This is a genomic window from Candidatus Dactylopiibacterium carminicum (genome assembly GCF_014736495.1).
In the GTDB taxonomy this organism is placed as follows: domain Bacteria; phylum Pseudomonadota; class Gammaproteobacteria; order Burkholderiales; family Rhodocyclaceae; genus Uliginosibacterium; species Uliginosibacterium carminicum.
The window spans coordinates 1-54,252 of sequence record NZ_MDUX01000011.1 but is presented as its reverse complement, the minus strand read 5'-3'; the positions used below and the strand labels follow the sequence as shown (position 1 = coordinate 54,252).

The following is a 54,252-nucleotide window of genomic DNA, read 5'->3' as shown; positions in this document are numbered from 1 at the left end:
GGGTGGCGATGATGTTGGGAATGTCCACCACCTGATAACCCAGACCCAGGGCATGGGCCTTGTTCTCCGGCGCGATCCAGGTCACTGGCATGCCATAGGCCGGCTCCACGCCGGGGATACCATCCAGATCGCCGAACACCTGGGGTGAGGGAATGGTCATCAGGTGGTCGGCATAGACCTCGCCTTGCGCGATGCTGCTCCCCGAGAGCTTGATGGCGTACTGAGCAGGCTTCAGCCCCAGATCGTCGCGCACGCCGATGGGGGGCAGCAGCAGACCCATGTTTTCGCTGACGCTCTGGCGGATGCCCTTGATGCGTTGCACGAGTGGCGCGCCATGTTCATGGTCGATCAGCCGCACGAGCTTGTAACCCACGGTGACGCTCATGACTTCAACGAAGGGCAGGCTGCGCCAGTCGAATTCCGGCAGCGGCTCGGTCAGCAACGCTTTCTGGATGGCACCGGTATCCGCTTCTTCCGGCCGGGCGGGGTGCCGGCCGATACGCCAGGCCACGAAGGCCAACACCCCGGCGAAGCCGAGGAACACCATCCAGGGCATGCCGGGAATGGCGCCGAGGATCAGCATCAGCCCGGCGGCCCCATAGAGCACGCTGGGCGAGGCCAGCAGCTGGGCGCCGACCTGCTGCTCGAAATCCTTCGATTCGCTGCCCACGCGGGTGACGATGATGGCAGCGGCAGCCGACAGCAGTAGCGCGGGGATCTGCGCGACCAGCCCGTCGCCGATGGTCAGCAGCGCATAGAGGCGAAAGGCTTCACCCAGCGTGAGGTCGTGCATCAGTGCGCCGATGGCCACGCCGCCGATCATGTTGATGAGCAGGATCAGGATGCCGGCGATGGCATCGCCCCGCACGAACTTCGAGGCGCCGTCCATGGCGCCATAGAAATCCGCTTCGGCGGCGACTTCGCGGCGGCGCAGCTGGGTCTTTTCCTGGTTGATCAGGCCGGCATTGAGATCGGCATCGATGGCCATCTGCTTGCCGGGCAAGGCATCCAGCGTGAAACGCGCGGACACCTCCGAGATGCGTTCCGCGCCCTTGGTGACCACGATGAAGTTGATGATCATCAGGATCACGAACACCACCAGGCCGACCACGAAATTGCCGCCGATCACCACGTGGCCGAAAGCCTCGATGACCTGGCCGGCGGAAGCCGTGCCCTCGTGGCCGTGCAGCAGCACCACGCGTGTGGAAGCCACGTTCAGCGTCAGGCGCATCAGCGTGGTGGCGAGGATGACGGTGGGGAAGACCGAGAAATCCAGCGGCCGCTTCGCATTCACGCTGACCAGGATGACGAACAGCGGGGCGGCTACGCGATGGCGGGCCAGATCGGTGATCAGTCGGCGCAGTGCATTCATGGGTTCGACCGGGTTTCGCTCAGGAATAGGCGTTGAGGAATTGGGCGGAGATCGGCAAGGACTCCGGCAACTGGGGTTCGGCGCGGCGCTGGCCGCTGCGGAAGGCTTTGAGCTGCAGCACATAGCTGAGCACCACGGCCACCGCCTTGTAGAGCGGCGCGGGAATCTTCTGGTTGACCTGGCTGGTGTTGTAGATCGCCCGCGCCAGCGGCGGCAGCGGCACCACTTCCACTTCGTGTTCGCGCGCGATCCGGCCGATGTACAGCGCCATCTCGTCCACGCCCTTGGCGATCACGAAAGGCGCGTCGGCACGGGTTTCGTCGTACTTGAGCGCCACCGCGTAGTGCTCGGGGTTCACGATCACCACGTTGGCGTCGGGCACCAGTTTGCGCACGCTGCGGCGGGCCATCTGCTGCTGCAACTGGCGGATGCGCTGGCGCACCTCGGGCCGGCCCTCGCTGGTCTTGTGCTCTTCCTTCAGCTCGCGTTTGCTCATGCGCTGCTCGCGCATGAAGATCATGTGCTGCACCGGCAGATCGATCAGCGCGAAGATCACGAATACCGCGCACAGCGCAAGAATGCCGTCCAGCATCAGCCCGGCACCGGTCAGCAGAGCCTGGTCCAGCGACAGCGCTTGCAGGTTCACATAGGCTCACATAGGCGCGCAGCGTGCTGCGTGAGACATGCCAGAGTGCACAGCACGAAGGTCTTGGCCATCGCGGTGAGCACGTCGGTGACGTGCTTGGGCTTCATCAGTCGTTGTGCGTAGGAAAGCGGGTTGAGCCGGTCGAGTTTGGGCTGCAGGTTGGTGAGGACCAGGATCCAGCCACCGGGATACAGCGAGGCCAGCGAGACGCAGAGCGGAATCACGAACAGTGGCAGCACCATCTTCACCAGCAGCAGCATGGTGTCGGCGAAAGCGGCGGACCACAGGTTGTCCGGCGTGCCATCGCCTTCCAGCGTGGCGAAGCCGATGACGAAGATGCGGCGGAATTCCTCCAGGTAATGCGGCATCAGCAGCATCAGCAGCTTGATGCAGACGAGCAGGCCGACCGCGGTCGCCCAGTCGCGCGAGCGTGCGATTTGGCCCTGTTCGCGCGATTTGCGCAGTTTCTGTGCCGAAGCCTTCTCGCTTTTGTCCTCGTCCGAATGATCGGCCATGTCAGCTCCCCATGGCCTGGCGCAGCATCTGCAGCACCTTGTGGGTCAGCCGGATATAGTGATCCGGCACCAGGCGCACGATCTGCGCGAGCATCAGCAGGCCGAACAGTGTGACCAGCGAGAAGCCCAGCGAAAACAGGTTGAACGAGGGCGCCACACGGTTGAGGAAGCCGAAGCCCATCTGCACTACCAGCGCCGAAAACACCACCGGCAGCGCCAGCAACACGGCGGCGGAAAGCACCCAGGCGACGTTCAGTGCCACCAGGTTCAGTGCCAGCAGCTGGATGCCGCTGCCCACGGGCCAGGCACGGAAGCTTTCGCCAAGCACGCCGGCCAGTACCAGATGGCCGTCGATGGCGAAGAACACCAGGATGCACAGCATGTAGAGCAGACCGGAGACGACGTCGGATGATGCGCCGCTCATGGGGTCGTTGAGCATCGCCATCATCAGGCCCATCTGCGAGGAGATCAGGTGGCCGAGTACCGTCACCACCGACATCGCGAGATGGAAGGCCAGGCCGATGGCGAAGCCGATCAGCACCTGTTCCAGCGTGGCCACCACGCCGTGCAGCGAGAGCGGATCGATCAGCGCGCCGCCCTGGGTGATCGGCAGCATGACGAAGGCCAGCACGGCGGAGAGCAGCACACGTATCGTCACCGGCACCATGTTGTCGCCCAGTATCGGCGCCATGGAGAACATTGCCAGCGTGCGGCAGAAGGGCCACCAGAGGGCGATCAGGGTGGTCAGCAGCTGGTCGAACAGCGCATTCATCCTGTCTGCCTTCAGCCGACCAGGGTGGCCGCGCGTTCGAACACGGAAATGCAGAAGTCCATGACGTAGCTGCTGATCCAGTGGCCGAGCAGGGTGATCGCCGCCAGCGTGGCGAGCAGGCGCGGCAGGAAGCTCAGGGTCTGCTCGTTGATCTGAGTGGCGGCCTGGAACAGGCTGACGATCAAGCCGACGATCAGGCCCGGGGCGATCAGCACCGCGACCAGCACGGTGACGATGCGCAAGGCTTCGCCGACGAGATCGGCGGCGATGTCCGGCGTCAGCATGGCGGGCTCCGGCGGCGCATCAGAATGCCCTCACGCTGGTGACCAGGGTATTCACGGTCAGTGTCCAGCCATCCACCAGCACGAAGAGCAGCAACTTCAGCGGCAGCGAGATCACCAGTGGCGAAAGCATCATCATCCCCATCGCCATCAGCACCGAGGAAACCACCAGGTCGATGACCAGAAAGGGGATGAAGAGCATGCAGCCGATCTGGAAAGCGGTCTTCAGCTCGCTGAGCACGAAGGCCGCAAGCTTCACGGTGAAGGGGTAATCCTGCGGCTGTGCCACTTCGCCCGCGCCGGCCAGTCGCGCCATCTGGGCCAGCGCGCTCTTGCTCGTCTGCGCCAGCATGAAACGCGAGATTGCCTGCTCGGAGATCTTCAGTGCATCCTGCAGGCCGATCTGCTCCTGATCGTAGGGGCAGAGGTGCTCACCCACCGGGCGCATCACCAGCAACGTCAGGATCAGGGCTACTCCGGTGACGATGCGGTTGGGCAGGCCCTGCTGCAGGCCCAGCGCCTGGCGCAGCAGTGAAAGCACGATCACGAAGCGCGTGAAGCTGGTCATCATCAACACCATCGCGGGCAGCAGCCCGAGCAGCGTCATGATGATGAGCACCTGCGTCTTCACGGTCAGTTCCGTGGTATTGCCCTGCGTGGTGCTGCTGAGCAGGCTCAGCGCCTGTGCCAGGGCCTCGCCCGGCAACAGCGCGAGCGACAGCAGGAGTGCCCTGCAGGGCAAGGCTGCGCGCAGTTTCATGCGGACAGGCTGCCCAGATCCATGTCGCTGAGTTCGACGACCTTCAGCCCGTAGTTCTCGCCGGAGACCACCACTTCGGCGCGGCCGATGGTGGTGCCGTTCACCTTGATCACCAGCGGCTCGCCGGCCAGGGTGTCCAGCTCAACCACGCTGTCCTCACGGATCGCCATCAGTTCCTGCAGCGAGACGCGCGCGGCGCCCACCTCCAGGGTCAGCGTTACCGGGATCTTGCGCATCAGCTGCGTGAGCGCGCGTTGCGGCGCGGCAGGCGGCGTGTCTTCAGGGGTGATGTCCTGCACACCATCATCGAGTTCGGACAGCAGACTGTCCAGCTTGTCGTTATCGAGCGAATCCATAGTTACTCCACGTCTTCAAAGGCAGTCAGGCAGAGTTTTCCCTTGTGCTCGGCGACCCGCGCGGTGAACAGCCGCGAGTCATCGATCAGCACATCGGTCGTCCCCATGCTCACCGGAATCACATCGCCTACCCGAGTGTCGAGCAGGCGGCCGAGCGGCAGCTCCGTTTCCAGCAGGCGCGCAACGAGGGTCAGTTGCAGGCGTGTCGGAAAAGGTTTGCCGTTGTCCGTTCGTGGGCGGGTTGCGTCACGCACCGGCGCCAGCCGGGAGAGCAGACGCTGTATCCACGCGTCATCGAGCGAAAACCACAACGCACCCTCCACGCCGCGCGTGGGCTCGCGGATCTCTGCGCGGATCATCCAGGCGCCGGGGCGGGGTGTCTGTCCGGGCGCTTCCGAAAACTGGGGTGGGATCTCCGGCGCGGCACCATGCTCCGGCAGCCATTCGATGCGCTCGGCCAGTGCCGACACGAACTGGCGGCCCAGCATGGCCGCCAGACGTTCTTCCGTGGAGGTTTCGCGTGGCGCCGCGCGACTGGCTTCCCCTTCCTGTTTCGTCTCGTGCGGGCCGTAGCGATAGTCGAGCACGCACAACAGCACCTGGCGTTCGAGCGCCACGCCGATGCGCCCGATCTCGTTTGTATAGGCAAACCAGCGGCAGCGCCCCGGTAGCGAGTCGGACTGGCGGATGCTCACCTCGCCGAGCTGGAAGGACGCCCGGTAACGGCGGTTCAGGCTGCCCCGGAAGACTTCGGCCAGATCCTCGCGGAACAGGGCGGCGAAACTCTTCAGCAGATGCACGGGGCGGCCGAGCGTACGCGGATCGAGAATTTCCACTTGCGCGCGTGGCGCGGATCGTTCTGTCATCCTGGGGGTTTCCTGCGGAAAACATAGGAATGGCGGCGCAATCAAATCGTGCTGGACAAAAGATTCACGCCGGCTTTCGCGCCTTATCGTCACGCGATTACATATCTTTAAATTATGTGTGTTCCTTTTTGGAGTCCACTTTATTTCAACTCCGGCATGTTTCGAGTGAAAAACATGCGTTCAATGCCGGGGTATTGGCGTCGCTGTCATGAGCGTGAAATGAATTCAGGGGATTGTTGCGATGCACATGCAGTTGTAAAAAATGCCAAAAACGCAGAAAACACTTGCAAAGCTTTTTTACATTGCTTTAGACTGAATTCACATACCGGCACACCCGCACGAAAGGCGGGGTCGCAAAGCCTCCGGTCTACCGCCTGAAAAGGCCACGATAGCGGGGTTGCCAGACTGAATCACTGTAACGATCCGGCCGTACGGCCCTGCCTGCTTGATATGCAGGAAGATGCCGGGCGGTTTCGTCTAGCCGTCAGTTCTGACGGCTGCAGCCCCGTGTGTGCGTGTGTCTGTCACACTTTTGTTGCGTTGCACAGGGGCTGCTCCTCATGAATCCTGAAATTCTTGTCCGCTGAAACTCGCCGGTAATCCGCAGGCCAGGCATTTGAATTCCTGCCGTCTGCGCGTCCGTGGCATTTCATTTTTGGCAGTTTAATTTACCGCTGGATTTTCATGCGGTGGGGAGGGCTTGTCTTTTACTTTTGATAATTGATTGTTCGTGACCCGGAATTGATCTGACAGGCGCGTGTCATTCAACGGAATATTTGGCTTCCGTCGATTGTGTACACCTCCCTCGTTCTTCGCCATACGGATTCATTTACATGTCTGTGTAAATCCATCCGCAGGGATTCCTTTGTCCTGAATAAATCGAAAGTAATAGCATGTGGTTGCTGTTGAATGACGGATGTGAGGTAAGACATGGCAATCGAAAATACGGGATCGTCGATGGCGACGCAGATCCAGGCCGATCTGGCACAGATCCAGAATCAGGCACGGCTGCATGACGCGCTGGCCGGGGGAAATGAAACCGAGGCACTGAGTTTCCCGGACGCATTCCGGCAGGCTGTGCAGTCGGTGAACGAACAGGATCGACTGGCAGGGGAACGCATGGCTGCGGTGGATAGTGGCGAGAGCGACGATCTGGTCGGCGCGATGCTGTCCAGCCAGGAGGCTGGCCTGTCCTTCTCCATGCTCATGCAGGTGCGCAACAAGGTCGTGGGCGCCGTGGATGAGCTGCTGAAGCTGCAGCTTTGAGGCCAGCGGAGACCCCAACGTGATCAGCTCACTCAAACCCGCGCTTGGCTGGCTGCGCCCCGAAGGCGGCCTGCCCCGTCCGAAGCCCGAGTTCTGGCGCAACCTGTTGCCGCTGGTGCTCCTGGCCATCGGCATCACCGCTCTGGTATCCCTCTTCCTCTGGCGCGACCAAGCCAGTTACAAGCCGGTGTTCGGCAGCCGCGAGAATGTCGCCGTGGCGGACATGGTCAGCGTGCTCGATGCTGCCGGTATTGCCTACCGCGTTCATCCGGACAGCGGCCAGCTGCTGGTGCCGGAAGGCAAGCTGGGGCAGGTGCGCATGCTGCTGGCTTCCAAGGGCGTGGTGGCGAAGCTGCCCGAGGGGCTCGAGCTGATGGATCGCAACGATCCGCTCGGCGTCAGCCAGTTCGTGCAGGACGTACGCTTCCGCCGCGGCCTCGAAGGCGAGCTGCGCCAGAGCATCATGAGTCTGGATGCCGTGGCTGCCGCGCGCGTGCATCTGTCCATCGCGCGCTCCAGTTCCTTCGTGCTGGCCGAGGGCGACAAGAGCTCCGCCTCCGTGATGCTCACGCTGAAGGCCGGGCGCACTCTGAATCCGGAACAGATCGCGGCAATCATCAATCTGGTCGCCAACAGCGTGGCCAATCTGGATCCGCGCAAAGTCTCGGTGGTCGATCAGGCCGGCAACTATCTTTCTGCACGCGTCGATCCGGTCGAAGGTTTCGAAGGCGGCGTGGTCAGCGATGCCGCCAAGCATTATCAGGACGAGACGCGGCGCAATGTGGATGCCCTGCTGGCGCCGGTGCTGGGTAACGGCAACTACCGCGCCAGCGTCACCGCCGAGGTCGACAACGACAAGGTGCAGGAAACCGTGGAGCGCTACGGTGAGGCACCGCGCCTCACCAATGAGGCCGTGCGTACCGAGGCCGGGCGCAATCCGCTGGCGCTGGGCGTACCCGGTTCGCTGAGCAATCGCCCGGTGGCGGTGAACACGCCGGAAGGCGAGGAGCCCGAGGGCAACACCTCGCAGCGCAATGCGCACACGCGCCAATATGCCTACGACCGCAGCGTCACCCAGACGCAGCGCGCGCGAGGCCGTCTCAACAAGCTCTCCGTGGCCGTGGTGCTCAACAGCGCGGCGGCGCCCGGTGGCAAGGCGTGGGAGCCTGCTGCCATCGCCAATGTGGAGAAGCTGCTGCGCAGCGGTCTGGGCATCGATGCCACGCGGGGTGACCGGCTGACCGTGTCCGCCCTGCCCTTCCCCGCGCCGGTGGCTGCCGTTCCGTGGTGGCAGGAACGCGAAAACGTCGTCGAGATGGGTTCTTGGGCCGCGTATGCACTGGCCGCCCTGCTGGCTTTCCTGTTCATCGTGCGGCCGGTACTCAGGCTGGCCCGTCAGGCCATCGCGCCGGACGCACCGCGTGAAGTGGTGGATCTGCAGGAAGTGCCCAGGCCGATTCCACCGGGGCCACCCACCGACATCCATGCGCCCGCGCTGGGCGCGCCCGAGGCCACGGCCACGCCGGAAGGCGGCAATGCCGTGACCTCGTTGCTCGAAGACTATGACCTGCCCCCTGCCGGTTCGCCGGTGGACGTGATGGTCGATCACCTCAGGGTTCTGGCTTCCAAGGAGCCGGAGCGTGTCGCCGAAGTCGTGAAGCAATGGGTGAACCGCCATGGCCGACCTGAATAATGCCGACCCGATCATCCCGGGGCCGACGCTGAACCTGATCGAGCAGGCGGCCATCGTGCTGCTGTCGATGGGCGAGGAGCCTGCCGCTGCGGTACTGCGCTGTCTGTCGCGCGAAGAGCTGCTGGAAGTCACGCAGGTCATGTTGCGCATCAGCGGCATCAAGGTCGAAGCCGTGCGCAATTCACTGCAGCATTTCTTCGACGACTATCGCGAGCAGAGCGGCGTGCATGGCGCCTCGCGCTCCTATCTCAAGCGCTCGCTGGATCTGGCGCTGGGGGCCGATATCGCCAACAGCGTGCTCAACAACATCTACGGCGATGCGATCCGGCCGAAGATGGCGCGGCTGCAATGGGCCTCGTCGAAATGGCTGGCGGACCGCATCGCGCACGAACACGTGCGCATGCAGGCGGTATTCCTCGCCTTCCTGCCGCCGGCGCTGGCCGGCGAGGTGCTGGATGCGTTGCCGCAAGAGAACCGAGATCTGGTACTGATCAACGTCGCGCGCCTGAAGGAGGTCGACCGTGACTTGCTGATCGAACTCGACGAAGTGGTCAGCCGTTGCCTGGAAAGCCTGGGGCTGCAGAGCACCAGCGTCGAGGGGGTGCGTCAGGCTGCCGAGATCATCAATCGTCTGCCTGGCAATCGCCAGCAGATGGTGGAGCTGCTGCGCGCGCACGATCCGGCCGTGGTGTCCGAGATCGAAGTCAGCATGTACGACTTCTTCATCCTCTCGCGGCAGAACGATGCCGTCATCACCTGGCTCATCGACGAAGTGCCGCTGGAGCAGTGGGCCATCGCACTCAAGGGCGCCGAGCCCACCGTACGCGACACCATCCTGCAAGCCATGCCGCGACGCCAGGCACAGAGCTTCGAAGAGCTCATGCGCGGCAGCGGCCCGGTGCCGCGCAGCCGCGTGGAGCAGGCGCGCGAAGAGATCATGGCGCAGGTCAAGGATCTGGCCGATGCCGGCGAAATCGAGATCCTGCTGTTCGCCGAGGCCACGGTCGAATGAAGAACATGCGCCCCCACCGCTTCCCGCCCTTGTCCCAGCTGGCCGTCGGCCTGCCGGCAGCCGGTATGGCACAGATCCAGTACTCCCACGCGGAGGCCTTCAAGGAGGGCATGGATCGCGGCTATCGCGAGGGGCATGACAGCGGCTTCGAGCAGGGGCGCCAGGACGGGCTCGCATTGGGGCGTAGCGAGGGCGCGCGCGAAGGGCGCGAGATGGCCCGGCGCGAGGTGCAGGCACGCTTCGAGTCCCTGGCGCAGCCGCTGGACGCGATGCTGGAAGCCTTGCAGCAATTGCAGGCCGACTATCAGGGCGCACTGCGCAAGGAAGTGGTGGAGCTGGTGGCCAAGGTGGCCCGCCAGGTCATCCGCAGCGAACTCGCCCTGCAGCCGGTGCAACTGCTGACGCTGGTCGACGAGACCCTGGCGACCATGCCGCCAGCGCGCGAAGGTGTCGAGGTCTACCTGAATCCCGAAGAGCTGGAGCGCATCCGCGAACTGGCGCCGGAGCGTGCCGCACGCTGGACACTGATTCCCGATGCGCGCCTGGAGCCCGGCGAATGCCGCGTCAGCGCCGATGGACACGAAGCCGACGCGGGCTGTCGCCAGCGTCTTGCCGCCTGTATCGAGCAGGTCAGCACGCAACTGCTGCCGACGGCAGAAGAAGGGCAGGCGTCATGATCGCTGCCGCGCTGCGCAAGCTCGAACTCGGTGAAGTGCCGGTCGCCACGCATACCGGGCGACTGGTCGGAGCCACCGGGCTGCTGCTCGAATGCACCGGCTGTCTGTTGCAGACCGGGCAGCGCTGCCGCATCGAGACGGCTTCGGGCGAATGGATCGCGGCGCAGGTGGTGGGCTTCCGCAACGAAGTCTCGTATCTGATGCCCTTCAAGCATGCCGAAGGGCTTGCCACCGGCGCGCGCGTGCTGCCTGCGCCGGACGCACAGGGCTTGATGATCGGTCCCTCCTGGCTGGGGCGCATCGTCAATGGCCTGGGCGAGCCGCTGGACGGACTCGGCCCTGGGGGGCGAGCAGCCGCTGGACCCGACGCCGCCGCGCGTGAATCCGCTGCGCAAGCAGCCGGTACGCGAAATCCTGGACGTGGGTGTGCGCGCCATCAACGGCCTGCTCACGCTGGGGCGTGGCCAGCGCGTCGGCCTGATGGCCGGCAGCGGCGTGGGCAAGAGCGTGTTGCTCGGCCTGATCACGCGCCAGACCGTGGCCGACGTGGTGGTGGTCGGCCTGATCGGCGAGCGCGGCCGCGAAGTGCGTGAATTCATCGACATGTCGCTGGGTGCCGAAGGGCTGGCGCGTGCCGTGGTGGTCACCGCGCCGGCCGACGAGTCGCCGCTGATGCGCATCCGCGCTACCGAGCTGTGCCATGCCATCGCCGCGCATTTCCGCGATCAGGGCCAGCATGTGCTGCTGCTCGTCGACTCGCTCACGCGCTACGCCATGGCGCGCCGCGAAGTGGCACTGGCACTGGGATCGAATCCTTCCTCTGCCAGGGCACGCACGAAGCCGCGCCGCTGGCCGACACGCTGGCCCGCCTCGAGGAGCTGACGCAATGAACAAGGTAGCGGAACGCAAGCTGCGCGGCCTGAGCATGGCCACCGAACTGCGCGAGCGGGAAAAGGATGAGCGTCAGGCCGAACTGGCCGTTAAGCAGGCGACGGAAGCGCGCTATCGCGCCAATCTGGAGCGGCTGGAGGCGCTGAGCGAGAGCGCCGGTGCGAGTGCCCGCCAGGGCGTGGGGCAGCTTTCCGTGCTGTCGCAGAACCGGGGTGACTACAAGCAGGCGGTGCTGCAGATGGCAGCCGAACACCGCCTCGAGCTGCAGCTGCATCAGGCGGACATGCGTCTGGCGCAGACCGCGCTGATGCAGGCGATGCACAGGCACGAAGCGCTGGAGCAGACGCTGGAGCGCCGCCGTGCGGGCCTGCAGCGCGAGGAAAACGTGCGCGAACAGAAGCAGCAGGACGAACTGGCCACGCAAGCCTGGCTGAGGGGGGTGCGATGAAGCAGGGCAGGCGGGCCATCCAGATGCCATTTCAGTGTGCGGCCGATCGGGTCGCCCTTTCAAAGGGCAGGTTCCATTCCCCCTTTGCAGGAGCACCTCATGGCGACTGATATCGACCCCACCTCAATGGCCTATTCGCTGGCCACCCTGTACGTACAGAACGCACAGGACCAGCTGGATACGGAAAGCACGCGCGCCACGGCAACCGCCAGCGCGCTGACCAAGCTGCAATCCGCCCTGGCCACGCTGTCCGGCCAGAAAGGGATGGTTGCGAACACCGCGACGGTGAGCGACTCTTCCGCGCTCACGGCAAGCGCCAGCAGCAGCGCGGCCAGCGGCACCTATTCCCTGTACGTCGAGCAGATCGCCACGACCCACCAGATCGCATTCCAGGATCTGCCGGCGGAGCTGGACGTCTATGCAGACAGCCCCCTGGTGATCACCCTGGGCGACGGCTCCAGCATCAGCCTGGATCTGCAGACCGCGGATGCCGACGGTGACGGCAAACTCACCCCGGCAGAGATCGCGCGTGCGATCAACCAGGCCGACAATAACAACGGCAAGGTCGTCGCTTCGGTGGTGACCGTGGGGAACAAGAGCCAGCTCATCCTCAGTGCCGGTGAAAGCGGCACGGCCGGCGCGATCAGCGTCGATGTCAGCGGCCTGCCGGACGGTGATCTGAAGACCGCCTTGTCCTCCAGCAAGGAGCTGGTGGCCGCACAGGACGCCATCGTCTGGCTGGGCGACAAGGATACCGGTATCAAACTGGAGCAATCCAGCAACACCTTCACGGCGATCAGCGGCGTCACGCTGACGCTCACCAAGGCCAGCACCTCCGCCATCACCCTGTCGGTCGACAGCGACCTCAGCGGTACCACGGCCAATCTGCAGTCCTTCGTGGATGCGTACAACGCACTGGAAAAGATCCTCGACACGCTGACCGCCAACGGCAGCTCCACCACGGATTCCGCCGCCTTCGCCTCGGATTCCGGCATCCGCGCCCTGCGTTCGCGCTTGTCGAGCATCCTGCGGGAATCCGTCGATGGCGTCAGCCTGATGACCTACGGCATCACCACCAGCAAGGACGGCAGCATCTCTCTGGACAGCGACAAGCTGGAAGCTGCGCTGGCCAAGAATCCCGATGGTCTGGATTCCCTCTTCGGCAGTACCACCAAGGGCAGCCGCAGCGGCGTGCTCGGGGATTTCACCACCTATCTGGAGCTCTGGACCAACAGCACCAACGGGCTGATCAAATCTCGCAAGGACTCCGTGGAGCGCACTCAGAGCCGCTTGGACACGCGCCAGACCCGCATCGACGAAAACTACGAGCGCGCCTACAACCGCTACCTCGTCCAATACACCGCGCTGCAGACCCTGCAAACCCAGATGGAATACACCTCCAGCATCTTCGACGCCTACTTCGGCACCAGCAGCAGTAGCAGCAGCAGTTGATGCCTTCACAGGGACGGACATGACCACACTCGCTTACGACGCTTACCAGAGCTATCAGACAGTCAATGTCGATGCGCAGACAGCCCAGGCATCTCCCGTGCAACTGGTGTTGTTGCTGATGGATGGCCTGCTCGACGAGCTGGCGCGTGCACGGGCCCATATCGAGGCCCGCCGCTTCGAGCTCAAGGCCCGCAGCCTGGAGCGCGCCATCGGCATGCTCAACGGGTTGTCCAGCGCCCTCGACATGGATGCCGGCGGCGAGGTCGTGGCCAATCTTGAACGGCTCTACGCATTCTGCGCGGAGCATCTCCATCAGGCCGGCGTGGCACTGGACCCCGGCAAGATCGACGAGGTCGTCGCGATCCTGCAGACCTTGCGTGAAGGCTGGCAGAGCGTCCAGGCAAAAAATGGCTGAAGCACAGGCGCTGCGCGAACTGGCACAACGCCTCGGCCAGGCCACGGTCCGCGAGGACTGGGAGACCGTTGCGCGACTGGATGCCGAAGTGGCCGTCGCACTGCGCCGCCTGCCGCCTGCCGCCCCGCCTTCCGCGGGCGAGCAGCAGGCACTCGGGTACCTGCGCCGCGTGCATGCGGAAGCCCTGTCGCGCTGCCGTCGGGAAACCGTACGGCTCGACGCCCGCCTGGCCGACATGCGTGACCGGCGTGAAGCGTGGACGGCCTATGCAGTGAATGACGAAGGGGATCAATTCCTATGACGACAATATCCACGGGGCAGCCCTCCACGCCCGCCAGCACCGTGCAGATCCTGCTGCAGATCGGCCAGCCGGAGGCGGAAGGCACATCGCTCGCCGGCATGGATTTCGGTGCGGCGCTGGATGCCGCGCTGATCGGCTATGGCGAGGCTGATACCGGGGATGCGGAGCGCCTGCTACAGCCGGCGCAGGTGCCGGGCGTACCCCATGCAGGATCCGATGAAGACGCCCCGCAGACGGATGGCAGCACTCCGCAGGTGCTTGCCCCGGTGCAAGGGCTGTTGCCCGAAGCGGTGATGCTCACGGTGAATCTCGTGATGCGCCAGCTGGATGCCGTGGCGCAGGGCGGTGACGGGGAAAGCGCCCCGGCTGGCGCCTTGCCCGCCACGGGCGAAGTGGAGGGCGGCGTTTCCCAGGCGGCGGCCATGCCGCAGGTGACGCCACGACCAGCACAGAACCTCGCCACCGAAGATGCCGGCACGGAGTTCCTTGCCGCGTCCACGGGCGCCGCCGTGCCTGATGAGGCTGAAAGCGAAGCCTTGCGTCAGGTGAAGGCCATCGAATTGCCAGGTGTCGCCACCAAGGCTGCCGCATCACCGGCAGCGGCCGCCGGAAGCGTGGCGGCGCTGAAAACCGGGGGTGCCGAAGCCGCTGCACAGGTCGACGCCGACCTTGCACCTGTCATGCAGGGGAATGCGACAGGAACGTCCACGGTGACACAGAGCGGCGTCGCCGTGCTCAAGCTGGCCGGCACCGAGAGTTCGCAGTGGCGCGAGCCCTTGATGCAGGCACTGGGCGAACGCCTGCAACTGCAATCCACACACACCCTGGATCAGGCCACGATCCGCCTCGATCCGCCCAGCCTGGGGCGCATCGAAATCGGTATCCGCCACGAGAACGGCGCGCTGACGGTACAGCTCTCCGCCACGCACCAAGAGGTGCTGCGCCAGTTGCAGGGCATCGGCGAACAACTGCGCCAGGACCTCTCGGTCCGCCATCAGGGCGAAGTCTCCGTGCAGGTTGAGGAATCCTCGGCCTCGCGCAGCCTGTTCGGTGAAGCCTCGGCCGACGGACGTCAGCGCCAGCAGCAAGGAGCGCAGCGGGAAGCGCCGGGCCAAGCCCTGGCGGAAGCCGACGACCGCGATGAGTCGGCCCGTAACGGTTCCGGCGAGCAGGAGCAGGCGGCATGAACAAACTGAAGCTGATCCTGCTGTTTCTGATCGCCGGCGTGCTGCTGGCCGGCGCTGGCGCCGGCGGCGCCTGGTGGCTGCTGCGCGCCCGCGCGCCCGCAGTGGCGGGCGAGACCCCGGCTCCCGCCGTGGAAAAGGACAAGCGCAACTACAAGTACGTGAGCCTGGACAAGGTGATCGTCATGTTGCGCAGCGATTCCGGCGCACCGATGTCGCACTACCTGGCGATGGATCTGGTGTTCAAGGCCGAGGAAAAGGCCGAGAAGCACACCAAGGAACACCTGCCGCTGCTGCGCAGCATCGCGGTGAAGGCGCTGTCCGCCTACACCCTGGAGGAAGCGCTGAACAAGTCGATCGACGATCTGACGGTCGACGTCAACCGGGCCTTCACCGAAGGCTACGCCCGCGACAATGCCGAGCAGCCCTTCGTCGAAGCGCTGATCAGCAAGCTGATCATCGAGTAGGCGGCATGGATATGAACATGGGCTACGCACAGACTTGTGAAGCGGCGGTGGAACAGCAGCATCTGCTGGCCTACCTGCCGCTGGTCAAGCGCGTGGTCCGCCAGCTCGCCTCGCAGACCGGCGGCGCCATCGACCGTCAGGACATGGAGCAGATCGGGTTGCTCGGGCTGCTGGATTGCCTGCGCCGCTATGGCACGCCGGACGAGAAGTTCGGCGCCTACGCCCAGCTGCGCGTACGCGGCGCGATCCTCGACGAGCTGCGCCGCCAGGATTGGCGGCCACGTTCGGTGCGCCAGGAAAGCCACCGCCTGCGCGACGCGATCCGCGATCTGGCACGGCGCCTGGGGCACGAGCCGGGTGAGGCCGAGGTCCAGCAGCATCTCGGGCTCTCCGCCGAGGCCTACCAGGCCTACCTGATGGCGGAGAACGCCGAGGCGCTGGCGAGTTTCGACGAAATGATCCAGATCCTCGGCGAGCAGGCGTCCGAGCAGCCGACGCCGGAAACCCAGCTGATGCGCCGCCGCAGCATCGAGCAGGCACTGCGCCGGCTGGACGAGCGCGAGCAGCGCGTGATCCAGCTGTATTACGAATTCGACCTGAGCCTCAAGGAGATCGCCGCCGTACTCGAACTCACCGAGGCCCGTGTCTGCCAGATCAACAAGGGAGCACTGCGCAAGATGCGCGAGTGCCTGCAGTCGCACTGAGTGCCAGGAAGGAACGCCAGACCATGCAACAGATCCTCGGAATCGTCATCGTCCTGCTCACCGTGTTCGGTGGATTCATGCTTGGCGGCGGCATCCTGCGCGTCATCTGGGAGCCCGTCGAGCTGATCATCATCTGCGGTGCGGCGGTCGGCGCCCTGGTGCTGGGAAATCCGCGTCACGTACTGGCCGAGATGTGGCTGCAGCTCAAGCAGATCATCACCATGCGCAAGAACGGCGCGGAGTACCAGCGCCAGCTGCTGTTGCTGATGTATGAACTGCTGCAGACCGCCGCCGGCGGCCTCAAGGCGCTGGATGCGCACGTCGAGGAGCCGCACAAAAGCCCCCTGTTCCAGCGTTATCCGCTGATCCTCAAGGATCCGAAGCTACTGCACTTCATCGTCGACAACTTCCGCCTGATGGCCATGGGCAAGATCAACGCGCATGAGCTCGAAGGCGTGCTCGATCAGGAGCTGGAAGCCATCCACGAGGAACTGGCCCAGCCCGCCAAATCCCTGCAGAAGATCGCTGAAGCCATGCCTGGCTTCGGCATCCTCGCCGCCGTGCTGGGCATCGTGATGGCCATGAATACCGTGGGCGAGGGGGCGAATTCAGCCGAGATCGCCGAGCGCGTGGCTGCGGCCATGGTGGGGACTTTCATCGGCATCTTCTTCTGCTATGGCGTGCTCGATCCGATTTCCAACGTCATGAACCAGGTGGTGACGGAGGAAATCTCGGCGCTGGAATGCGTGAAGGTAGTGCTGGTCACCCACGTGGCCGGCAAGCCTGCGCTGCTGGCGATCGACGCCGGGCGCCGCCTGGTGCAGCTGAACATCAAGCCCAGCTTCGCGGAGCTGGAAGGCTGGATCAATGCCATGAACGACGAGCCGATCCCGGCGCGGGGAGGGCAGCGTGGCTAAGGCCAGCGACAACAAGCACGAAGAGACCATCGTCAAGAAGGTCGCACGCAAGCATGGCCATGAAGGCCATGGCAGCGCCTGGAAAGTCGCGTTCGCCGACTTCTGCCTGGCGTTGATGTGCCTGTTCCTCGTGCTCTGGGTCATGGCCGCGCGCAGCGCCGAGCAGATGGAGGAAGTCTCGCGCATGGCGCAGGGCCAGACCATCAACGAAGGTGCCGAGCGCCGCGTCGAGACCATCGGCGGCCCGCGCGGCAGCCTCATCGACCGTCATCCCGTGCCGGCCCAGGGCGACACGCTGTCGCCACGCCGCCGTTTCACCAATGGCGACGACGATGCGGAGCTGCTGCTCGGCAAGCGCCGCCTGGAGTCGCCGGAAGACATGCAGGCCTTGGCGCGCGTGCTGCAACGCCTGACGGACCGCGCCGGCCTGGGCAATAACCTGCGTACCGAAGTGACGCTGCAGGGTTTGCGCGTGATGCTGCATGACACCGACAAGCAGGGCATGTTCGCGCGCGGCTCGGCGATGCCTAGCGAGCAGTTCCGTGCATTGCTGCAGAAGATGGGGCCGCTGTTCAGCCAGATCGAGAATCAGATGCTGATCCTCGGCCATACCGATGCCCTGCCCTATCGCGAGCGTGGCCCCTCGGCCTATTCCAACTGGACGCTTTCCAACGAGCGCGCCATGGCCGCGCGGCTGAACATGCTGGCCGGCGGCATGCCGCAAGGCAGCGTGCTGCAGGTCATCGGCATGGCCGACCGCGCGCCGCTGGACCGCGACGATCCACGGGCCGCGGTCAACCGGCGCATCGAACTGATGATTCTGAGCACGCGCCAGGCGGAGAACCTGGCGGCCATGTTCGGCATGCCGGGCGAGGTGGCGACGCTGATCGACGGCGTGACCACCACGTCCGAAGGCAATACCCCGTTCAATCTTCTGCAACCCGGCCGTCGGCCGGAGGACGCGCGCGCGGTGCGCGCGCCACGTAGCGAGTAGCCATTCATGAAAGTGCGAGGTCAACGGATGAAGATCACAGGAGCCATGACGCCCGCCGCACCGGCCGTCGCCCAGCGCACCGAGACGGAGGCCGCAGCGCCGGCCGCCACGGCAGCCGCGGGTGCGGCCACGTCGGCACAGTCGGCCGGTCTGCAGCAGGCACAGGCCAGTCTGGCCGGTCTGCCGGAAGTCGATCAGGCCAAGGTGGCGGCCCTGCGCGATGCGCTCGCCAGGGGCGAACTGCCTTTCGATCCGGCCAAGCTCGCCGCACTGATCGATCGCTATCACGGAGGCAAGCCATGAAGAACATCGATCTGCTCAAGCGCATCGTGTTCGGCATCCAGTCGGACCTGGTGGATTACCGCTCGCTGCGCGAGCTGCAGGAAAAGCAGTTCGAGGCCGCCCTGCGGCACGACACCGCCGCACTGGTGGATGTCGCCAGCGACATGGGCATGCTCTGCGCCGAGCTGGAGCGCCGCCGCCGGCACCGTGTCGCCCTGCTCGAGCAGGAGCCGGAGCTGGCCCGGCTGCCGTGCGAGCAGCAGGTGCCGAGCCTGCTGGAACAACTGCCCTCCGCGCCACGCACGCTGGCCATGGCGGCCTGGCAGGATCTGGGCGGCCTGATCCGTGAATGCAAGGCGCTCAACACGCGCAATTGCCAGCTGATCGTGGATCAGTACGAAATCATGCAGCGGGTGCTTGGCCAGGAAGAGGCAACCTATGCTCCGCGCTGATTTCTTCGACGCGCCGGGTCTGCTGCCCGCAGCCGGATCGGCTCCGGTGGCTGGCAACTCGACTGGCGGAGGCGCGCAACAGACGGGCTTCTCCGGGCTGATGCGCGAACTCAACGCGGACATCCAGCGCTATATCGAGCGTGGCGATGGAAGTTCGCCGGCGGCTTCCTCGCTGAATGCCGAGGCCCGCGCATGGCTTGCCCGCGTGCAGGGCGGAACGGAGGCTTCCGCGCTGGGCGAGGAGGGCGAGCTGTCAGCCACGCAGCGCAGTTTCGTCGACAGCATCGCGCCGCTGGCGCGCGATGCCGCGCAGCGTCTGGGGGTGGCGCCGGAGATCGTCGTCGCGCAGGCCGCGCTCGAAACCGGCTGGGGCACGCGGCCGATCCGTCGCGCCGATGGCAGCGACAGCAACAACCTTTTCTCGATCAAGGCCGGGTCCAGCTGGCGTGGCGACAGCACCGAGATCATGACCACGGAATTCGATGGCACGGGCATGGTGTCCCAGCGCGACAGTTTCCGCGCCTACACCGATCCGGCCGCCGCATTCGAGGATTTCACGCGCCTGATCAGCAGCAGCCCGCGTTATCGCGAAGCGCTGAATGCCGGCGGTGACGTGCGGGCGTATGCCCAGGCCCTGCAGCGCGGCGGCTATGCCACCGACCCGGACTACGTCGGCAAGCTCGCGCGCATCACCGCGCAGATTCAGGGGGATTGAGGCATGGCGTCCGCAGGCTCCACCTCGTCGATGCCGACCACCCGCGCGCGGATCAGCTTGCCGCTGGTGAGGTTGCGCACGCTGATGGTTTCGCCCTGGTGGCCATTGTCGACCGCCTGTCCGGCTGCGGCGACGGCGATGTTGCCGTTGCGCGCCATGATGCGCACGTTCGCACCGCGCCGGACCAGCAACGCCGGTGCCAGGGTCCGCCGGTTGATCACCTGGCCGGGTTGCAGCGCGCGCCGGCTGGCCTGGCCGGCCAGTTCCTCGACATCGGCGACGGTTTCCGCCGGGTTGGGCAGATCGCGCCGCTCCAGTTTGACGTCGTCTTCGGTGAGCGGGCGCCTGGCTTCGATGCGCGTGGCCGCGACCAGCACCCGTGCGCTGAGCGCACCGCGCACCAGGTATTCCTCGCGCCAGTTGCCGCTGGTGCAGGCCAGCGCGAAGCGCATGCGCGAGATCTGGCGCGTGTCCAGCGCCGAGATTTCCGGTGGCGTGGCACAGGTTTTCGGCGTCCGTCCGGTCGGCGGCACCACGCGTAGCGTGAGCAGCGGTTCCTGCAAGGCATGGCGCTGCGCCAGTTCTTCCAGCCAGCGGCGTGCGGCGTTTTCCACCAGCTCCGTGCCGCTCGGAGCAGCGACCGAAACCCCCGTCACCATGGCCGGGAGCATGGCCAGGCAGCACATCTTCATGAAAGGCAAGCGCATGAGCATCGATTTCAGCAAGGCGATAGGACTGCACGGCGAGGCGCTGAGCCTGCGCGCCGAGCGCACGAAGATTCTCGCATCAAATCTGGCCAACGAAAGCACGCCTGGCTACCAGGCGCGCGATATCGATTTCGCCGCCAGCCTGAAACGGGCGATGGCGGGTGACGGACTGGACACGCTCAGCGCCGGAACGCCGGAATTGCTCTACCGCGTGCCCTTCCATCCCAGCGCGGATGGCAACACCGTGGAGCTGGGCGCCGAGCAGGCCGCATTTTCGCAGAACGCTTCTGACTTCCAGACCAGCCTCACCTTCCTCAATCTGAAACTCAAGGGCCTTGCCCGCGCCATCGAGGGTCAATGACATGTCATTCCGTGAGATATCGCAGATCGCCGGCTCGGCCATGACGGCCCAGAGCCTGCGCCTGAACACCGTGGCGAGCAACCTCGCCAACGCGCAGACGGCGGCCGGCGCCGAGGACCAGACCTATCACGCCCGCAAACCGGTGTTCGCCACCGTGTATCGCGGCGGCTACGACGAGCAGCTCGCCGGCGCCAGCGTGCAGGTGCTCGATGTGGTGGAGAGCACCGAGCCGTTGCGCCAGGTCTACGAGCCGGAAAACCCGCAGGCGAATGAAGACGGCATGGTCTTCTACCCGAACGTGAATCCCGTGGCGGAGATGACCGACATGCTGGAGGCCTCGCGTGCCTTCGAGACCAACGTCGAGGTGATGAGCCGCGTCAAGAACATGCAGCAATCGCTGCTGCGACTGGGAGAAAGCTGAAATGGAAATCTATACCTCGACGTCGTCGACGTCCTCATCCACGAGCAGCAGCACGGTTTCATCCAGTACGTCGGGCTCCGTGTCCTATATGTTCATCACCCTGCTGGTGGCGCAGATCCAGAATCAGGATCCGCTCGATCCGGTCGATGCCAGCGAATTCGTGAATCAGCTGACCCAGCTGTCGCAGATGGAGGCCCTGCAGACCCTGGCCAGCCAGAGCGAGTCAACCAACTCCGCGCTGGAAAGCCTGCAGGTGATGGCCATGGCCTCCCAGCTGGGATCCGACGTGAGCGTGCGGACCACCTCGCTAGAGGTTGGCGAGGACGCCGTGCAGGGCAGCTTCACCCTGTCGAGTTCGAGCAGTGCCACCAGCGTGGTGCTGACCAACAGCGCCGGCAAGACATACAGCCTGGATCTGGGCACCCAGTCGCCCGGCACGGTGAGCTTCACGCTGGATCCGGACGAACTCGGCATTCCGGCCGGCAGCTACAGCATCAGCGTCAAGACATCGAACGATTCCTCTCCCGGTGTCGACATCATCGGCCAGTTGCAGGGCGTCAAGATCAGCGACAGCGGCGTGATCCTGTCCGTCTCCGGCATCGGCGATGTGTCTTCTTCCGTGGTCACCGGCTTCTTCGCCCACGCTTCCTGATTTCTCCCGTATTGCCCGGATACCCTTGAAAGGAAACCATCATGAGCTTCTCGATTGCACTGTCTGGCATCAACTCCGTCAATTCCCAGCTGGATGTCATCTCCAACAACATCGCCAACTCGGGGTCCTATGGCTTCAAGACTTCGCGTGCGAACTTCTCCGCGACCTACGCGGGCTCCCAGGCAAGCGGCACCCAGGTTTCGTCGATGACCCAGTCGATGGAAACGGATGGCGGCATCCTGACCACCGGACGCAGCCTGGATGTTTCCATCAGCGGTACCGGCTTCTTCGTCACGAAGGATGCCAGCGGCACCGAGCTCTACACGCGGGTGGGCATCTTCTCGCTGGATACCGACGGCTATCTGGTGGACAGCTTCGGCAACAAGGTCCAGGGCTATCAACAGGCGCTGGATGCCAATGGCAACCCCGTCACCGGCGCCGCACTGGGCGCGATAGGCAACCTGCAAGTCTCCAACGGCCAGATCCCGGCCAAGGCGAGCACCTCGCTGGATTACGCAGGCAACCTCTCCGCCGACTGGGAAACCAAGACTGCGGCCTTCGACAAGGACGACGCCTCGACCTACAACAGCTCCGTCGTCTCGGTGGTCTATGACTCCCTGGGGGCTCAGCACACGGTCAGCCAGTATTTCGTCAAGACGGATACCAACGAAGTCACCGTGTATTACTCATTCGACGGCGATCAGCTGGGCACGACGGCAACCATGTCGTTTGACGAGAACGGTCAGCTGACCTCGGCCGACAGTGTTACCGTGGCGCTGGGCACGCCCACCGGTGCGGCCGCGATGAGCATCGCGATCGACTATTCCGGCATCACCCAGTACGCGGGTTCGGCCACCACCACGACCAACAGCGCGGATGGCTACGCCTCGGGCGCCTATACCCGCGTGGCGGTCAACGAGGATGGCGGCATCTACGCCCAGTACAGCAACGGCGAGACCCAGAAGGTGGGCACCATCGCGCTGGCCACCTTCGTCAATCAGGGGGGCCTGGTGCAGGTCAGCGATACCGCCTGGACCGCCTCCAACGCTTCGGGCACGCCGCTGTACGCAACACCCGGCACCAGCATGGCCGGCACGCTCGTTTCGGGATCGCTGGAGGAATCCAACGTCAACATGACCGAGCAACTGGTCGACCTCATGTCCGCACAGCGCAACTACCAGGCCAACACCAAGGTGATTTCGGCCGAAAGCGAAATGATGCAGACGCTGATGCAGGCCATCTGACCGGTGCGGGGTGAGCAGCCATGGATGCACTGATCTACACCATCATGAGCGGCGCCGAACGGGCCTTGAAGGCCCAGCAGGTGCACGCCAACAACCTGGCCAACCTGGAAACTGCGGGTTTCCGTGCCGATCTGGAACTGGCCACCAGCAGCCAGGTGCAGGGCTACGGCTACGATGCCCGTCACATGAGCCAGTTGCAGGCGGACACGCTCACGCTGCGCGAAGGCGTGGTGCGTGAAACCGGGCGCGAGCTGGACGTGGCCATCGGCGGCAAGGGCCTGCTGGCGGTGCAATACGGCGAAGGCGAAGCCTATACGCGTGCCGGCGGTCTCGATATCGATGCCGAGGGCGCGCTGTCGGTGAATGGCCGGCCGGTCATGGGTGACGGCGGCCCCATCGTGCTGCCGGAATACACCCGGCTTTCCATCGCGCAGGACGGTACGGTCTCGGTGCTCACGCCTGGGCAGACGGAGATGCAGGTGATCGACCGCCTCAAGCTCGTCTCTGCCGAGGCTGGTGGGCTCACCAAGAACGTCGCCGGCCTGCTGGTGCCGCGTAACGGTGGCGAGTTGCCTGCGGACGAGACCGTGCGCGTGCGTGGCGGCTATCTGGAAGGCAGCAACGTCTCGGCAGTGGAAGAGATGGTGGCCACCATGAGCCTCAACCGTGATTTTGAAATCCAGATGCGTCTGTACAAATCGGCCGATTCCATGGCCGAGACAGGCAATCGTCTCGTGCGCGAATGAGCGCACGCCTAGTTTGAGGAGCAGAACATGAATCCGGCAATGTGGATCAGCAAGACGGGCGTGCAGGCCCAGGACGCCAAGCTGCAGGCGATCGCCAACAACCTGGCGAACGTCAATACGGTTGGCTTCAAGCGCGACCGCGTGATGTACGAAGACCTCTTCTACCAGGTCGAGCGCCAGCCCGGCGCACAGCGCGACGACGCCACCAACTCGCCCACCGGCGTGATGCTCGGCAACGGCACGCGCGTGGCCGGCACCCAGAAAGTCTTCACCACGGGCAGTCTGCAGACCACCAGCCAGGCGCTGGACGTGGCCATCGTCGGCAACGGCTTCCTGCAGGTGCAGATGGCCAATGCCACGGACATCACCATCGCCGAGAACGGCATCGTCAGCGTGACGGTTTCCGGCAGCACCACGTCGACCCAGCTGGGGCAGCTGACGCTGGCCGGCTTCATCAATCCGGCCGGCCTGCTGGCCCTGGGCGACAACCTCTATCAGGAAACCGAAGCCAGCGGCGCCCCTACCGAAGGCGTGCCCGGGGAGGATGCGCTCGGCAAGATCAAGCAGGGCGCGCTGGAAGGCTCCAACGTGCAGGTGGTGGAAGAGATGGTCGACATGATCGCGGCGCAGCGTACCTACGAGATGAACACCAAGGTGCTCTCGGCGGCGGACAACATGCTGCAGGCCCTCGCCCAGGCGGTGCGCTGAGATGTGGCGCGCTGCCGTCCTCGTGCCGATGCTGCTGGCGGGTGGCTGCTCCGTGCTGCCCGAGGTGCCGCCGCCCGCCGACGACGGGGCGCGCCTCAACCTGCCGCCGCCCGTGGTGCGCAAGGGCAGCGCGGGCGGTACCTTCACGCCCGACACGCCCTGGCTGCTGACTTCGGACAGCCGTGCCTTCCGCCCCGGCGATCTGCTCACCGTGATCCTTTCGGAAACCACCCAGGCCAGCAAGACTGCCGATACCAAGTTCGGCAAGAGCGGCAGCGTGGGCATCTCGCCCTCGGTGATCTTCGGCACTAACGTCGCCAAGACCGAGGTCGGCATCGATGCCTCGCGCGACTTTGCCGGCAGTTCCTCCAGCACGCAGCAGAACACCTTGCAGGGCGCCATCACCGTGGTGGTGCACGAGGTGTTGCCCAACGGCCTGCTGCGCGTGAGCGGCGAGAAGAGCCTGTACCTGAACCAGGGTGAGGAATTCGTGCGCCTTTCCGGTTACGTGCGTGCCGGCGACATCGACAACGGCAACCGCGTGTCATCGCAGCGCGTGGCCAATGCGCGCATCACCTATTCCGGCCGTGGCGCCGGCCACGACGCCAACAGCGCCGGCTGGCTGACGCGTTTCTTCACCAGTCCGTGGATGCCGTTCTGAGGGAGCAGACCATGAAACATCGTCTATCCGTATCGTGCTGGGCGCTCGTGCTCCTGCTGCTCGCCCTGCCTGCCGGTGCCGCGCAGACCCTGCGCCAGCTGGCGAGCGTCGAAGGCGTGCGGGACAACCAGCTGCTGGGTTATGGCCTGGTGGTCGGCCTGCAGGGCAGCGGCGACAGTACCCAGGTGAAGTTTTCCGGCCAGTCGGTAACCAACCTGCTCAAGCAGTTCGGCGTGCAGGTGTCGGAGAGCGCCAACCCGAAGCTCAAGAACGTGGCCACGGTGATGGTCAGCGCGGTATTCCCGCCGGGATACCGCAAGGGGCAGAGCATCGATGTCACGGTCTCCTCGCTGGGTGACGCAAAGAGCCTGCGCGGCGGCATGCTGCTGCTCACACCGTTGCGCGCAGCGGATGGCGAAGTCTATGCGCTGGCCCAGGGGCAGCTGGTGGTGGGCGGCGTGGCCGCCCAGGGTGCCAGCGGTTCCAGCGTGACCATCAATTCCCCCACGTCCGGCCGCATCCCCAACGGTGCCACGGTGGAGCGCGAGATCGAGACCGATTTCGACGCCACGCCCAGTGTGCGCCTGAGCCTGCGCCATCCGAACTTCCAGACTGCCACCAACATCGTGCAGGCGATCAATGCCCGCTACGGCGAGATTGCTTCGGCACGCGACGCCACCGGTGTCGAGGTGCTGGCTCCCGCTGATCCGACGCAGCGCGTCGCCTTCGTCGCCGACCTCGAAGGCCTGTCGGTGGAAGCCGGCGCCGCACGGCCGAAGATCATCTTCAATTCGCGCACCGGTACCGTGGTGATCACCGAAGGCGTGCGCGTACGTGCTGCCGCCGTGTCCCATGGCGCGCTGAAGGTGGTGATTTCGGAAAACCCGCAGGTGAGCCAGCCGGCGCCGTTCGCCCGTACCGGGCAGACCGTGGTCACGCCGCAATCGCAGATCAGCGTCGAGCAAGGCGGCGGGCGCATGTTCGCCTGGCCCCCCGGCGCGCAGCTGCAGACCATCATCGATACCGTCAACAGCACCGGCGCCAGCCCGGACGACATCATGGCGATCCTGCAGGCGCTGGATCAGGCGGGTGCCATCGATGGCGAGCTGATCGTCATCTGAGTGAATGAGGAAGATGCCATGAAGAACATTTCCGCGCTGTCAGCCGAGGTCGCTCAATCGGGCGCGTCTGCGGAGGAGCAGGTGACCGCCAGCCCGCTGGACGACCCGGCCTATCGCGCCCGGGCCGAAGCCGCCGCCGAGAAGTTCGAATCCTTCTTCATCGCCAGCATGCTCAAGCAGATGCGCGAAACCACGGAAGCGATGGCGGATGAGGACAGCATTTTCCGCAACCGCGTCAGCCGCGAGATGCTGGCCCTGGCGGACGGACAGTTTGCCGACGTGATGGCCGGGCAGCGCGCTTTCGGCATCGCCGACGTCATCCTGCGCCAGTTGCTGCCGAGTGACGCCAGCGCAGTTAAGGGATAGGCCGCAGCGGTCGCCCTTCCCCTATCAGAAGCGCCTGTGACGGCGCACACCCTGAAGAAAGCCACCCATCATGAGCATCATCAACAACGCACTGAGCGGTGCCCTGGCGGCCCAGGCCGGCCTCTACACCACCAGCCAGAACGTGGCCAACGTCATGACCGATGGTTACACGCGACAAGGGGTGCTCCTCAGTTCGGTACAGAGCACGCGTACCGGCGCCTCTGCGGCGGGCAACGGCGTCACGGTCTCTTCGCTGCTGAGATTTTCGGATGGCTACAAGAACATGCAGTTGTGGAGTGCTGCATCCGAGCTGGGGCGCTATGACGTTGCGCAGACCTATCTGACCCAGCTCGAGCAGGTGATGGGAGATGATTCTTCCAGCATCAACGATGCACTCGACGCACTCTTCGCCGCGCTCAATGCCGCCAGTGTGGAGCCGACCTCCAGCCCTCTGCGCCAACAGGTGATCACGGCCGCCGATGCATTGGCCCAGGGCTTCAACAGTCTCAACCAGGTGCTCTCCAATCAGCGCGCGGCGGTTCAGCAGCAGCGCAGCACGGTGGTGGCACAGATCAACACGCTGACGGCCGACATCGCCACCCTGAACAAGCAGATTGCCGCGGCCCAGGCCAGTGGCGCCAACGTTTCCGGCCTGCTGGACGCGCGTGACAGCAAGATCGACTCGCTCTCCGGCATGGTCGGTGTGCAGGTGGTCGAGCAGGCTGACGGCACCACCAGCGTGTCGCTCAAGCTCGATTTCGCCAAGGAAAGCTTCACGATTGCCTCGACCGGTAACCTCGGCGGGCAGCTGGGGGGGCTGGATGACGTCGAGCAGAATGTGCTGCTGCCAATGATGACGGCCATCACCGACATGGCCTGCGAATTCTCCGCGGCGGTGAACCAGCAGCTGTCGAACGGTTACGGCCTCGATGGTACGCAGCAGAGCGTGGACCTGTTCACCTTCAACCAGAGCAGCGTCACCAGCATGCTCAGCATCAACTCCGGGCTGACAGCCTCGATGCTGGGCTTCTCGGCGAGTGCGGACGAAGCCGGCAACAGCGAGAACCTGCTGGCGGTCATCGCCATCCAGTCGTCTCCGATCGACGTGGATTCGCTGGGCTCCGTGACTGTCAGCGATGCCTTCACCCAGCTGGTCGGCAAGCTGGGGATGCAGAGCCAGCAGAATCAGGCCTCCCTGAGCACGGCCCAGACGGTGCGGGACCAGGCCGAGGAAAGCTGGAACTCCACCAGCGGGGTCAATAGCGATGAGGAAGCGGTCAACCTGATCCAGTATCAGCAGATGTACCAGTCGAACCTCAAGGTCATGGCCGTGGCCACGGAGTTGTTCGAGGCAACGCTGGATCTGATCGGCTGACGCCATGGCCCTGCGTAGCGCCGCAGCCGTGGGACGGGCGGTAGAGCCGATTCCTGCCGACATGGATGTCTCTCCGTTCACGGTGCTGGACGTGCTGCAGATCACACAGGATCTGCAGCGCCTGGCCGAGTCGGGGGCTGCGATCACGCTGTATCCGCCCGGGCAGGTGTCTTATGTACTGGGGCGCCTGGGCGAGGTGGACGGCGCGGCGGGAAAGATCGTCTTCGACCCCGTGGGCGAGCCCATCGTGCCGACGGGAGAGCAGCTTTTCGTCGCCCTTCAGGGCGGCACCAAGTATCAGTTCGTCACGGCCTGGCAACCCGAGGCACCAGGCATGAGCGCACGCCGCATGGCGATGCCCCTGCCGCAGCGTCTCGTGAAGCTGCAGCGGCGTCGCCACATGCGCCAGAACGCGCCGATCGGGCTGCCATTCCAGGCGGATTTCGGCTTTGCCGGGCGGGCGTATTCATTGAGCGTGGTCGATTTGTCGCCGGGCGGCGTGGGGCTGCGAGCCTCGCCGAAAGAGGCCGGGCGGCTGGTGATCGGCAGGCGCCTGCCGCAGGTCAGGCTATGGTTGGGCGACGGGATCGCCATCGAGGTCGATCTCGAAATCCGCTCCCGTTTTTTGTGGCGGACTTATCTGCTGGGTGAGCAATACCTGATCGGGTGCTCCTTTCCGGCGTTGGGCGCGGATGACGAAGCCGTGCTGCAGGCAGCCCTGGCCCGCCTGAACCGATCAATGGGGGCTGCGGCGGAATGACCTGTCCGTTCCGTGAGCCGGGGTTGAACGCACAATTGCGGAGATTGTTATGAGAATTGCCAGCACGCAGTACCACAGCACCATGAATACCGCCCTGCAATCCGCCTCCGCGCGTCTGGAGAGCATCATCGCCAAGATGGCGAGCGGGCAGAAGCTGTCGGTGCCTTCGGATGATCCGGTAACCCATGTGCGTCTCTCGCGCCTGAATCGAGAAGAAGCCGCGCTCGCCCAGTATCGCGACAACATCGGCGCCTTGCAGGTACGCCTGACGCAGAATGAAACGACGCTGGACAGCATGAGCTCGGACCTGCAGGACGCGCGTGACCTGATGGTCTGGGCGCTGGACGGCAGCAATTCCGCCGAGGATCTGAGCGCCATGTCCTCATCGCTCGAAGCGCTGCTCAGCAGTCTTTACTACAGCGCCAACAGCAAGGATCAGGAAGGGCGTTACCTCTTTTCGGGAACGCTGACCGACACCGCCAGCGTGAGCTATGACGAAAGCGCGCCTCTGGGATCCCGCTACAGTTTTGACGGCAACACCACCAAACAGGATGTCGTGGTCGGCAATGGCGTGACCCAGGCCGCCAACGTGACGGTGGAAGAACTGCCGGCGGTGCTGAACCTGCTGGAGAACACGATTTCGCTGCTCCAGACCGATGACGTGAACGTCAATGACACCGCCGTGCGCGACCAGCTGACCAGCATGCTCAACGGCATCGATGCCGCGATGGATTCGCTGAGCGGCAAGATCGCCAGCCTTGGCGGCATCCAGAACGTCCTGGAGACCATGGACAACAATCACGCCAACGTCAGCGTGGCCAACTAGCAGGCCCTGATCGATCTCGGCCAGCTCGACTACTCCGATGCCGCCGTCAAGCTGAATGGCTATTCCACCGCGCTGCAGGCCACGCAGAAGGCGTATGCGCAGATCAGCAAGCTTTCCCTGTTTGATATTCTCTGAGCGATGCAGATCGATCTCGTCCGTAACCCCGCACTTTCCGCCCCCCAGCAGATCACGGCCAGCACCGGCAAGGTGCAGGCCGGCACGGCTGTCGCAGCCGTGGCGGAGCAGAGTCGTGTGGACGGGATCGGGCAGGCTTCGTCATTGCGTGCCAGCCTGATCGGTGGTGATGATTCGCGCAATCGTGATGCCACCGTCGCCCAGCAGACCCTGGCGTTCATCGACTAGGTCAGGCCTCGTCTGGATGCGCTCAAGCAGTCGGCCAGTGCGGCCTTGTCCGGCAGCCAGATCGAGCAGGGCCGTCTCCAGGCGAAGCTGAACGATTTTTCGACTGCCTGGCAGCAGCGCCTGCAGGCCACCGGTGGCGGGCTGGACGCAACAGCGCGCTATGCCGAGGGCGGAAGTGCCCAGCAGCGCTTTTCCCTGCGTGGCATCGATGCCGCGAGCGTGCAGCTCGCACGCAGCGAAACCGTACAGTTTTCCCTGGGCACGCGTACTTCGGCGCCGGTGGTGCTGGAAGCGGGGCAGTCGGAGCAATCCACGGTGCGTACTCTGGATCAGGCACTGGCGCCGTTGGGTATCCGCGCGACCCGGAGCGATCGTGGCGAACTGGGCTTCCAGACGGCAGAGAGCAACTGGAATGCGGTGAAGAGCGGCATCCAGGTGCGTGGTGAAGGCCGGCTTTTCCCGACCGGGCGTTTCAGTGCGCTGCGCGCGGAGGCATCCGCCACCACGGTCCAGCCGGAGCGCTGGAGCGTGGCGGATGCCGAGGGCGTCCAGCAAACACTGACCCAGGCCGTTCGCCTGGGAGACAGCCTGACGCGCGCGCGCCGGGCTGCGGAGGCGAACCTGGATCAGCTTGCCGCCACGGATGAAACCGTGATCGGCATCGACCAGGCACAGATCCTGACCGATGATTTCACCTAGTTGGCGGAGGGGGCGACCTATACCGCCGTCCGCGAACTGGCGCCTGCCGTCACGGGGCTGACGCGCGAACGCGTGAATACCCTGCTGCGCGGAGTCTGAGCCGGAGAGGCTTCCGCAGGCCTTACCCGGTATCGGTGTGGGCCAGTTCCCAGATGAAGGCTGGCGGCAGATTGGCCAGCACGATGCCGCTGCATTGCCAGCGCAAGCCGGTGTTGCCGGGCACGAACGGGACGGCCGGGAAGTAGGAATACTGGATCAGCGTGTTGTTGCGGTTGGCGGCCAACAGGCGCTCGATGTAAGCGGCGACTTCGCGCCGGTCGTCTTCCGGCAGCGAACGGAAGGGGATCGAGGAAATGACGGTGCAATTGCGCCCGACATAGGATTCCGACACCGGCTCGGGCACCGCCAGCGCATGTACACGCAGCTCGGGATGGCGTGTCTGCAGGATGCCGGCAAGCTTCTCGTTACATTCGAAGGCCACGTAGTCGCGAAACAGTCCATGGTCGATCCGGCGTGTGATGCTGCCGGTGCCTGCTCCCAGCTCGATCAGCGTGTCGGCCACCTGCCGCCGCCCGTGTGCACGCCGTGCGATGGCGTCGGCAAGCGCGCCGGAAGACGGCAGCAGCGCGCCCACGGTCGAAGGGGATCGTACGAAACAGCCGGTGAAATGCAGCATGTCGAGCATGGTTTCGCCTTTCGGAGAAGCTGCCTGCGGTTTTGCATTCAAGCGTAGGACAAGGCGGGGCGCTGCAGACAGTGCTGTCGCACGGCAAAGCGACCCTACGCAGTCATGCGTTTGCAGGTGAAACCGCATCAGCGGGCAATGCGCATGTCCATGACCTTCACCTTGCTGATGCCGAAGGTCTTGTGCACATATTTGCCATAGACCTCGACCTTCGTATTTTGATTCACAGGGGTTTCGAACGGCCAGCGCCCAGGCCGGTGTATTGCGCTGCGGCCGGCAGGGCCGAGAGGGTGAGGATTGCGGCGCAGAGAGTGATCAGGCGTTTCATTTCAGCTCCTTGGCAGAAGGCCGGATCAAAACCGCCCCGGCATGACAAGGATTCTGGCGGGCCATGCCTGAATGGAGGCTGAATGGCGCCACAGCTGGGGAGTCAGGTCTGGAAGCGTCTGAACTTGCCGGTCACCACACCCCAGATCACCAACTCGCTGCCATCCTCGGGCACCAGTTCGGCATCCTCCGGATTGTCGGTCTGCAGCGCAGTCTTGCGGCCACGATGGTGCAGGCGGCGTACCAGGCGCTCGCCATTCACGTAGGCCAGCACGAGATGGCCGTGTTGCGGCTGCAGCCCCTTGTCTACCACCAGGATGTCGCCATCGAAGATCTCCGCCGCCGCCATGGCATCGCCCCGGACCTGGAAGAAGAAGGTGGCTGCGTCGTTGCGTACGAGATAGTCGTGTACGTCCAGGCGTCGTGCTTCGTCATCCGGGCCCGCCTGCGGCGGCGTTTCCTGGCCGGAGCTGGCCAGTGGCGGCGGTAGCGCCTGCCGCGTCGCACGCCGGGGGCGCTTCACCTCGGCACAGGCTTCAGGGGGTGTCAGCGGCGAGGCGCCGACGAGGCTGACGAAGGGGAGTGCTAGCTGGACATCCATGGCAACGGCTCGGATGCTGTAAATGAATACAGTATCCGAGCCGCTACTGACGCTGTCAAGCACGGCGCCGATGCCGACGGGGATTCCGGCTTTCCGCGCCTACAGCCAGCGTTCGGCGTTGTCCAGACGTAGTTTGCGCTGCGGGCCGCCGAGCAGGGCGCGGTCGATGCGGACCGGCAGGAAGGCGCGGCGCCAGGGCGGATGGCGATCGGCATTCGCGATGTTGAATTCGACGGGATCGCCCTGCTTGTCATCGACCACCAGATTCATGCTGTCCAGATGCGCGGTGCGGTGCTCCAGGCTGATGTAGTTCATCGGCTCGGCGAGCACCTGGGCCAGATAGTCGAGCTGGCGATCCAGCGCTTCGGCGGAGTTGCCCATCGCGGCCAGGCGTGTTTCGTTTTCTTCCAGCTGGCGCAGCAGGCGGCTGGATTCCTCCTCGTCGCCCTCGCCCACCCCCGCGTCGCCGAGAAAGGATTCCATGCCCATGCCGCGCTGACGCAGCGTGGTCAGGCGGGCACTCAGCAACTGTCGGTTGTTCTCCAGCTCGCGCCGCGTTTCCTGCTCGGACTGCATGGTGCCCAGCGCGATCAGCGCGAGCTCGTCGAGCAGGCGGCGGGCGATGGCGCGGCGCAGGGTGTCTTCGTCGGGGGCGAACAGACGCAGCCGGTGCTTGTTGAATGAAAACGCGGTACGCGGGATCTCGCGTACCATCATGCTGCCCTGCATGGCGGTACCGAAGCGGCGTTGTTCGTTGAAGTCCATTGCCAGGATGGCGTAGATATCCTCGTCCACGGCAGCGCGCGCGGCGTGCGCGCGCAGGTCCTTGCAGCTGGCAAAGGTTTCGAGCATGTCCTTGGAGCGCGCGAAGAAAGCGCGGATCGACGGGTCCAGCGACCAGGACAGAGGGCCGACCTCATGCGCGGCCGGCACCAGATCGCGCAGCTCGTTGATATAACCCAGCGTGCGTGTCACCGGGCCGCTCAGCCGCTCGCGGTAGTGATGCACCAGGGGCAGGCGGGCATCGGTCACCTTGACGACATAATCGATGGTTTCATCCACCAGCGCGGAGGAAACCCGTGTCTGGTCGAGCTTTGGCGTGCTCTGACGGAACCAGTCCAGCAATCCCATTCTGTAAATCCAATCTTTTCGAGAGGGTGCAAGGGTACGCCTTGCGGGTACGCTGTGCTATGTTCCAGCGCATGATCCAGACCGACCAGCTTTCCGCGCCACGCATCGTTTCGGCGGCCTCCTCGAACCCGCAGGAAGACGCCATCGAGCGTGCCCTGCGGCCCAAGCGGCTGGCCGAATATGTCGGCCAGAAGAAGATCCGGGAACAGCTGGAGATCTTCATCCATGCTGCCAGGAAGCGTAGCGAGGCACTGGACCACGTGCTGCTGTTCGGCCCGCCCGGCCTGGGCAAGACCACGCTGGCGCACATCATCGCCGCGGAGATGGGCGTGAACCTGCGCCAGACATCCGGCCCGGTGCTGGAGCGCGCCGGCGATCTCGCCGCCCTGCTGACCAACCTCGAACCGCATGACGTGCTGTTCATCGACGAGATCCACCGCCTCTCGCCGGTGGTCGAGGAAATCCTCTACCCCGCGCTGGAGGACTACCAGATCGACATCATGATCGGCGAAGGCCCAGCCGCACGCTCGGTGAAGCTGGATCTGCCGCCCTTCACGCTGGTCGGCGCCACCACGCGCGCCGGCATGCTCACCAATCCGCTGCGTGACCGCTTCGGCATCAATGCGCGGCTGGAGTTCTATACGCCGGAAGAATTGGGTTACATCGTCAGCCGCTCGGCCGGTCTGCTCGGTGTGCAGATCGAGGATGAAGGCGCGCTGGAGATCGCCCGCCGTTCGCGCGGCACGCCGCGTATCGCCAACCGTCTGCTGCGCCGTTGCCGTGATTATGCCGAAGTGAAGGCCGATGGCTGCATCAGCAAGGCCGTGGCGGATGCAGCGCTGTCGATGCTCGATGTCGACCGCCTGGGGCTGGACCTCATGGACCGCAAGATGCTGGGTGCGATGCTGGAGAAATTCGGTGGCGGTCCGGTCGGCCTGGACAACCTGGCTGCAGCCATCGGCGAGGCGCCGGATACCATCGAGGATGTGCTCGAGCCCTACCTGATCCAGCAGGGCTATCTGCAACGCACGCCGCGCGGCCGTGTCGCCACGCCGGCGATCTGGCGCCATTTCGGCCTGGCACAGCCGGGGAATGGCGCGTCCGACCTGTTCGAGAATCCATCGTGAAACCCTTGCCGCGCATCCTTGCCGCGCCTCTCAAGACCTTCCTCGCCGGCCTGCTGGCCTCGTTGCCGCTGATCCTCACCTTCCTGCTGCTGGGCTGGGTGGCCGGCCTGCTCAAGCAGTTCCTCGGCCCCGAGAGCCTGCCGGGGCGCATGCTCGCCGCCATCGGCCTGCACATGGTGGCGGATGAATGGACGGCCTATCTGCTCGGCGCGTTGGTGCTGGCCGGCATGATCTTTCTGCTCGGATTGGTGGTGCAGACCAGCCTGCGCGTCCATGTGGAAGCGCTGATCGACCGTTCGGTGCGCCGCCTGCCCGTGATCGGCCCACTCTACGAAGTTACCGACCGCTTCGTCGGCATGTTCGACCGCAAGCAGCAGGCCGACCTTTCCGCGATGAGCCCGGTGTGGTGCTTCTTCGGTGGCGAGAGGGGCACCGGCGTGCTGGCGCTGATGCCCAATCCGCAGCCCATCCTGTTCGGCGACAAGGCCTACCACGCGGTGCTGGTGCCCACGGCGCCGATCCCCGTCGGCGGCGGCCTGCTCTATGTGCCGGCCGAATGGGTCAAGCCCGCCGAGATCGGCGTGGAGCAGCTCACCAGCATCTACCTGTCGATGGGGCTGCATCAACCGCCTTCGCGCCCGGCGTCGCCAGCAGCCTGAGCCGCACGCATCGATGACGCCCGCAGCGGGATTTTTCCCGCCACGATGAGCGACGATATCGGCGACAATACTCACATTACCCAATCCGTGCGCATCATGAATCCTGAACTCCAGATCCCGCTCACCGACGCCGACTTCGCCGAACTCGACCGCCTGCTCGACAACTATCCCGGTTCCTGCTCGCTGGAGGAACTCGACGGCCTGTTCTGTGCGCTGATCGTCGGCCCGGAAGTGATCATGCCCAGCGAATGGCTGCCGGTGGTGCTGGGCGAGGAAGAAGCCTACGAGATCAGCGAGGAAGACACCCGCCGTGTCTTCGAACTGCTGCTGCGCCACTGGAATACCGTGGTCAGCGGCTTCCGCGAGGATTGGTCCGGCCTTTCCGCCGAGGAAGGTGCCGAGCAGATGTATTTTCCTTTCCTCGACGATCCCGCCGACAGTGGCTTCCCGCTCGCCGAAGGCTGGGCGCGCGGTTTCCGCGACGGTCTCGACTGGCTTGAGGAGCAGTACTGGGACGCGCTGGAGCAGGACGAGGAATGCGTCGCCGTGCTCAACCTCATCGCCGCCTTCGATACCGGCGAGAAATCGCCTGGCCAGCTGCTCACCGAGGACGAGCGTGACGAGGTGATCAGCCTGCTGGTGGCCGGCCTGCAATACATCTATGTGTTCTGGCGGCGCTACCTCAAGGTGGTCAATGCGCCGCGCGAGCCGGTGCTCGCCGAAGACGCTCCCGGGCGCAATGAAGAATGCCCCTGCGGCAGCGGCAAGAAGTACAAGAAGTGCTGCGGTTCGCCGGAAAAGCTCCACTGATCCGGCACTGACGCTTCGTGGCCCGCAGCATCCCGATCCTGCCCGCCGCCAGCGCGCGCACCACGCATGCTCCACGCCTCGCGGCCCCGCCGCCGCTGGCGCTGTACATCCATTTCCCTTGGTGCGTGCGCAAGTGCCCCTACTGCGATTTCAACTCGCATGCGGTCAAGGACGAAGGCATCCCCGAGACGGCCTATGTCGATGCCTTGCTGCGCGATCTCGAACTGGCGCTGCCGGGCGTGTGGGGGCGGCGTGTGCATACCGTTTTCATCGGTGGCGGCACGCCCAGCCTGATCTCGCCGCAGTCGCTGGAGCGTCTGCTGGCCGGTGTGCGCAACCTCGTGCCCCTGACGCCCGGCGCCGAGATCACGCTGGAAGCCAATCCCGGCACCGTGGAAACCGGCCATCTGCGTGATTTCCATGCCGCTGGTGTGACTCGTGTCTCGCTCGGCATCCAGAGCCTGAATCCGCGGCACCTGCAGGCGCTGGGGCGCATCCATGATCGGGACGAAGCCTTGCGCGCCATGGAAGCTGCCGCGCGCTGGTTCGTGACCTGGAACGTCGACCTGATGTACGCCCTGCCCGGGCAGAGCCTCGCCGAGGCACGGGAGGATCTGGAGGGCGTGCTGACCTTCGCGCCACCGCATCTCTCCTGCTATCACCTCACGCTGGAACCGAACACCCTGTTCCACCGCAATCCGCCTGCTCTGCCTGACGATGATCTCTCGGCGGATATGCAGGAAATGCTGGAAGCACGCCTGGCCGAAGCCGGCTATGCGCACTACGAGACCTCCGCTTTCGCCCGCCAGGGGCATCGCTGCCGCCACAACCTCAACTACTGGCAGTTCGGCGACTACCTGGGCATCGGTGCCGGTGCGCACGCCAAGCTTTCCGACCATCTCGGCATCCACCGCGAGGTTCGCCACAAGCATCCGGCCACCTATCTCGAAGGCGCCTCCCGTGATGATTTCATCCAGGCCAGGCATACAGTAGATGCCCACGATCTGCCCTTCGAGTTCATGATGAACGCATTTCGACTCACCGAGGGCGTGCCGCGTCATCTGTTCGAGGCGCATACCGGGTTAGCGCTGGACGTGGTGGCTGAGGAACTGATCGCTGCACGTCAGCGTGGGCTGCTGGAGATCGGCGACGGCCTGATCCGCCCTACCGAGCGTGGCCGGCGCTTCCTCAACGATCTGCTGGAAGTCTTCCTCGCGCACTGAGCGCCTGTACGTGGTCCGCGAAACCCGGGTTCAGCGCTTCACCGAAAGCGTGACCAGGAAGGGGAAATCCCGATCGGCGGACCGGGTGATGCGGCTGCCAGGGCCGAGTGCCTGGGTCAGCCGGGCTTTCAGGGCATCCAGGTCCACGGCCTCGCAGCGCAGATCCGCGGTGATCTGCCCCTGGTCTTCATACACGGGGAAATCCGAACAGCCCACGGGTTTGAGCGGCTGGTCGTAGACGCGGCAGCCGCCACCAGCCTGGTCGTAGGCCGGGCAGGGTCGGCTGTGGGCGTAATAGAGCCCGTTCGCCGGGCGGATCTCGATAGGCCCCCGGCCTGAGGCCAGGCGCTTGTCGAAGGCATTGCGCGATTCGGCGAGCAGCCAGAGGCCTTTGACCTGCGGCCACTCCAGTTCCAGCACGAGTGTGTCCAGTTTGCAGCAGGGCTTGCTGCAAACCCGGCAATGCGGGATGACGGCGGTGGTCTGGTAATCGGCGGCGGCCGTGGCGAGCGTCTTGGCCAGACGAGGGGGGCGGGTGTTCATCGAATGTGGGTCGGTGGTGTCGGATGGGGTGTGTTTTTCATCGCCGGGTCGTCCGGATCATCACGGGGCAATGGACCGAGGGGGGAGTTTTCAGACCCAGTCACGGGGGGGCAAAAAATCCGTGAACAACTTCGCTTCGGCACTGCCAGGCTCGGGTTGCCAGTCGTAGCGCCATTTCACTTCGGGCGGCAGCGACATCAGGATGGACTCCGTACGTCCCCCCGATTGCAGGCCGAACAGCGTACCGCGATCCCACACCAGGTTGAATTCCACGTAACGGCCGCGCCGCCAGCACTGAAAGTCGCGTTCGCGTTCGCCCCAGGGCTGCTCGCGGCGGCGGGTGATGAGCGGCAGATAGGCGGGCAGAAAGGCATCGCCCACGCTGCGTGTGAGTGCGAAGCTTTGCTCGAAGCCCAGCTCGTTGAAGTCGTCGAAGAACAGCCCGCCGACACCGCGCGGCTCGTTGCGATGCTTGAGGAAGAAATAGCGGTCGCACCAGGCCTTGAAACGCGGGTGCAGCGCCGCGCCGAAAGGCGTCACGGCATCGCGGCAGGTGGCATGGAAATGGCGCACGTCTTCCTCGAACGGGTAATAGGGCGTGAGATCCATGCCGCCGCCGAACCAGAAGACCGGCGTGCTGCTAGCCTGATCCTTCGGCCGGGCGATGAAGCAGCGCACATTCATGTGCACCGTGGGGCAATACGGGTTGCGCGGGTGCAGCACCAGCGACACGCCCATGGCCTCGAAGCCGCTGCCGGCCAGTTCGGGGCGGCTGGCGCTGGCGGAGGGCGGCAGTCTGTCGCCGAAGACGTGGGAGAAATTCACGCCGCCGCGCTCGAAGAAGTTGCCTTCTTCGATCACCCGCGTGATGCCCTCGCCGCCCTCGGGGCGGGTCCAGCGCTCGGTCCGGAAGCGTTGACCGTCGAAGGACTCGAGTGCGTCGATGATCTGCCGTTGCAGGGCGAGCAGGTACTCGCGCAGGGCGCGGCTGTCGTGGGGCGCTGACATGCGGATTGCGGCGAAATGAGGCGGGCCGTCAGCCTACCATTGCAGCAGGATCCACTGGGTCATGGTACGGGCGCGGTCCAGATCGTTCACACGCTCGAAACCGCCATCGCGATCGCGTGCCACGAGGTAGTACGCCGGGCCGACCTGTGGCGTCACCTTGATCATGTAGAGCTGGCCGTTGCGGCGGTATTCTTCGACGCGGTCGCCGCCACGGTTGCGGATGGTGACATCGGGGGCGTCGGCGCCAGGCAGTTCGCCAAGGGCGGGCGGCTCGGGTACTTCCTGGCGGGTGGTCTGAGCGAGCACCGGTGCGGTGCCCAGCAGCAGGGCGAGTAACAGAGGGATGTGTTTTTTCATGATTCGTCCTCTCGGGTGGGGTTTTTCCCCGCTGAGCCGCCCTAAGAACCTGTTCATAGTCTTACTGCGAGTCCGTGATCGGGGCTCATGCGCTGCTCTTCGCACCGCTGACGGCCTCTCGCTACAGACCTTGAACAGGTTCTAAGACAGAAAGCATTCCCTCGGGGGGCTGCGACCCGCGTGTGTGGGTTTTGCTTCAATTATAGTCCGCGTGCGAGGGCCTGGGCAGCTGTCTGTTCGAAAAGCGCTTCCAGTGACAGACGTCGGGCCTGCTCTGCGCGGGCCTGCTCCAGCAGCCAGCGCATCGGTGCGAGCAGGCTGAGCCCGTCCGGCGTGGCTGCCAGCAGCAGGCGCGGGTTGCCGTCCTGCCAGGCCAGGCAGAATGCCTGCTGCCCCTGACCGGGCAGTGTCAGGCAGAACCACTCGCCGGGTTGCAGCGAGCCGACCCACTCAGGTTCGTCGGTTTCCATCTCGGAGGCCGGCGGCAGGCGTACCACATACAGACCGGGAATCTCGGAAACGGTCTGCACGCGCGCTTCGCTAGAAACCTGCAGGGGCTGGTATTTCTCCAGCACGGGTTGCTGGCCGCGTAGCGTGGCGGTGTGCAGATCCGCGAAGCGGGTGAATACGGTTTCGCGCAGGGTCGGCGGAGCGCCAATGGCTTCCAGGCCGGCACGCAGCTCGGCGATCAGCGCGGGCAGGCCGGCTGCCAGCTGGCGGCGTTCGGCGACATCGGCGCGGGGCTGTACGCTGTCGACCAGCTTGTTGGCGGTGGTCAGCGCGGCATGCCATTGCGGGCTTTTCTCGCCGTTGCGCAGCTGGATCGCGGCCAGCACGCGCACCCAGACGTTCTCCAGGAAATCGCTGACGGGGAGTGGCGGCTGGCTGGCACACAGGGCGCGGATGGCACGCGCAGCCCGCGTGCGCGAATGCTCGCGCCGCGCTTCACGCTCGGCGAGTGGCCGCAACTTGAGGGTGCGTTCATTGACCGCACCGATGCGGTCCTGCTCCAGCACCTCCAGATGCAGTGCGGTCTCTTCGAAGATGGCGCTGTGGTTGCCGTAATCACGCTGCACGCGTAATGAGGCTTCGATCAGTGCCTGACAGACCGGATGCCCAGCGGCTACGTCGAGCGGCAGTGTGCGTGCCAGGCGCAGCGCGACTTCGAGCAGGCGCAGAACGGGGTGGAGTTTTTCTCCGAGGCAGTTTGGCTCGCGCAGTGCCGCCTTCACCGTGGGCAGGCGCAGGCGCTCGAGCGCGGGTCTGATCGTGGCGGGCAGCGTGGCGTCGTCGCGCAGGGTGTCGAAACAGTCTTCCAGTGCTTCGAGCAAGGTGGTGCGCTCAGGAGGCAGAAGCTTGCCCAGCTCGCCGAGGCGAGTCCTGGCAGGGGAACTGCTGGCTGCCGCTTCCTGTTGCTGGCGGGCGAGCCAAGCGTAGACCTGGTCTATGATACCGGCGAGCAAGGTCGGGTCCATCGGGATGGTTACCGCTGGCGCGCCACCATGCCGTTGTTGCAGCTGCGCCTGCAGACGGGCCAGCGCCCCATCGGTCGGGCAGGTGGCGGCGTCTTCCTGCGCGCGGCGCACGGAGGCGCGTTGCGTGGTGACGCCTTCGGTCTGCAGCATGCTCAGCAGCTCGGAATAGAAATCCGGCAACAACGCCTGCATCGGGGTCTCGATACGTTCCGGCAAGCCGGGCCGCAGCGCCGGGTCGAGCACATCGCTGTCGAGCAGGCCGCGTAGCGCGGCACAGATGGCATCGGTGCCCACGGGCAGCTGCTCCGGCGCCGCGCTGCTCTGCTCGAGCAAGGTCATGAACAGCAGGTGCAACCGGCCCAGCGTATGTTCGCAGGTGTCGTTGATGGCCGAGGAGAGGTTGATCAGCTGCACCGTGAGGTCCATGTCCTCAGGGTGCACAAGGCTGATGCGTGAAGCCGTGAGGCTGCGTAGCCGCGTGTATTCAGCCTTGCTGCGCAGGCCGGCGAGTTCGTCGAAGGCCTGTGCGGCCTGTCTGGCCATGACTTCCTGCACCTCCGGCATGCGGTAGCCGCTGCTGCGCAGGATGTCGCACAGGGCTGCGGCAAAACGCTCCCGCGCCTGGGCGATCAGGGTTTCGGCCACGGTCATGGCTTCAGCCCTCGCGGCGCAGTCGCTCGATCAGCTGGCGGCAGGCCGCGCCACGGTGGCTCAGGGCGTTCTTGAGTGCCGGTTCGAGTTCGGCGGCGGTTTGTTCCATCTGCGGCAACAGGAAGTAGGGGTCGTACCCGAAACCGTGTTCACCGCGCGGCGTGTCGACGACTTCTCCGTGCCATTCCCCCTCAGCGATGATCGGCTGGGGGTCCTCGGCATGGCGCACCAGCGCCAGCACACAAACGTAATGTGCGCGGCGGTCCGTTTCGCCGCCAAGCTTTTCGATCAGCAGGGCGTTGTTGCGTTCATCCGAGCGTGGTTCGCCGGCGAAGCGCGCCGAGTGCACACCGGGCGCGCCGGCCAGTGCCGCCACGCAGATGCCGGAATCGTCCGCCAGCGCGGGCAGGCCGGTATGGGCGGCGGCATGGCGCGCCTTGGTCAGTGCGTTTTCGATGAAGGTCGGATACGGCTCTTCGGCTTCGGGCACGCCCAGATCGGCCTGGGGGACCACTTCCCAGCCCAGCGGTGCGAGCAGGGCCTGGAATTCGCGCAGCTTGCCGGCATTGTTGGAAGCGAGGACGAGTTTTTTCATGACGAGGGCGAACGCAAAGGCGCGGTGAACGGAGATCCCCGCAGGTTAGCCGAAACCATCCTGTCTGCGTGGGTGTTCAAGCAGTCACGCCCTCGCAGCCAGCCTCCATGCGCGTCAGGAGCTCCGCATCGAGCCGAGGAACGATCTGCAGCGCCTGCATGTTTTCCTGGACCTGTCCTGGCCGGGAGGCGCCGGTGATCACCGTGGAAACGTGCGGATTCTTCAGGCACCAGGCGAGCGCGAGCTGGGCCAGCGTGCAGCCGAGTTCGGCGGCGATCGGCGCGAGTTTCGCGGCGGCAGCGTTGCGGCCGGTATCCGTGAGGCGTTCGCGCAGCCATTCGTAGCTGGCCAGCGTGCCGCGCGATCCGGCGGGAATGCCATCCACGTACTTGCCCGAGAGCACACCGGAGGCCAGCGGGCTTCAGGTAGTCAGCCCCAGGCCGATGTCTTCGTACAGGCGCTTGTATTCCTGCTCCACGCGGCGGCGGACGAAGAGGTTGTATTGCGGTTGCTCCATCACCGGCTTGTGCAGGTGATGGCGCTCGGCAATTTCCCAGGCGGCACGGATTTCATCGGCACTCCATTCCGAGGTGCCCCAGTACAACGCCTTGCCGCGCGAGATGATGTCGTGCATGGCCCACACCGTTTCCTCGATGGGGGTGTCGGGGTCCGGTCGGTGGCAGAAGATCAGGTCGATGTAGTCGAGGCCGAAGCGCTTCAGCGAACCATCGATGGCGCCCAGCAGGTATTTGCGGTTGAGCGTGTGGTGCACGTTGGGGTCATCGGAGAGCCCCCAGTAGAACTTGCTGGAGACCACGACGTGCTCGCGCGGCCAGCCCAGCTGGCGCAGCGCCGCGCCCATGATGCGTTCGGACTCACCGGCCGCATAAGTCTCGGCGTTGTCGAAGAAGTTCACGCCGGCATCGCGTGCGGCAGCCATGATCTCGCGTGCGTTGGTAGTGTCGACCTGATTGGCATAGGTGACCCAGGAGCCCAGCGACAGGGCGCTGACCTTGAGGCCCGAGCGGCCTAGACGACGGTATTCCATGCGTGTTCCTCCTGTGGTTTCAAGGGCCTACATCTGTTTGTGCGCGGGCGCGGCGGGACGGCTGATCTGCCGGCTCCAGTAGAAGAAGCCGATGGAGAGCACCCACATCACGCACATCGCCAGTGCCATCTGCAGCAGCGAATCCCACAGGAGCGGCGCCAGCACGCCTGCCACCGCCGACATGATCAGCGTGTGGATGAAGCCCTGGCAGCTGGCGGCCATGCCGCGCCGCTCGGGGAACATGTCCAGCGCCAGCAGCGTCAGGCTGGGGAAGGAGAGGTTCATCGCGAAGGTCTGCAGTGCCAGTTGCGGAATACGTGTGGCCACGCTGTCGGGCAGCCACAGGTTGGCGGCGAGGTTCCACAGCGCCGCCACGGCCGACACCACGAAGGCCAGGCGGATGGTGGCCAGTGGCGTGATGCGCCGTGACAGCCGCACCGCCGTCACGGAGCCGCCGATCATGCCGACCACCAGTGGCACGAAGAGATAGCCGAACTGCGTGGCATCCAGCTTCAGGTGTTGCATCAGGAACACCGGCGCCGACATCACGTAGAGGAAGAAACCCAGGAAGACGAAGCTCATCGACAGGCCCAGCAACACGAACCGCCCGCTGCCCAGCACGGCCAGGTAGCCGCGAAGCATGTCGCCCGCGTGCAGCGGCTGACGCTTTTCAGGCGGCAGCGACTCGGGCAGGAAGCGCCAGGTCATGAAGATCTGCGCACTGGCAAGCAGCACCAGGAAGAAGAAGATCGAGCGCCAGCCGAACCATTCCGTCATCGCGCCGCCGAGGATGGGAGCGACAGCTGGCGCGATGGCGAACACCATCGCCACGTGCGACATCATGCGTTGCGCGGCCGGACCGTCGAGCAGATCACGCACCACGGCGCGGCCCACGATCACGCCACTGCCGGCCGACAGGCCCTGCAGCATGCGGCCGATCAGCAGCATATGGATGTTCGGTGCAAAGGCACAGAGCAGCGAAGCGGCCACATACACGACCAGGCCGGCGATGATCACGTGGCGGCGGCCCAGCGCGTCGGAGATGGCGCCGTGCCACAGCATCATGACCGAAAAGGGGATCATGTAGGCAGTCAGAGACTGCTGCATCGCCACCGCATCGGTGGCAAGCGAGGCCTGCATGGCCGGAAAGGCCGGCAGGTAGGCATCGATGGAAAACGGCCCGATGGCATTGAGGAATGCCAGCAGCAGCGCCAGCAGCGGATAGGCGATCTGATTCATCTAACAGGGGATAGGAGAGTGTACGCAGCCGGACGGCCACGTATGGAGCTTAGGCACTTACCCTATCACGCAATGCAGCAAAAGTGCATTTCAGTGCCGGTCGATTGACACATCTTTGCCAGCGCACGGCCTTGTCAGGGATGGGGCTTCAGCGCCAGTCCCCGCGCAGCCGTGCCACTTCCTCGCGCAAGCGGGCAGGTGTGGCTTCATCGGCCGGGATGGGTTTGCCGATCACCAGCTCGACGCGATTCCAGAAACCGCGCCGGAAAGGTTTGCGCATCGCCGGGCCGTCCTTGCGCGAGAAGAAACTGCCCCAAAGCCCGCGCAGCGCCATTGGCACCACCGGCACCGGTGTACGCCGCAGGATGCGCGCTACGCCGCTCTTGAAGGGGCCGATCTCGCCGTCCTCGGTGATGAAACCCTCGGGAAAGATCGCCACCAGCGTGCCGGCCGCCAGTGCCCTGGAGACCTCGTCGTAGGCTTCGCGCGTGGCATCGAGATTGATGCGCGGATCGGCTACGGGGATGGAACCCATGGCGCGGAACACGCGGTAGAACAGCGGAGTGCGGTAGATCAGGTGGTCGATCACGAAGCGCACCGGGCGGCGGCTGCGCGTGGTGATGATCGGCGCATCCATGAAGCTCACGTGGTTGCACACCAGCAGCGCAGCACCTTCCTCGGGCAGGTTCTCGCGCCCCACCACGCGGATGCGATACACGAAGTGCAGCAGCAGCCACACCGTGAAGCGCACGAAGGCCTCCGGCATCAGGCGGCAGATGTACACCACCACGGCACAATTGATCAACGCGGTGGCGAGGAACAGGCCGGAGATGCTCACGCCAGCCGCCAGCACGACCATGCCGAACAGTGCGGAGGCGACCATGAAGGCCGCGTTGAGGATGTTGTTGGCGGCGATCACGCGCGAGCGCTCCGCCTCGGCCGAGCGCTGCTGCACCATGGCGTAGAGTGGCACGGTGAACAGACCACCGGAGGCGCCGATCAGGATCAGATCGACGAGGATGCGCCAGTGGGCCGGCGCGGCAAGGAAGCCGGCCACGCTCATTGCCTCCGGCGCGGCAGTCGGGCTGGCGAGCCAGAGGTCGATGCCGAACAGCGACAGGCCGATCGCGCCCAGTGGCACCAGGCCCAGCTCCACATGCTTGCCGGAGAGTTTTTCGCACAGGAAGGCGCCGATGGCGATACCGACGATGAAGGCCGCCAGCAGCACCGTGACGAGGTTTTCCGTTCCGCCGAGCACTTCTTTCACGTAGGGCGCGAACTGAGTGAGGAACACCGCGCCGTAAAACCAAAACCACGAGATTGTCAGCGTGGCATGGAACACCGGGCGGTTGCCGTGCAGCAGCTTCACATTGCGCCAGGTCTCGGTGAAGGGGTTGAGGCGGATCTTCAGATCGGGGGCCGGCGCCGGGGCGAGGGGAATGCCGAAACTGGTGAGATAGCCCAGGGTGGATACCGCCACGCTGAGCGCAGCGCACCAGATCGCGCCTTGCGGCCCGCTGCCCATCAGCAGGCCGGCGGCGATGGCACCGAGCAGGATGGCGACGAAGGTGCCGCTCTCCACCCAGGCGTTGCCGGCCACCAGCTCCTGCGGATACAGCTGCTGCGGCAGGATGGAATATTTCAGCGGGCCGAACAGTGTCGACTGCAGCCCCATCAGGAACAGCGCGAAGAGCAGGAATTCCAGCTGCACGAAGACGAAACCTGCCAGCCCCAGCAGTGCGATGAAGACCTCCAGCAACTTCACCCAGCGGATCAGGCGCGATTTCTCGAATCGGTCCGCCAGTTGCCCGGCCATCGCCGAGAAGAGGAAAAACGGCAGCACGAAGATGCCAGCGGCGAACTGCACCGCGATTGCCGGGCTCATGCCGGCCACGCTGCCGGCCTGGAAGGCCAGCAGCAGAAGCAGCGCGTTCTTGAACACGTTGTCATTGAATGCGTTCAGGAACTGTGTGGCGAAGAGCGGACCGAAGCGGCGCTGGGCCAGCAGCTGCAATGTCGAGCTGGGATGAGGCTGGATCATGTCGGGTCTGGCGATCTGGCGGAAATGGCTGGCGCGAGGATAACGTATCGGCAGGGTGACGGGCGCTTGGGGCAGGCCAGGTGTTTTTTCATCTTTTTTATGCCGGGCGGGCTAGGCTGATCGCATGACTGGAAACCCGCTCTTCCTTTTGCGCAGTGCGCGCGGCTATATCGCTGCCACGGCGGGCGTCGCCGGGCTCAGCCTGTTGAGCGAGCCGCTGGCCGGGCGTGTCGATGCAGCCAACGTGGTGATGCTCTACCTGTTGCTGGTGGTGGGCGTGGCCTTGTTGTCCTCGCGTGGTGCGGCTGCCTGGTGCGCCCTGTGTGGGGTGCTGGCGTTCGATGTGTTCCATGTACCGCCTCGCCTGTCGCTGCGGGTGGGTGACATGCAGTATCTGGTCACCTTTGTGGTGATGCTGCTGGTGGGCCTGCTGCTGGCCCATCTCACCGCGCGGCTGCGTGCGCAGGCCGCTGCGGCGGCAGCGGAGGAAGAGGCTGTTCGGCATCAGTACGGGCTGGCACGTGAGCTGGCCGGCTGCATCGAGGTGGCGCAGGTCTGCGAAGCGGTGGACGCCTTCGTGCGGCGTGAATGCAGCGGCCATGCGCGCATCTGGTGGCTGGGCCGCGATGAAGTCCTGCAGGCTCTGGGGCCAGATGGCGCGGAGGAGGTCCGGCGTACCCTTGTCGAAGTCGCGCTTGCCGAAGGCCATACACGCGAAATGCCTGATCCGGCGGATCCGGGCGGGCGTCTGCTGATGTTGGTGCTGGAAGCCCCCCGGCGCCGGCGCGGGGTACTGCTGCTGGAAATTCCGGTCGTGCGGGCCGAGCGCCTGTCGCGCAGCCGTGCGGAAGCGCTGGCCCTGCTGGTGGCGACCGCGCTGGAGCGTCTGCATTACGTGGGCGTGGCCCAGCAGGCGACGGTGGAGATGGAGCGGGAGCGCCTGCGCAGCACGCTGCTCGCTGCGTTATCGCATGACATCCGCACGCCGTTGACCGTGCTTGTGGGGCAGGCCGATGCCCTCTATGAGAACGAGGCACGCGGCATGCCGGTGAGCCGGCTGGCGGCGGCGATGCGGGAGCAGGCCATGCACATGAGCGAACTGGTCGACAACCTGCTGGACATGGCCCGCCTGCAATCCGGCCGCCTGCAACTGCGGCGCGACTGGCAATCGGTCGAGGAAATCGTTGGCGCCGCCACGGCCCATCTGGAAGTGCGCCTGCAACAGCATTGCCTGAGGATCGAACTGCCGTCCGACCTGCCCTTGCTGGAATTCGACGCCGTCTTGATCGAGCGCGTGCTGTGCAACCTGCTGGAGAATGCCGCCAAGTATTCGCCGCCCGGCAGCACCGTCCACCTGCGGGCCAGGCTGCTGCCCGGCATGCTGCAACTGATGGTGGAAGACGATGGCCCGGGGCTTTCGGCCCAGGCGCTGCAGCATCTGTTCGAACCCTTCCAGCGTGGCGAGACGGCGGGTTCGGTGCCGGGCCTCGGGCTTGGCCTGTCGATCTGCCGCCTCATCGTCGAAGCGCATGGCGGGCAGCTGACGGCGGCTAATCGCGTGGAGGGCGGCGTCTGCTTTGCCTTTACCCTGCCGTTGAGTGCCCAGCCGGCGCTGGCCCCGGAGCCGGAAGATGTCTGACGTCGCGCTGGTGATGGTGCTGGAGGACGAGCCCCAGATCCGCAACCTGCTCTGCGACGCCCTGCGTGAGCAGCAACTGCGTTGCGTCGGCGTGGGCAGCATGGAGGCCGCGCGTGTCGAGATGGCCCGCGTGCTGCCGCAGTTGCTGGTAGTCGATCTCGGCCTGCCCGATGGCGATGGCCGGGGCTTCATCAGCGAGCTGCGCGCCTGGAGTGAGCTGCCGGTGCTGGTGCTCTCGGCACGCAGCCAGGAACAGGAGAAGATCGCCGCCCTGGATGCTGGTGCCGACGACTATCTGGTCAAGCCTTTCTCGCGGGGAGAGCTGCTGGCGCGCGTACGCGCCCTGCTCCGCCGTGGCGGTGGCCAGGAGCCGCCACAACTGCGTTTCGGCGAGGTCGAGGTGGATTTCGTGCAGCGCCGGGTCTGCCGCGAGGGCATCGAGGTGCATCTCACACCGATCGAATACCGCCTGCTCTGTGCGCTGATCGCAGGTTAGGGCAGGGTGCTGACGCACCGGCAACTGCTGCGCGAGGTGTGGGGGCCGGCCTATGTCGACAGCGTCCATTACCTGCGCATCTATCTGGGCCATCTGCGCCACAAGCTGGAGGCGGATCCTGCACGGCCCCGCCATCTGCTCACCGAAACCGGTACCGGTTACCGCTTCGTGTTCTGACCCCCACCGACGAGGTTTCTGTGAACGCTGCCGAAAATCGCCCTCAATCCCTGCCAAAACTGATGCTTGCCGCGCTCGGCGTGGTGTATGGCGATATTGGCACCAGCCCGCTTTATGCGCTGAAGGAGGTCTTCAACCCTGCAGGGCATCATCCGCTCGCAGTGACGCCGGAGCACGTGCTGGGCGTGCTTTCGATGGTGATCTGGAGCCTGCTGCTGATCGTCACCTTCAAATACGTGTGCATCGTGCTGCGGGCTGACAACAAGGGCGAGGGCGGCGTGGTGGCGCTGATGGCGCGCGTGATGCAGCAGGCCGCCGCCAGCCCCCGGCGCCGCACGCTGGCGCTGGCCCTGGGTATCGTCGGTGCTTCGCTGTTCTATGGCGACGGCATCATCACGCCAGCCATCTCGGTACTCTCCGCGGTCGAGGGGCTGGAAGTCGCCACGCCGGCGTTGCGGCCCTATGTGCTGCCGATCACGATGGCATCCTGGTTGCGTTGTTCATGGTGCAGCGCCATGGCACGGCACGTGTTGGCGGCCTGTTCGGCTATGTGGTGATCCTCTGGTTCGCCAGTCTCGCCTTGATCGGGCTGAGCAACATCGTGACCAATCCGCAGGTGCTTGCGGCCTTGTCGCCCCATCACGCGTGTGCCACATACGGCGGTGTTCCTCTCGCCGCTGACCGACCAGATGCCGGCCGCGCTGCTGCACAACCTCAAGCACAATCTCGTGTTGCATGAGCGGACGGTGTTCGTCTGCGTGCTCATCGAGTCCGTGCCCCGCGTGCCGCAGGAGGATCGCGTCGAGGTGCAGGCGCTGGGCCGCAGCTTTTTCCGCGTCTTCGTGCGCTACGGTTTCATGGAGGATCCGGACCTGCCCGCTGCGCTCGCGGTCTGTGCTGCGCAAGGGTTGGCACTCGATCCGCAGCAGGTCTCCTACTTTCTCAGCCGTGAAACCATCCTGCCGACAGCCAATGGCAGTGGCATGGCGTTGTGGCGCGAACGCCTGTTCGAATTCCTGTTCCGTAACGCTTCCAGTGCCGCCAACTACTTCAGGCTGCCGCCCGCGCGCGTGGTGGAGATGGGAAGCCGCGTCATGCTGTAGGGGCTACTACAGCAGCGCCTCCACCTGCGCGATCTGCAATGCCAGCTGAGCCCGGGAGTGTTCGAGCTGCGCGGTTTCCTCCGCCGTCAGCGTGGGCAGGTGCTTCTGCACGACGCCGCCCGGGCCCAGTGTGGTGGGCAGGCTCATGTAGACGCCGTGGATGCCCAGCTCGCCCTGCATCAGGGAAGAGACCAGCAGCGGTCTGGGCGAGGCCTGGATCATGGCTTCGACGATCCGGGTCGCGGTGAAGGCGATGGCATAGCAGCTGTGTTCTCCGGCCAGGCGGATATCCCAGCCGGCGCGCCGGGTGCTGGTGAGCAGTTCTTCCTTCTCGGCGGTATCGAACAGCCCGATGGCGATTTCGAGCGGGGTGCCGCCATGCTGTGCGCGGCTCCAGACCGGCACCATGCTGTCGCCGTGTTCACCGATGACGTCGATCGAGATCCGTTGCGCCTCCAGCGGGTATTGCTCGGCCAGAAAGGCGCGCAGGCGCATCGCATCCAGCTCCGTACCGGTGCCCAGCACGCGCCCGGGTGAAAACCCGGAGAGCCGCCGGATGGCGTAGGCCATCGCGTCGACCGGGTTGGTGACGTTGAGGAAGCAGGCTTCCGGATTGTGGCGTGCCAGCAGCGGGACCAGCTGTCTGAAGATCGCCACGTTGTCCTGGATGACATCCGCCCGCGTACCGTCTTCGCGCGGCAGGGCTCCTGCCGTCATCACGATGACGTCTGCGCCTTCGCATTCCTCTGGCATGACCGCGCGGATGCTGCGACCTTCCAGCTCCGCCAGCGTGTGGCCGATGTCGAAGGCCTTGGCCCAGGCCTTCTGCTGCGACCGGTTGACCAGCAGGACTTCGATGTCGCGATTCCGCAGGATCAGCGAATGGGCCACAGTGCTGCCGATGGCACCGCTGCCGACCACGGCGATTTTCTTGCTGCGCATGTTTGTCTGCTTCAGAAGGCGGGAGGGTGTCACGATACCGCAGCGCGGCCGAAGGCGGCTGCGGTGACGGTCCGGTTTTTACCCCCGGTAGGTGCTGTCGCCGTGTGGTGCCGCCCTGAAGGCCGGCAGCGATTCCGCCGCTGCCGAGTAGGCCGCCAGCCGGGGAAACTGCCCGGCAGGAACCTCTTCGGGGATCATCTGTTGCGTGAAATGCCAGGCCACGGCAATCGTGACGCCCGCCTGATCGATGCCGGCGCCCTCCTGCGGAACCGGCCTGGGGGCGATTTCCCGCTCCAGCTCGCTGTAGGCTGCGAGCGTCTGGCCGATGATGCGTTCCAGCCAGGGCGCATGCAGTTTTTCCGGCGGGCGGAGTCCGCGTTCATAGACGATCTGAACGCTTTTCTCGGTGGTTGCCAGCGCCAGACCGATCAGGCTCAGGTCATGCTGAAGTGCCTTCACGGCGGCAGGCATCAGTGTTTTCGGGCGGGCGAGCGCTTCTGCATACGCCAGGATCAGCGTCGAATCCATCAGCACTTCGCCGTCATCGCAGATGAGCGTGGGCGCCTTGACCACGGGGTTGATCCGGCGGAATTCGTCGAACGCGCGAAACACGGAGAGCGACTGATGCTCGAACTTCAGGCCGAGCAACTGAAACGAGATCGCCACGCGGCGCACGTAGGGGGAATCAAGCATGCCGATGAGCTTCACAGGGCCTCCTGGGATGACTGACGAAAGTGGTGGGCGAAAGGATTGTGCGCTACATCAAGGGCTGCATGCGCGGGCGTGTGGCTGAACTGGCGCGGGCGCCTCAGTCTGCCGGTGCTTCCCGATCGATGCCCGACATTTCCCCGAACCTCTGGAGCACAGACTCCGGGAATCGCACCGGACGCATCCGGTCCAGATTGAAGTAATACCCCACCTGGCGTCCCTCGCAATACACCACGCCATCCTCGACGATCTCGAAGCGCACCACCCAGCGGCTCTTCTCCAGACTTTCCACCCAGGCGCACCCCATCGGGCTGTTCTGCAGGGTCAGCGGCTTTTTGTAGACGATGTTGGTCTTCGCCAGGATCGGCGTGTTGTTCTCCTTCATCATCTCCGCCAGCGGAAAATACCGGTCCAGTATTTCCATGCGCAGATACTCGAACCACTTCACATGCACGGTGTTGCTCACCACCTTCATGTAATCGGTGTCGTAGGAGCGGACCCTGATCGGTGCTTCGATATACATCCGCCTGCGTTCCGGTGCGGTCTCCATGTTCATCGGTTTTGTCCTCCCCGGGAATGGCGCTTCATCGCCTGATCAGATCCACTGTCCGTGCAACCCGCAGCCATTGTCCGTCGCGCTTCTCGGCGGCCTCCTGGATCGCGGCCATCATTACGTCGACGAACTGGCCGAGGGCGCCGTTGCAGACGGTGTTGCGGCGCGTGATGAAGCTGGTCTGGCGTTCGGTGATGTCGTCGCGCAGCGGAATGGCGGTGATGTGGTAGCGGTCGCGCATGGCTTCCACCAGTGGCCAGGGCAGGATGGTCAGCAGGTCGCTGTGCTCGATCAGATGCACGGCGGCCATGGCGGAGCGGGTGAAGTGCAGGGTGGCGGGCCAGCTGCCATCGCTGCGTTCGGCGAAGTTGGCCAGGAAGAAGTCGCGGAAGGGCGGCCCGTATTGTTCGATGGCATGGGCGAGGATCCAGCCCTGGCCGGTGAGGCCCTCCAGCGTGCGGACGTTGGCGCAGGGGTGGTCGACGCGGCAGGAAACCGCCTGGGCATAGGAAAACAGCGGACGTACGACAAACTCGGTGGCGAGCTCGGCGGCGGGGGAAAGGCCGATGGCTATGTCCACCTCCCCGTCGCGCAGCGCCTTGTAGTCGGTGCCGAGGGATTCCTGGATGCGCAGGCGCACGTCTGGCCGCAGGCTGGAGAAGCGCTCCAGCGCGGCGGGCAGGATGCTGTGAATGATCCATGGGGTGACGCCGATCGACAGCAGGGTGATGGCGCCGGCCTGCCGATCGTTCAGTTCGCGCATGGCTGCGTGCATCTCGGCGGTGATGGTGCGTGCACGCGTGAGCAGCAGGCGGCCCGCGGCCGAGGGCTGGTAGCCGCTGGCCTGGCGCTCGAAAAGCGGGGTGCCGGCCGCATCCTCCAGCTCCTTCAACCCCTTGCTCACGGCCGAAGCGGAGACGCCCAGGCGCTGGGCGGCCTGACGCAGGCTGCCCTGCTCGGCCACGGCGATCAGGTACTGCAATTGGTAGAGCTTGAGTCCTGGGAGCGTATCCATGAGGTGTCCGGCTGACGGGCTGCGCCGTGCAGTCTAGCGCAGCGCATGGTGTGCACTGGCGCGGTCTTCTTGCACCAATTTCTGGCGTCGCGGCGTGAAGATGAAGAGAAGTGAGCATGTAAACCAATACTCACTTTTCGCGGAATCTGTTTTTTCTTTTGATAATCAGATGCTTGATTCTTGTATCTGTGCCGGGGCGGCCACCTGTGGCTTGTTGCTGACACGGCGGGACGGGGTGGGAACGCTATCTGCTCACTTTCGTGGCATGACCACAAAAGGCGCAAGCCCCGTTCGTATGACCCAGCCCCAACTGATCCCCGGCATTCTCGAACATCGTGAAGAGAGCATCGCGATGCGCCACTACCTGCATGCACGCCCCGAGCTCGCCTTCGAGGAACATGGCACCAGTGCCTGGGTAGCGGAAAAACTGCGCAGTTATGGCTATGAGGTGCACTGTGGTCTGGGCGGCACTGGCGTGGTCGGCCAGCTCAAGCGGGGTGACGGTGCCCGCCGGCTCGGCCTGCGCGCGGACATGGACGCGCTGCCGGTACTGGAAGAAACGGGGCTTTCCTATGCCAGCACCCATACCGGCAAGATGCACGCCTGCGGGCATGACGGACACACTGCCAGCCTGCTTGCCGCCGCTCGTTATTTTGCTGAGCACGGCCGTTTCAACGGCACGCTGAACCTGATCTTCCAGCCCGCCGAGGAAGGTCTGGGGGGCGCACGCAAGATGATCGAAGACGGCCTCTTCGAGTTGTTCCCCTGTGATGGCGTGTTCGCCTTCCACAACTGGCCGGGCTTTCCTGTCGGCAAGTTCGGCGTGCTGCCGGGCACCTTCATGTCCTCCTCGGACACCGTCTTCATCACCGTCAATGGCCGTGGCGGCCATGGCGCCATGCCGCACAACTGCGTGGATGCCGCTGTGGTGGCAGCGCACATCGTCGTCGCGCTGCAGAGCATCGTGGCGCGCAATGTGGATCCGCGTGAGATGGCGGTGATCACCGTCGGCAATCTCAAGGCCGGCACCATTTCCAACGTGATCGCCGAGACGGCGCAGCTGGATCTCTCGGTGCGCGCCTACTCCCCCGAAGTACGCGCCCTGCTGCGCGACCGCATCACCGAGCTGGCCGGCGCACAGGCCCGCGCGCTGGGGGCGACGGTGAGCATCGATTACCGCTGGCGTTATCCGGCACTGAAGAACAGCCACGAGATGACGCGCTTCGCCTACGAAACGATCCGTGACTGCTTCGGCGCCGACGCACTGATTCCCGACATGCGCCCGCTGACCGGCAGCGAAGACTTCTCTTTCATGCTCGAAGCCTGCCCCGGCTGCTACGTGATCATCGGCAACGGCGAGGGCGAAGGCCATTGCGGCTGCTCGCTGCACAGCGCGCGCTACGACTTCAACGACCAGATCCTGCCGGTGGCCGCCAGCTATTGGGTGCATCTCACCGAGCGCTTCCTGGCCTAGGCGCACCGTTTTCCCACCTCCGCTCCACCCATTCCGAAAGGACCCACACCATGTTGAAACTCACCAAGCGAGGCTTCCTCGCCACCCTCGGCCTCGCCGCCCTGGCACTCACGCTGTCGCCTGCGCAAGCGCAGGACGCATTGTCCGGGGTGCTCAAGAGCAAGACGCTCAAGATCG

At 64.9% G+C, this 54,252-nt stretch carries 63 protein-coding genes, 2 pseudogenes and 1 riboswitch (1 of these 66 only partly in view); of the genes and pseudogenes, 41 read left to right on the top strand and 24 right to left on the bottom strand.

Annotated elements, in window-relative coordinates; all coding sequences use genetic code 11:
• The 8 genes in view from BGI27_RS05235 to BGI27_RS05205 are tightly spaced (at most 19 nt apart) and all read right to left on the bottom strand, a layout consistent with a single transcriptional unit that may run on beyond the window.
• Window positions 1–1,372: the 5' portion of a flagellar biosynthesis protein FlhA gene (locus tag BGI27_RS05235; protein ID WP_095523841.1), read on the bottom strand. 629 nt of this gene lie to the left of the window's left edge; the window shows 1,372 of its 2,001 coding nt (coding positions 1–1,372); the start codon lies at window positions 1,370–1,372; its stop codon lies beyond the left edge, outside the window.
• A 19-nt stretch (window positions 1,373–1,391) separates the two neighbouring features.
• The gene (locus tag BGI27_RS18470) at window positions 1,392–2,018 is read right to left on the bottom strand and encodes an EscU/YscU/HrcU family type III secretion system export apparatus switch protein (protein ID WP_263406606.1); all 627 of its coding nucleotides are present in this window, start codon (window positions 2,016–2,018) and stop codon (window positions 1,392–1,394) included.
• Window positions 2,015–2,533, bottom strand: a complete 519-nt coding sequence (locus BGI27_RS18465) for an EscU/YscU/HrcU family type III secretion system export apparatus switch protein (RefSeq protein WP_263406605.1) — start codon at window positions 2,531–2,533, stop codon at window positions 2,015–2,017. Before BGI27_RS18465 ends, BGI27_RS18470 begins: the two co-directional genes overlap by 4 nt.
• 1 nt (window position 2,534) lies before the next feature.
• The gene (fliR, locus tag BGI27_RS05225; RefSeq protein WP_095523840.1) at window positions 2,535–3,305 is read right to left on the bottom strand and encodes a flagellar biosynthetic protein FliR; all 771 of its coding nucleotides are present in this window, start codon (window positions 3,303–3,305) and stop codon (window positions 2,535–2,537) included.
• A gap of 11 nt (window positions 3,306–3,316) precedes the next feature.
• Window positions 3,317–3,589, bottom strand: a complete 273-nt coding sequence (fliQ, locus tag BGI27_RS05220) for a flagellar biosynthesis protein FliQ (RefSeq protein WP_095523839.1) — start codon at window positions 3,587–3,589, stop codon at window positions 3,317–3,319.
• A 19-nt stretch (window positions 3,590–3,608) separates the two neighbouring features.
• On the bottom strand, window positions 3,609–4,346 hold the full coding sequence (locus tag BGI27_RS05215; RefSeq protein WP_095523838.1) for a flagellar type III secretion system pore protein FliP: 738 nt from the start codon (window positions 4,344–4,346) through the stop codon (window positions 3,609–3,611).
• Window positions 4,343–4,702 (bottom strand): FliM/FliN family flagellar motor switch protein, encoded by a 360-nt coding sequence (locus BGI27_RS05210; RefSeq protein WP_095523837.1) that lies wholly within the window; start codon window positions 4,700–4,702, stop codon window positions 4,343–4,345. The genes BGI27_RS05215 and BGI27_RS05210 overlap by 4 nt, the downstream gene beginning before the upstream one ends.
• 2 nt (window positions 4,703–4,704) lie before the next feature.
• A complete protein-coding gene (locus tag BGI27_RS05205; protein WP_095523836.1) occupies window positions 4,705–5,568 on the bottom strand; it encodes a FliM/FliN family flagellar motor switch protein in 864 nt (287 codons plus the stop codon).
• Between the two features lie 317 nt (window positions 5,569–5,885).
• A riboswitch (cyclic di-GMP riboswitch) is annotated at window positions 5,886–5,973 on the top strand.
• A gap of 525 nt (window positions 5,974–6,498) precedes the next feature.
• Here BGI27_RS05205 and fliE point away from each other — a divergent pair.
• The 17 genes from fliE (at window position 6,499) to flgJ (ending at window position 19,438) form a co-directional block, all read left to right on the top strand.
• Entirely contained in the window at window positions 6,499–6,834 is a 336-nt protein-coding gene (gene fliE / locus BGI27_RS05200) for a flagellar hook-basal body complex protein FliE (protein ID WP_095523835.1), read from the top strand.
• A gap of 19 nt (window positions 6,835–6,853) precedes the next feature.
• Complete coding sequence (gene fliF / locus BGI27_RS05195; protein WP_095523834.1) at window positions 6,854–8,527, top strand: flagellar basal-body MS-ring/collar protein FliF; 1,674 nt, start codon at window positions 6,854–6,856, stop codon at window positions 8,525–8,527.
• Window positions 8,511–9,539 carry a flagellar motor switch protein FliG gene (locus BGI27_RS05190; protein ID WP_095523833.1) on the top strand — a complete coding sequence of 343 codons (1,029 nt, stop codon included), beginning with the start codon at window positions 8,511–8,513 and terminating at the stop codon, window positions 9,537–9,539. The genes fliF and BGI27_RS05190 overlap by 17 nt, the downstream gene beginning before the upstream one ends.
• On the top strand, window positions 9,536–10,216 hold the full coding sequence (gene fliH, locus BGI27_RS05185; protein ID WP_095523832.1) for a flagellar assembly protein FliH: 681 nt from the start codon (window positions 9,536–9,538) through the stop codon (window positions 10,214–10,216). The genes BGI27_RS05190 and fliH overlap by 4 nt, the downstream gene beginning before the upstream one ends.
• 306 nt (window positions 10,217–10,522) lie before the next feature.
• Window positions 10,523–11,098, top strand: coding sequence for a hypothetical protein (locus BGI27_RS18840; RefSeq protein WP_272896531.1), 576 nt, complete (start codon window positions 10,523–10,525; stop codon window positions 11,096–11,098).
• 4 nt (window positions 11,099–11,102) lie between these two features.
• Complete coding sequence (gene fliJ, locus BGI27_RS05175; protein WP_095523831.1) at window positions 11,103–11,555, top strand: flagellar export protein FliJ; 453 nt, start codon at window positions 11,103–11,105, stop codon at window positions 11,553–11,555.
• Between the two features lie 99 nt (window positions 11,556–11,654).
• Entirely contained in the window at window positions 11,655–13,007 is a 1,353-nt protein-coding gene (gene fliD / locus BGI27_RS05170; protein WP_095523830.1) for a flagellar filament capping protein FliD, read from the top strand.
• 19 nt (window positions 13,008–13,026) lie between these two features.
• Entirely contained in the window at window positions 13,027–13,422 is a 396-nt protein-coding gene (gene fliS / locus BGI27_RS05165) for a flagellar export chaperone FliS (RefSeq protein ID WP_095523829.1), read from the top strand.
• Entirely contained in the window at window positions 13,415–13,723 is a 309-nt protein-coding gene (fliT, locus tag BGI27_RS05160) for a flagellar protein FliT (RefSeq protein ID WP_095523828.1), read from the top strand. The genes fliS and fliT overlap by 8 nt, the downstream gene beginning before the upstream one ends.
• Entirely contained in the window at window positions 13,720–14,910 is a 1,191-nt protein-coding gene (locus tag BGI27_RS05155) for a flagellar hook-length control protein FliK (RefSeq protein ID WP_095523827.1), read from the top strand. Before fliT ends, BGI27_RS05155 begins: the two co-directional genes overlap by 4 nt.
• Window positions 14,907–15,374, top strand: coding sequence for a flagellar basal body-associated FliL family protein (locus BGI27_RS05150; RefSeq protein WP_095523826.1), 468 nt, complete (start codon window positions 14,907–14,909; stop codon window positions 15,372–15,374). Before BGI27_RS05155 ends, BGI27_RS05150 begins: the two co-directional genes overlap by 4 nt.
• Window positions 15,375–15,379: 5 nt before the next feature.
• Window positions 15,380–16,078, top strand: coding sequence for an RNA polymerase sigma factor FliA (fliA, locus tag BGI27_RS05145; protein ID WP_095523825.1), 699 nt, complete (start codon window positions 15,380–15,382; stop codon window positions 16,076–16,078).
• A gap of 23 nt (window positions 16,079–16,101) precedes the next feature.
• Window positions 16,102–16,995: a flagellar motor stator protein MotA gene (gene motA / locus BGI27_RS05140; protein WP_095523824.1), complete on the top strand. Its 894-nt coding sequence runs from the start codon at window positions 16,102–16,104 to the stop codon at window positions 16,993–16,995.
• Window positions 16,988–17,989 carry a flagellar motor protein MotB gene (locus tag BGI27_RS05135; RefSeq protein WP_095523823.1) on the top strand — a complete coding sequence of 334 codons (1,002 nt, stop codon included), beginning with the start codon at window positions 16,988–16,990 and terminating at the stop codon, window positions 17,987–17,989. The genes motA and BGI27_RS05135 overlap by 8 nt, the downstream gene beginning before the upstream one ends.
• 27 nt (window positions 17,990–18,016) lie before the next feature.
• Window positions 18,017–18,292, top strand: a complete 276-nt coding sequence (gene flgM, locus BGI27_RS05130; protein WP_095523822.1) for a flagellar biosynthesis anti-sigma factor FlgM — start codon at window positions 18,017–18,019, stop codon at window positions 18,290–18,292.
• The gene (locus tag BGI27_RS05125; protein ID WP_095523821.1) at window positions 18,289–18,723 is read left to right on the top strand and encodes a hypothetical protein; all 435 of its coding nucleotides are present in this window, start codon (window positions 18,289–18,291) and stop codon (window positions 18,721–18,723) included. Before flgM ends, BGI27_RS05125 begins: the two co-directional genes overlap by 4 nt.
• Window positions 18,710–19,438, top strand: coding sequence for a flagellar assembly peptidoglycan hydrolase FlgJ (gene flgJ, locus BGI27_RS05120; protein WP_223871610.1), 729 nt, complete (start codon window positions 18,710–18,712; stop codon window positions 19,436–19,438). Before BGI27_RS05125 ends, flgJ begins: the two co-directional genes overlap by 14 nt.
• On the opposite strand, the gene flgA is transcribed toward flgJ, so the two are convergent.
• Window positions 19,426–20,145: a flagellar basal body P-ring formation chaperone FlgA gene (gene flgA / locus BGI27_RS05115; protein WP_170942928.1), complete on the bottom strand. Its 720-nt coding sequence runs from the start codon at window positions 20,143–20,145 to the stop codon at window positions 19,426–19,428. The genes flgJ and flgA overlap by 13 nt on opposite strands.
• On the opposite strand from flgA, the gene BGI27_RS05110 reads away from it, so the two are divergent.
• From BGI27_RS05110 to BGI27_RS05045, 14 genes are all read left to right on the top strand, one after another.
• Window positions 20,144–20,506: a flagellar basal body protein gene (locus BGI27_RS05110; RefSeq protein ID WP_095523819.1), complete on the top strand. Its 363-nt coding sequence runs from the start codon at window positions 20,144–20,146 to the stop codon at window positions 20,504–20,506. The genes flgA and BGI27_RS05110 overlap by 2 nt on opposite strands.
• 1 nt (window position 20,507) lies before the next feature.
• The gene (flgC, locus tag BGI27_RS05105) at window positions 20,508–20,927 is read left to right on the top strand and encodes a flagellar basal body rod protein FlgC (protein ID WP_095523818.1); all 420 of its coding nucleotides are present in this window, start codon (window positions 20,508–20,510) and stop codon (window positions 20,925–20,927) included.
• Window position 20,928: 1 nt separating this feature from the next.
• Complete coding sequence (locus BGI27_RS05100) at window positions 20,929–21,579, top strand: flagellar hook capping FlgD N-terminal domain-containing protein (RefSeq protein ID WP_095523817.1); 651 nt, start codon at window positions 20,929–20,931, stop codon at window positions 21,577–21,579.
• Between the two features lie 41 nt (window positions 21,580–21,620).
• On the top strand, window positions 21,621–22,823 hold the full coding sequence (locus tag BGI27_RS05095) for a flagellar hook protein FlgE (RefSeq protein ID WP_095523816.1): 1,203 nt from the start codon (window positions 21,621–21,623) through the stop codon (window positions 22,821–22,823).
• 20 nt (window positions 22,824–22,843) lie between these two features.
• The gene (locus BGI27_RS05090) at window positions 22,844–23,569 is read left to right on the top strand and encodes a flagellar basal body rod protein FlgF (RefSeq protein WP_095523815.1); all 726 of its coding nucleotides are present in this window, start codon (window positions 22,844–22,846) and stop codon (window positions 23,567–23,569) included.
• A 27-nt stretch (window positions 23,570–23,596) separates the two neighbouring features.
• On the top strand, window positions 23,597–24,277 hold the full coding sequence (locus BGI27_RS05085; protein ID WP_170942929.1) for a flagellar hook-basal body complex protein: 681 nt from the start codon (window positions 23,597–23,599) through the stop codon (window positions 24,275–24,277).
• 1 nt (window position 24,278) lies between these two features.
• Complete coding sequence (flgH, locus tag BGI27_RS05080; RefSeq protein ID WP_095523813.1) at window positions 24,279–24,938, top strand: flagellar basal body L-ring protein FlgH; 660 nt, start codon at window positions 24,279–24,281, stop codon at window positions 24,936–24,938.
• Between the two features lie 11 nt (window positions 24,939–24,949).
• Window positions 24,950–26,059, top strand: coding sequence for a flagellar basal body P-ring protein FlgI (locus BGI27_RS05075; RefSeq protein ID WP_095523812.1), 1,110 nt, complete (start codon window positions 24,950–24,952; stop codon window positions 26,057–26,059).
• 18 nt (window positions 26,060–26,077) lie between these two features.
• Complete coding sequence (locus tag BGI27_RS05070) at window positions 26,078–26,425, top strand: rod-binding protein (RefSeq protein ID WP_095523862.1); 348 nt, start codon at window positions 26,078–26,080, stop codon at window positions 26,423–26,425.
• A gap of 70 nt (window positions 26,426–26,495) precedes the next feature.
• Complete coding sequence (flgK, locus tag BGI27_RS05065; RefSeq protein WP_095523811.1) at window positions 26,496–27,800, top strand: flagellar hook-associated protein FlgK; 1,305 nt, start codon at window positions 26,496–26,498, stop codon at window positions 27,798–27,800.
• Between the two features lie 4 nt (window positions 27,801–27,804).
• Window positions 27,805–28,560 carry a flagellar brake protein gene (locus tag BGI27_RS05060; RefSeq protein ID WP_095523810.1) on the top strand — a complete coding sequence of 252 codons (756 nt, stop codon included), beginning with the start codon at window positions 27,805–27,807 and terminating at the stop codon, window positions 28,558–28,560.
• A gap of 49 nt (window positions 28,561–28,609) precedes the next feature.
• Complete coding sequence (flgL, locus tag BGI27_RS05055; RefSeq protein WP_223871609.1) at window positions 28,610–29,386, top strand: flagellar hook-associated protein FlgL; 777 nt, start codon at window positions 28,610–28,612, stop codon at window positions 29,384–29,386.
• A 138-nt stretch (window positions 29,387–29,524) separates the two neighbouring features.
• Window positions 29,525–29,749, top strand: coding sequence for a hypothetical protein (locus BGI27_RS05050; protein ID WP_095523809.1), 225 nt, complete (start codon window positions 29,525–29,527; stop codon window positions 29,747–29,749).
• 45 nt (window positions 29,750–29,794) lie between these two features.
• The gene (locus BGI27_RS05045; RefSeq protein WP_095523808.1) at window positions 29,795–30,448 is read left to right on the top strand and encodes a hypothetical protein; all 654 of its coding nucleotides are present in this window, start codon (window positions 29,795–29,797) and stop codon (window positions 30,446–30,448) included.
• A 121-nt stretch (window positions 30,449–30,569) separates the two neighbouring features.
• Here the strand turns inward: BGI27_RS05045 and BGI27_RS05040 are convergent, their stop codons facing one another.
• The 3 genes from BGI27_RS05040 to BGI27_RS05030 all read right to left on the bottom strand — a co-directional run bounded on the left by BGI27_RS05040 (window position 30,570) and on the right by BGI27_RS05030 (window position 33,192).
• Window positions 30,570–31,133 (bottom strand): class I SAM-dependent methyltransferase, encoded by a 564-nt coding sequence (locus BGI27_RS05040; protein WP_095523807.1) that lies wholly within the window; start codon window positions 31,131–31,133, stop codon window positions 30,570–30,572.
• Window positions 31,134–31,563: 430 nt separating this feature from the next.
• Window positions 31,564–32,061, bottom strand: a complete 498-nt coding sequence (locus BGI27_RS05035; RefSeq protein ID WP_095530340.1) for a LexA family protein — start codon at window positions 32,059–32,061, stop codon at window positions 31,564–31,566.
• A 99-nt stretch (window positions 32,062–32,160) separates the two neighbouring features.
• Window positions 32,161–33,192 carry a hypothetical protein gene (locus BGI27_RS05030; protein ID WP_095523805.1) on the bottom strand — a complete coding sequence of 344 codons (1,032 nt, stop codon included), beginning with the start codon at window positions 33,190–33,192 and terminating at the stop codon, window positions 32,161–32,163.
• A gap of 71 nt (window positions 33,193–33,263) precedes the next feature.
• Between BGI27_RS05030 and ruvB the strand changes: the two genes are divergently transcribed.
• From ruvB to hemW, 4 genes are read left to right on the top strand one after another with little or no spacing between them, the layout of a single operon-like run.
• Window positions 33,264–34,319 carry a Holliday junction branch migration DNA helicase RuvB gene (ruvB, locus tag BGI27_RS05025; RefSeq protein ID WP_095523861.1) on the top strand — a complete coding sequence of 352 codons (1,056 nt, stop codon included), beginning with the start codon at window positions 33,264–33,266 and terminating at the stop codon, window positions 34,317–34,319.
• Window positions 34,316–34,978, top strand: a complete 663-nt coding sequence (locus BGI27_RS05020; RefSeq protein ID WP_223871608.1) for a DUF502 domain-containing protein — start codon at window positions 34,316–34,318, stop codon at window positions 34,976–34,978. The genes ruvB and BGI27_RS05020 overlap by 4 nt, the downstream gene beginning before the upstream one ends.
• Window positions 34,979–35,023: 45 nt before the next feature.
• Window positions 35,024–35,788 carry a UPF0149 family protein gene (locus BGI27_RS05015; protein ID WP_095523859.1) on the top strand — a complete coding sequence of 255 codons (765 nt, stop codon included), beginning with the start codon at window positions 35,024–35,026 and terminating at the stop codon, window positions 35,786–35,788.
• Window positions 35,789–35,805: 17 nt separating this feature from the next.
• Window positions 35,806–37,011 (top strand): radical SAM family heme chaperone HemW, encoded by a 1,206-nt coding sequence (gene hemW, locus BGI27_RS05010; RefSeq protein WP_095523804.1) that lies wholly within the window; start codon window positions 35,806–35,808, stop codon window positions 37,009–37,011.
• Window positions 37,012–37,041: 30 nt separating this feature from the next.
• On the opposite strand, the gene BGI27_RS05005 is transcribed toward hemW, so the two are convergent.
• The 8 genes and pseudogenes from BGI27_RS05005 to BGI27_RS04970 form a co-directional block, all read right to left on the bottom strand.
• Window positions 37,042–37,554: a YkgJ family cysteine cluster protein gene (locus tag BGI27_RS05005; protein WP_095523803.1), complete on the bottom strand. Its 513-nt coding sequence runs from the start codon at window positions 37,552–37,554 to the stop codon at window positions 37,042–37,044.
• 90 nt (window positions 37,555–37,644) lie between these two features.
• Window positions 37,645–38,562, bottom strand: coding sequence for an oxygen-dependent coproporphyrinogen oxidase (hemF, locus tag BGI27_RS05000; protein ID WP_095523802.1), 918 nt, complete (start codon window positions 38,560–38,562; stop codon window positions 37,645–37,647).
• Window positions 38,563–38,595: 33 nt separating this feature from the next.
• Complete coding sequence (locus BGI27_RS04995) at window positions 38,596–38,919, bottom strand: DUF2782 domain-containing protein (RefSeq protein WP_095523801.1); 324 nt, start codon at window positions 38,917–38,919, stop codon at window positions 38,596–38,598.
• A gap of 200 nt (window positions 38,920–39,119) precedes the next feature.
• Window positions 39,120–41,045 (bottom strand): DUF1631 family protein, encoded by a 1,926-nt coding sequence (locus BGI27_RS04990; protein WP_095523800.1) that lies wholly within the window; start codon window positions 41,043–41,045, stop codon window positions 39,120–39,122.
• Window positions 41,046–41,049: 4 nt separating this feature from the next.
• Entirely contained in the window at window positions 41,050–41,640 is a 591-nt protein-coding gene (rdgB, locus tag BGI27_RS04985; RefSeq protein ID WP_095523799.1) for an RdgB/HAM1 family non-canonical purine NTP pyrophosphatase, read from the bottom strand.
• 76 nt (window positions 41,641–41,716) lie between these two features.
• Window positions 41,717–42,688 (bottom strand): annotated as a pseudogene (locus tag BGI27_RS04980) (potassium channel beta subunit family protein).
• A gap of 27 nt (window positions 42,689–42,715) precedes the next feature.
• Complete coding sequence (locus BGI27_RS04975) at window positions 42,716–43,927, bottom strand: multidrug effflux MFS transporter (RefSeq protein ID WP_095523798.1); 1,212 nt, start codon at window positions 43,925–43,927, stop codon at window positions 42,716–42,718.
• Between the two features lie 148 nt (window positions 43,928–44,075).
• Complete coding sequence (locus BGI27_RS04970) at window positions 44,076–45,968, bottom strand: MFS transporter (RefSeq protein WP_095523797.1); 1,893 nt, start codon at window positions 45,966–45,968, stop codon at window positions 44,076–44,078.
• 124 nt (window positions 45,969–46,092) lie between these two features.
• Here BGI27_RS04970 and BGI27_RS04965 point away from each other — a divergent pair, with 124 nt between their 5' ends.
• The 5 genes and pseudogenes from BGI27_RS04965 to BGI27_RS18635 all read left to right on the top strand — a co-directional run bounded on the left by BGI27_RS04965 (window position 46,093) and on the right by BGI27_RS18635 (window position 49,383).
• Entirely contained in the window at window positions 46,093–47,607 is a 1,515-nt protein-coding gene (locus tag BGI27_RS04965; RefSeq protein WP_095523796.1) for an ATP-binding protein, read from the top strand.
• Window positions 47,600–48,103 carry a response regulator gene (locus BGI27_RS04960; RefSeq protein WP_317984277.1) on the top strand — a complete coding sequence of 168 codons (504 nt, stop codon included), beginning with the start codon at window positions 47,600–47,602 and terminating at the stop codon, window positions 48,101–48,103. The genes BGI27_RS04965 and BGI27_RS04960 overlap by 8 nt, the downstream gene beginning before the upstream one ends.
• A gap of 6 nt (window positions 48,104–48,109) precedes the next feature.
• Window positions 48,110–48,280, top strand: coding sequence for a winged helix-turn-helix domain-containing protein (locus tag BGI27_RS18640; RefSeq protein ID WP_317984276.1), 171 nt, complete (start codon window positions 48,110–48,112; stop codon window positions 48,278–48,280).
• A 62-nt stretch (window positions 48,281–48,342) separates the two neighbouring features.
• Window positions 48,343–49,019: pseudogene (locus BGI27_RS04955) on the top strand (KUP/HAK/KT family potassium transporter).
• The gene (locus BGI27_RS18635; RefSeq protein ID WP_317984275.1) at window positions 48,901–49,383 is read left to right on the top strand and encodes a KUP/HAK/KT family potassium transporter; all 483 of its coding nucleotides are present in this window, start codon (window positions 48,901–48,903) and stop codon (window positions 49,381–49,383) included. Before BGI27_RS04955 ends, BGI27_RS18635 begins: the two are co-directional and overlap by 119 nt.
• Window positions 49,384–49,389: 6 nt before the next feature.
• Here the strand turns inward: BGI27_RS18635 and BGI27_RS04950 are convergent, their stop codons facing one another.
• The 4 genes from BGI27_RS04950 to BGI27_RS04935 form a co-directional block, all read right to left on the bottom strand.
• The gene (locus tag BGI27_RS04950) at window positions 49,390–50,325 is read right to left on the bottom strand and encodes a malate dehydrogenase (RefSeq protein WP_095523795.1); all 936 of its coding nucleotides are present in this window, start codon (window positions 50,323–50,325) and stop codon (window positions 49,390–49,392) included.
• A 78-nt stretch (window positions 50,326–50,403) separates the two neighbouring features.
• Window positions 50,404–51,033 carry a glutathione S-transferase gene (locus tag BGI27_RS04945; RefSeq protein ID WP_095523794.1) on the bottom strand — a complete coding sequence of 210 codons (630 nt, stop codon included), beginning with the start codon at window positions 51,031–51,033 and terminating at the stop codon, window positions 50,404–50,406.
• Window positions 51,034–51,133: 100 nt separating this feature from the next.
• Window positions 51,134–51,589, bottom strand: a complete 456-nt coding sequence (locus BGI27_RS04940) for an acyl-CoA thioesterase (RefSeq protein WP_095529703.1) — start codon at window positions 51,587–51,589, stop codon at window positions 51,134–51,136.
• A 28-nt stretch (window positions 51,590–51,617) separates the two neighbouring features.
• Entirely contained in the window at window positions 51,618–52,601 is a 984-nt protein-coding gene (locus tag BGI27_RS04935; protein WP_095523792.1) for a LysR family transcriptional regulator, read from the bottom strand.
• Window positions 52,602–52,896: 295 nt separating this feature from the next.
• Here BGI27_RS04935 and BGI27_RS04930 point away from each other — a divergent pair, with 295 nt between their 5' ends.
• Window positions 52,897–54,075 (top strand): M20 aminoacylase family protein, encoded by a 1,179-nt coding sequence (locus BGI27_RS04930; protein WP_095523791.1) that lies wholly within the window; start codon window positions 52,897–52,899, stop codon window positions 54,073–54,075.
• Window positions 54,076–54,252 lie beyond the last annotated feature (177 nt).

Coding starts and splice junctions, on each gene's coding strand:
- BGI27_RS18840 (WP_272896531.1), top strand. CDS start 10,523: ATGGCCTGGGCGAGCCGCTGGACGGACTCGGCCCTGGGGGGCGAGCAG.
- rdgB (WP_095523799.1), bottom strand. CDS start 41,640: ATGAAAAAACTCGTCCTCGCTTCCAACAATGCCGGCAAGCTGCGCGAA.
- BGI27_RS05085 (WP_170942929.1), top strand. CDS start 23,597: ATGAATCCGGCAATGTGGATCAGCAAGACGGGCGTGCAGGCCCAGGAC.
- BGI27_RS04965 (WP_095523796.1), top strand. CDS start 46,093: ATGACTGGAAACCCGCTCTTCCTTTTGCGCAGTGCGCGCGGCTATATC.
- fliT (WP_095523828.1), top strand. CDS start 13,415: ATGGCTGAAGCACAGGCGCTGCGCGAACTGGCACAACGCCTCGGCCAG.
- BGI27_RS05210 (WP_095523837.1), bottom strand. CDS start 4,702: ATGGATTCGCTCGATAACGACAAGCTGGACAGTCTGCTGTCCGAACTC.
- BGI27_RS04935 (WP_095523792.1), bottom strand. CDS start 52,601: ATGGATACGCTCCCAGGACTCAAGCTCTACCAATTGCAGTACCTGATC.
- BGI27_RS04960 (WP_317984277.1), top strand. CDS start 47,600: ATGTCTGACGTCGCGCTGGTGATGGTGCTGGAGGACGAGCCCCAGATC.
- BGI27_RS05190 (WP_095523833.1), top strand. CDS start 8,511: ATGGCCGACCTGAATAATGCCGACCCGATCATCCCGGGGCCGACGCTG.
- BGI27_RS05095 (WP_095523816.1), top strand. CDS start 21,621: ATGAGCTTCTCGATTGCACTGTCTGGCATCAACTCCGTCAATTCCCAG.
- flgL (WP_223871609.1), top strand. CDS start 28,610: ATGAGAATTGCCAGCACGCAGTACCACAGCACCATGAATACCGCCCTG.
- BGI27_RS05040 (WP_095523807.1), bottom strand. CDS start 31,133: ATGCTCGACATGCTGCATTTCACCGGCTGTTTCGTACGATCCCCTTCG.
- BGI27_RS04930 (WP_095523791.1), top strand. CDS start 52,897: ATGACCCAGCCCCAACTGATCCCCGGCATTCTCGAACATCGTGAAGAG.
- flgK (WP_095523811.1), top strand. CDS start 26,496: ATGAGCATCATCAACAACGCACTGAGCGGTGCCCTGGCGGCCCAGGCC.
- flgA (WP_170942928.1), bottom strand. CDS start 20,145: ATGCGCTTGCCTTTCATGAAGATGTGCTGCCTGGCCATGCTCCCGGCC.
- BGI27_RS05215 (WP_095523838.1), bottom strand. CDS start 4,346: ATGAAACTGCGCGCAGCCTTGCCCTGCAGGGCACTCCTGCTGTCGCTC.
- BGI27_RS05075 (WP_095523812.1), top strand. CDS start 24,950: ATGAAACATCGTCTATCCGTATCGTGCTGGGCGCTCGTGCTCCTGCTG.
- motA (WP_095523824.1), top strand. CDS start 16,102: ATGCAACAGATCCTCGGAATCGTCATCGTCCTGCTCACCGTGTTCGGT.
- fliE (WP_095523835.1), top strand. CDS start 6,499: ATGGCAATCGAAAATACGGGATCGTCGATGGCGACGCAGATCCAGGCC.
- hemF (WP_095523802.1), bottom strand. CDS start 38,562: ATGTCAGCGCCCCACGACAGCCGCGCCCTGCGCGAGTACCTGCTCGCC.
- fliS (WP_095523829.1), top strand. CDS start 13,027: ATGACCACACTCGCTTACGACGCTTACCAGAGCTATCAGACAGTCAAT.
- BGI27_RS05150 (WP_095523826.1), top strand. CDS start 14,907: ATGAACAAACTGAAGCTGATCCTGCTGTTTCTGATCGCCGGCGTGCTG.
- fliQ (WP_095523839.1), bottom strand. CDS start 3,589: ATGCTGACGCCGGACATCGCCGCCGATCTCGTCGGCGAAGCCTTGCGC.
- BGI27_RS05005 (WP_095523803.1), bottom strand. CDS start 37,554: ATGAACACCCGCCCCCCTCGTCTGGCCAAGACGCTCGCCACGGCCGCC.
- BGI27_RS04990 (WP_095523800.1), bottom strand. CDS start 41,045: ATGACCGTGGCCGAAACCCTGATCGCCCAGGCGCGGGAGCGTTTTGCC.
- BGI27_RS05070 (WP_095523862.1), top strand. CDS start 26,078: ATGAAGAACATTTCCGCGCTGTCAGCCGAGGTCGCTCAATCGGGCGCG.
- BGI27_RS05050 (WP_095523809.1), top strand. CDS start 29,525: ATGCAGATCGATCTCGTCCGTAACCCCGCACTTTCCGCCCCCCAGCAG.
- BGI27_RS04975 (WP_095523798.1), bottom strand. CDS start 43,927: ATGAATCAGATCGCCTATCCGCTGCTGGCGCTGCTGCTGGCATTCCTC.
- ruvB (WP_095523861.1), top strand. CDS start 33,264: ATGATCCAGACCGACCAGCTTTCCGCGCCACGCATCGTTTCGGCGGCC.
- fliR (WP_095523840.1), bottom strand. CDS start 3,305: ATGAATGCGCTGTTCGACCAGCTGCTGACCACCCTGATCGCCCTCTGG.
- fliD (WP_095523830.1), top strand. CDS start 11,655: ATGGCGACTGATATCGACCCCACCTCAATGGCCTATTCGCTGGCCACC.
- flgM (WP_095523822.1), top strand. CDS start 18,017: ATGAAGATCACAGGAGCCATGACGCCCGCCGCACCGGCCGTCGCCCAG.
- fliA (WP_095523825.1), top strand. CDS start 15,380: ATGGATATGAACATGGGCTACGCACAGACTTGTGAAGCGGCGGTGGAA.
- BGI27_RS05090 (WP_095523815.1), top strand. CDS start 22,844: ATGGATGCACTGATCTACACCATCATGAGCGGCGCCGAACGGGCCTTG.
- BGI27_RS05100 (WP_095523817.1), top strand. CDS start 20,929: ATGGAAATCTATACCTCGACGTCGTCGACGTCCTCATCCACGAGCAGC.
- BGI27_RS05015 (WP_095523859.1), top strand. CDS start 35,024: ATGAGCGACGATATCGGCGACAATACTCACATTACCCAATCCGTGCGC.
- BGI27_RS05125 (WP_095523821.1), top strand. CDS start 18,289: ATGAAGAACATCGATCTGCTCAAGCGCATCGTGTTCGGCATCCAGTCG.
- BGI27_RS05205 (WP_095523836.1), bottom strand. CDS start 5,568: ATGACAGAACGATCCGCGCCACGCGCGCAAGTGGAAATTCTCGATCCG.
- flgJ (WP_223871610.1), top strand. CDS start 18,710: ATGCTCCGCGCTGATTTCTTCGACGCGCCGGGTCTGCTGCCCGCAGCC.
- BGI27_RS05155 (WP_095523827.1), top strand. CDS start 13,720: ATGACGACAATATCCACGGGGCAGCCCTCCACGCCCGCCAGCACCGTG.
- BGI27_RS04970 (WP_095523797.1), bottom strand. CDS start 45,968: ATGATCCAGCCTCATCCCAGCTCGACATTGCAGCTGCTGGCCCAGCGC.
- BGI27_RS04950 (WP_095523795.1), bottom strand. CDS start 50,325: ATGCGCAGCAAGAAAATCGCCGTGGTCGGCAGCGGTGCCATCGGCAGC.
- BGI27_RS04995 (WP_095523801.1), bottom strand. CDS start 38,919: ATGAAAAAACACATCCCTCTGTTACTCGCCCTGCTGCTGGGCACCGCA.
- fliJ (WP_095523831.1), top strand. CDS start 11,103: ATGAACAAGGTAGCGGAACGCAAGCTGCGCGGCCTGAGCATGGCCACC.
- BGI27_RS05030 (WP_095523805.1), bottom strand. CDS start 33,192: ATGGGATTGCTGGACTGGTTCCGTCAGAGCACGCCAAAGCTCGACCAG.
- BGI27_RS04940 (WP_095529703.1), bottom strand. CDS start 51,589: ATGAACATGGAGACCGCACCGGAACGCAGGCGGATGTATATCGAAGCA.
- fliH (WP_095523832.1), top strand. CDS start 9,536: ATGAAGAACATGCGCCCCCACCGCTTCCCGCCCTTGTCCCAGCTGGCC.
- BGI27_RS05110 (WP_095523819.1), top strand. CDS start 20,144: ATGAGCATCGATTTCAGCAAGGCGATAGGACTGCACGGCGAGGCGCTG.
- flgH (WP_095523813.1), top strand. CDS start 24,279: ATGTGGCGCGCTGCCGTCCTCGTGCCGATGCTGCTGGCGGGTGGCTGC.
- BGI27_RS18465 (WP_263406605.1), bottom strand. CDS start 2,533: ATGGCCGATCATTCGGACGAGGACAAAAGCGAGAAGGCTTCGGCACAG.
- BGI27_RS05035 (WP_095530340.1), bottom strand. CDS start 32,061: ATGGATGTCCAGCTAGCACTCCCCTTCGTCAGCCTCGTCGGCGCCTCG.
- BGI27_RS05060 (WP_095523810.1), top strand. CDS start 27,805: ATGGCCCTGCGTAGCGCCGCAGCCGTGGGACGGGCGGTAGAGCCGATT.
- flgC (WP_095523818.1), top strand. CDS start 20,508: ATGTCATTCCGTGAGATATCGCAGATCGCCGGCTCGGCCATGACGGCC.